The sequence below is a fragment of the Paraburkholderia elongata genome, assembly GCF_013177735.1.
Lineage (GTDB): Bacteria > Pseudomonadota > Gammaproteobacteria > Burkholderiales > Burkholderiaceae > Paraburkholderia > Paraburkholderia elongata.
The window spans coordinates 1-55,458 of record NZ_WOEZ01000180.1; the positions used below are offsets into that span (position 1 = coordinate 1).

Genomic DNA, 55,458 nt, shown 5'->3' on the forward strand with positions numbered 1-55,458 from the left:
GCACGAACGTGCTCTCGCGCTCGTCCAGGCGATCCGCCCGTAGACAGAAAACCAAACCCCGACTTCAAGCCAGGCGCTTGAATCACAAAGGAAACTTGCCTATCTCGCGGCGGAATCTCAGGTTAAATACAACAGCGTTCGTCGCGGCACAAGCAAAAAGGGCGCTCTTTTTCGAGCGCCCTTTTTTCATTCAAACCACAGGCTCATTCCGCGTCGGGCTGAACACCAGGCGCTGCACGCGCGAACGCGTCGAGTTGCATCGCGTGATCGTAGATGCGCTGAATCGTCGGAAACCTCGCTGTATCGACCTTGAAGCGCTGCGCATTGAACACTTGCGGAATCAGACAGGCGTCGGCCAAAGTCGGGGTGTCGCCGAAGCACAGCTTGCCGGTGCGCGGATCGCCTGCAAGATGCGCATCAAGCGTCGCAAAACCCGCTTCGACCCAATGCTTGTACCACGCATCTTTCGCGTCGTCGTCGACACACAGCGTGTGTTTCAGGTACTTCAACACGCGCAGATTGTTTAGCGGATGAATCTCGCACGCCACCTGCAACGCTACCGAGCGCACATACGCGCGGTCCGCCGGCGTGCCGGGCAATAGCGGCGGCTCCGGATGCGTTTCCTCCAGATACTCGATGATCGCGAGCGACTGCGGCATCACTTCGTTGCCGTCGACGAACGTGGGCACGATGCCGTCCACGTTCACCTTGCGGTACTCGGGCTTCAACTGCTCGCCGCCGTCGCGCACGAGGTGCACCGGGACATAGTCGTACGGCAGATTCTTCACGTTCAGCGCAATGCGCACGCGATAAGACGCCGAACTACGGAAATAGCTGTAAAGCTTCATGTCGTGTATCTCCCCCAACCGCTCTTCAGAAGACGCGTACGCTGAGTTCGCCGAGTCCGTCCACGCCGCCCTTCATGAGGTCGCCCTGCACCACCGCGCCGACGCCTTCCGGCGTGCCGGTGAAAATCAGGTCGCCCGGTTGCAGTTCGAACAGCGTCGACAGATAGGCAACCGTCTCGGCTACCGACCAGATCAGTTGCGAAACGTCCGAGTGCTGTTTTTCCTCGCCGTTCACCGACAACCAGATCGCGCCCTTGCCGACATGGCCGACCGTCGTTACCGGATGAATCGGACCGAGCGGCGCCGAGTGATCGAAGCCTTTCGCGGTATCCCACGGACGGCCCAGCTTCTTCGCTTCGGCCTGCAGATCGCGGCGCGTCATGTCGAGACCGAGCGCATAGCCGTACACGTGGTCGAGCGCGCTTTCGGCCGGAATGTTCTTGCCGCCTTTGCCGATCGCCGCCACCAGTTCCATCTCGAAGTGGACGTTTTTCGATTGCGGCGGATAGGGGAATTCGCCGGTCGCACCAGGCGCGACATACAGCACGGCATCGGCCGGCTTGGTAAAGAAGAACGGCGGTTCGCGGTCGGGATCGTGCCCCATCTCGCGCGCGTGTGCCTCGTAGTTGCGGCCCACACAGTAGATGCGACGCACCGCGAACTGCTCACTGGACCCCACGACCGGCACCGCGACGACCGGTGCCGGTGCAAATACGTAACTCATCCCGTTCTCCGTTTTTTGAATGTGCGCCGCGCCCGCGCGGCAATAAAACATCGAGTGTAACGCGCAGCAAAGCGCCGCGCAGCCGATCGGCACAGGCGCGCGCGGACCGGCGGTCCCGGCGCATCGCCTCGCCGGACCGCCGGATCGCCGGTCCGCCAGATCGCCATAGATGCGATACTCACACCGAATAGTGTCCTTTGAATACCATGGCCGACCGCCCAAAGGCGGCACGCCACCCCGTCCCACTGCGCCCGATGACTGACTCCGCCGACACCGCCAATCCATTCCCCTGCGCCCGCTATATCAAGGAAATCGGCCGTGGCCCGAACGGCGCCCGCGCCCTGACCGCTGAGGACACGCGCGCGCTCTACAGCGCGATGCTCGACGGCCGCGTGGCCGATCTCGAACTCGGCGCCGTGCTGCTCGCGTATCGCGTGAAGGGCGAAACCGCCGACGAACTCGCCGCCATGCTGGCCGGCGCGCATGCGTCGTTCGAACCGATTCATTTGCCGCACGCCGCGTTCCGGCCCGTATCGATACCCACGTACAACGGCGCGCGCAAACAGCCCAACCTGGTGCCGCTGCTTGCGCTGCTGCTGGCGCGCGAGGGCGTGCCGGTGCTGATGCATGGCGTCACCGAAGATCCCGGCCGCGTGACGAGCGCCGAAATCTTCACGCATCTGCAGATCCCGCACGCGCAATCGCACGCCGATATCGAAGACGGTCTCGCCGAGCGGCGTCTCGCGTTTGCGCCGATCGACGTCCTCGCACCGAAGCTCGCGCGCCTTCTCTCGCTGCGCCGGCGGATGGGCGTGCGCAATTCAACGCATACGCTCGTGAAAATCCTGCAGCCGTTCGCGCCCGCGGGGCTGCGGCTCGTGAACTACACGCATCCGCCGTATCGTGACAGTCTGACGCAGCTGTTCAACACGCACCCGGACGCCGCAGCAGGCGGCGCCCTGCTCGCGCGCGGCACCGAAGGCGAAGCCGTGGCCGACACGCGGCGCCAGGTGCAAGTGGATTGGCTGCACGACGGCATTTGCGAAACGCGTGTGCCGCACGAGCGCTCGTCGCCCGACGCACCTGAAGTCGACTTGCCCGAAGCGCGCGACGCCGCCACCACGGCTGCGTGGATCGGTGCCGTGTTGCGCGGCGAAGCGCCCGTACCGAGTGCGATCGAACGGCAAGTGGAGTTGATCGTGGATGTCGCGAAAACGCCCGTGTAACGTGCGCAGCGTGAGTGCAACGCCGCGCTTGCGGCGTCGCATTCACGCGCCGAATATGACGGCCGCGGGTTGACACGCCGCTACGAGCCGTCATACATTAGACTTATGCGTTCCCTTCCGAACACCCTCCGAATTACCTCCGGCCGCCTAGCGCGGCCCCTATCGCTACGTCTAGCGTAAGTCAGACGTAGCGCCGCGCGTTGGCAGCTTTCGTTGCCCAAAGCGCGGTCCTCAAAGCAGTTCCGCAGTTCCCGTTTCACCCCCGACCGTAGTTCTTCACAACCTGTAGTCGTTTGCATTCGTCCGTTTACCGTTCGGACTGAGTGCGAGGGTCAATTTCATGTTGCGCAATCCCGCTGACAAATACCGCCCCTTCCCCGCTGTGCGCCTCACCGGCCGCAAATGGCCGAGCCGCACGATCAACCAGGCGCCGATCTGGATGAGCACCGATCTGCGTGACGGCAATCAGGCGCTGATCGAGCCGATGAATGCTGCGCAAAAGCTCGAATTCTTCGAGATGCTGGTGGCGATCGGCTTCAAGGAAATCGAAGTCGGTTTTCCGTCGGCCTCGCAAACCGATTTCGATTTCGTCCGCAAACTGATCGAGGAAAAGCGCATTCCCGACGAAGTGACGATCGAAGTGTTCGTGCCCTCACGCGCCGAACTGATTGCGCGCACGTTCGAGTCGCTCGAAGGCGCGCCGCGCGCCATCGTGCACCTGTACAACGCGATCTGCCCGTCGTTTCGCAAGATCGTCTTCAACCAGTCGAAGGAAGAAATCAAGGCGCTGGCGGTGGAAGGCACGCGCCTCATCAAGGAACATGCCCAAGCGCGGCCCGATACGTACTGGACGTTCCAGTATTCGCCCGAGACTTTCAACACGACCGAGCTCCCGTACGCTCGCGAAGTATGCGACGCAGTGGCGCAGACATGGCGGCCCACGCGCGATCACAAGATGATCGTCAACTTGCCCGCGAGCGTCGAAGCCGCGACGCCTAACGTGTTCGCCGACCAGATCGAATGGATGGACCGCAATCTCGGCTATCGCGACAGCATCGTGCTGTCGGTGCATCCGCATAACGATCGCGGCACCGCCGTGGCCGCTACGGAACTGGCGCTGCTGGCGGGCGCGGATCGGGTCGAAGGATGTCTGTTCGGCAACGGCGAGCGCACCGGCAACGTGGATCTCGTTACGGTCGCGATGAACCTTTACACGCAGGGCATCGACCCGGACCTCGACTTCTCCGATATCGATGCGGTGCGGCGCGTGGTCGAGCGCTGCAACCAGATTCCGGTGCATCCGCGGCATCCGTATGCAGGCAATGCGGCAGAGCGGCCGGTGTGGGGCGATGCGGATCTGCAGCGCGTCGCGGCTTGAGCGCCCGCAAGGTGCTCACAAGGCGCTCACAAGGTGCTCAATAAGCGCAACCAGCGAAACGGAGTGAGCTCAAAAGGCTCACTCGATCGCGCAACGCGTCGCCTGCCAGGCAATCAGACGCCATCGCCCGTCTTCCTGTGTATGAATCGCCGTGTACGCGATCGGAAACAGCAGCGCCCCGTTATTCGCTTCCATTTCGATCAGTGCGCGGCCGGTGACGACGCAGGTCTCGCGCCCCACCGGCAGCACCTCTTGCGACTGCACCTCGATCTGCCGATAGCGGCGGCGCCCTGCGGTAATACCGTCGATGAACTGCCGCTTCGTTTCGCGTTTGCCGTTCGTATGGACATAGCTCACGTTGTCCGCGAGCAGCGTATCGAGCGACTGCCCGTCTCCGTCGACCATCGCACGAAAGCGCTCTCGCTCGAGCCCGCGAATCGCTTCGATTATCTTTGCCGCCATTGCTCAGCCCCTCGCACCGGTCAGCCGAACGTGGCCACGGTCGTCAGAAGTTATATTGCAAATATAGCTGCTGGAAATTTATACCAGGATTGGGCTCTTTGATACCGCCGTTGGAAATATGCTGGAAGCGGTAGCCCGCCTGGTACTGCTGGCGGTTGCCGAATTGCAGGCCGACGCCCACCATGGGGGCGAACTGGAACGCGGTCGAGAGCCTGAGGTCAGAGGCGATTGTCGGACTCGACAGGAGGCGGATACCGGCCCCCGCTTCGATATAAGGGCGAATCGCTCCCGCTCCGTCGATGAACCGAATGATCGGCGTCACACCGATTTCGCCGATGTTCTCGTGCACATTCCCTTCGCTGGTATGCCACCAGGCCACATGCGCCTCGCCGATCAGCGAAAAGTGCCAATCGCCGATCTGCCACCACGTCAGATTCGGATCCCAAACCAGACCGAGATCGAGTTTTCTAATGTGGTTATCTGCCAGCCCGGCGGCAATCTGCACGCCGAACTGGTCAGCTGCGGCCAGTCCCGAAGCGCCGAACAGAATAGCCGCCGAAGCGCCTTTTAGAGCCAGACCACGCAACGCGTTTTTTTTGTTCTTCATTGGACACCCGAGCTAGCCGAAGGTTGATCAGCGGACCACTGCCCCATTTATTTTAAAGACAATGTACATCCGGCCGATCGTATGGAGAAAGCTAAATTTTCGCAATTAGTCACTTTCATTTCGAAAAATATCGGTCATTTATAAGAATGTAGGCACTTTGCTAGGTAAATCCTACGGCCTGCACGGGATCGGCCGCAGAGGTGTTAAATTGCTATCAGAACCTAAATTCAATAGGATTTTGCGGAACTTGGATGCCCCTACGACCTCTAAGTATTAGCACTCGGCAAATCAGAGTGCTAACATCCAACGCTGGAGTCGTTAACTGAATACGCTTTTGTCTGATTCCAAAGGAGTTTCCCACGTGAGCCATGCAATGACCCTTCCGAGTACTTTGAGCCCGTCGTCGGCTAAGGCCGCTTCGGCAGGTGCGCTGGCGCTCTCGCATTCCTCGCTGCTGCCCGGTCAACTGGGCAATATCGACGCCTACATCCAGGCCGTCAATCGGATTCCGATGCTGACGCCGGGGGAAGAACGCCAGTTCGCCACCGAACTTCGCGAGCAGGACAATCTCGAGTCCGCGCGCCGCCTCGTCCTGTCGCACCTGCGGCTGGTCGTCTCGATCGCGCGCAATTACCTCGGTTATGGACTGCCGCACGCCGACCTGATCCAGGAAGGCAATATCGGCCTGATGAAGGCCGTGAAGCGCTTCGATCCGGAGCAGAACGTACGGCTCGTGTCGTACGCCATGCACTGGATCAAGGCGGAGATCCACGAATACATCCTGCGTAATTGGCGGATGGTGAAGGTCGCCACCACCAAAGCGCAGCGCAAGCTGTTCTTCAACCTGCGCAGCCACAAGCAGGGCTTGGGCGCATTCACGCCGGACGAGATCGAAGGTCTCGCTCAGGAGCTGAACGTGAAGCGCGAAGAAGTGGCCGAGATGGAAACGCGCTTGTCCGGCGGCGATATTGCGCTTGAGGGCCAGGTCGAAGACGGCGAAGAGTCGTACGCGCCGATCGCCTACCTTGCCGACTCGCATAGCGAGCCGACTGCCGTGCTGGCTTCGCGTCAGCGCGACAAGCTGCACAGCGACGGTATCGCGAGCGCGCTGGAGGCGCTGGACGCCCGCAGCCGCCGCATCATCGAGGCGCGCTGGCTGAAGGTGGAAGACGACGGTTCGGGTGGCTCGACGCTACACGAACTGGCCGACGAATTCGGCGTGTCGGCCGAACGTATTCGCCAGATCGAAGCGAGCGCCATGAAGAAAATGCGCGGCGCATTGAGCGAATATGCGTAAGGCTTACAACCTTTAGTCGTGCCGGCTCGTCCGGCGCGCGCCGGCTAGCCGCAAAGCCCTGCCCTCGCAAGAAGGCAGGGCTTTTTTGTGCCCACTCGACAATGCATGCGCTCAATCGCAGACGCACGCGCACTCACTCACTCAAGAACATGCCCACCAAACACGTGTTTCTTGACGTATCACAAACCGCATAGCAATACTGTCCGCGCGGGGTGACGTTCGCGACCCAATGCCGCAGCGCCGAACTTACGCGCGCAAGGTCATCGCTCCTAGAATCGGGATGAACTCGCCAGACCGCTCAGGTGGCCTGGATCCAGCCGGAATCACCGGCGTGAAGTCGCCTTCGACCGATCATGACCATAGCCCTGAATCGCAATAACAACCCTCGCTCGAGCCTGCGCAAACGGCTCGCCGCATGGGTTCGCGGTCCGACGCTGGCGCGGGACATCGCCGTCGTCCTCGCCATCAAATTTGCACTGCTGATGGTGCTCAAGTACGCATTCTTCAATCATCCGCAGGCGGAGCATATGTCGCTGCCGCCTGAACAAGTCGCGCAGGCGCTGCTGTCCGCGCCTGCCTCGCATCCGTCCCAAGGTGGTCAACATGCCCGTTAGCGAAGTCGTAGAACTGTCGCGCCTCCAGTTCGCCATCACGGCGCTTTATCACTTTCTGTTCGTGCCGCTCACGCTCGGCCTGTCCTGGTTGCTCGTCATCATGGAGTCCGTCTATGTGATGACCGGCAAGCAGATCTACAAAGACATGACCCAGTTCTGGGGCAAGCTGTTCGGCATCAACTTTGCGATGGGCGTCACCACCGGTCTCACGCTGGAATTCCAGTTCGGCACCAACTGGTCGTACTACTCGCACTATGTCGGCGACATTTTCGGCGTGCCGCTGGCCGTTGAAGGTTTGATGGCGTTCTTCCTCGAGTCGACCTTCGTCGGCCTGTTCTTCTTCGGATGGAAGCGGCTCTCGAAAGTGCAGCACGTGGCCGTCACGTTCCTCGTCGCACTCGGCTCGAACCTCTCGGCGCTGTGGATTCTGGTGGCCAACGGCTGGATGAACAATCCGGTCGGCGCCACCTTCAACTACCAGACCATGCGCATGGAACTCGACAGTATCTTCTCGGTGCTGTTCAATCCGGTCGCGCAGGTAAAGTTCGTGCACACCGTATCGGCCGGTTACGTGACCGCTTCGATGTTTGTGCTCGGTGTGTCGTCATGGTATCTGTTGAAGCGCCGCGATACCGAGTTCGCCTTGCGCTCGTTCGCCATTGCCGCCGGCTTCGGTCTGGCGTCGACGCTGTGCGTGATCGTGCTCGGCGACGAGTCCGGTTACCGCACCGGCGAAGTTCAGCAGGTCAAGCTGGCTGCCATCGAATCGGAATGGGAAACGGTGCCCGCACCCGCACCGTTCACGATCATCGGCATTCCGAACCAGAAGGAAGAACGCACCGACTACGCAATCCGCATTCCGTACGCGCTCGGCCTCATCGCCACGCGCTCGATCGACGAACCGGTGGTCGGCCTGAAAGACCTGATGGCGCAGAACGAAGTGCGCATCAAGAACGGCATGCTCGCCTACGCCGCGCTGCAAAAGCTGAAGCTAGGCGACGCCACAGACGAAGCCAAAGCCGCTTTCGACGCACACAAGGAGGACCTCGGCTACGGCCTGATGCTCAAGCAGTTCACCCCGAACGTCACCGATGCCACGCCGGATCAGATCGCGCAGGCCGCCAAGAAGACGATTCCACCGGTGGCGCCCGTGTTCTTCTCGTTCCGCCTGATGGTCGGCCTCGGCATCCTGTTCCTTGCGACCTTCGTGCTGGCTTTCTGGTTCTGCGCGCAGCGCTCCCTGCTGCTGGAGAAGCGCCGCTGGTTCCTGCGCTGGGCCGTGTGGGCGATTCCGTTGCCGTGGCTTGCTGCAGAATTCGGCTGGATCGTCGCTGAAGTGGGCCGTCAACCGTGGACCATCGCCGGCATTCTGCCGACCGCATTGTCCGCCTCAAGCCTGACGCCGGGTGATCTCTACTTGAGCATTGCCGGCTTCGTCGTGTTCTACACGGTGCTGTTCATCATCGAAATCATGCTGATGTTCAAGTACGCGCGACTCGGACCTTCGTCGCTGCACACCGGGCGCTATCACCACGAACAGCCGCTGAATCAGCCGCTGCCGACCAACACGGCCGCATGATTCGCCGCCACTCTGTTCCAAGGGAAAGATCATCATGGATTACGCAACCCTCAAACTGATCTGGTGGGCGTTGATCGGCGTACTGCTGATCGGCTTCGCGCTCACCGACGGCTTCGACATGGGCGCGGCGATTCTGCTGCCGTTCATCGCCAGGACCGACGCGGAGCGGCGCATCGTCGTGAACACGGTCGGCGCGACGTGGGAAGGCAATCAGGTGTGGCTCATCACAGCGGGTGGCGCGATGTTCGCCGCATGGCCGCTGGTGTACGCCGCGTCCTTCTCCGGCTTCTACTTCGCAATGCTGCTGGTGCTGTTCTCACTGTTCTTCCGGCCGGTCGGCTTCGACTACCGCAGCAAACGTGAAGACCCGCGCTGGCGCAGCGCGTGGGATTGGGCGCTGTTTGTCGGCGGCTTCGTACCGGCGCTGGTGTTCGGCGTGGCGTTCGGCAACCTGCTGCAAGGCGTGCCGTTCTCGTTCGACACCGATCTGCGCGTCACGTATCACGGCAGTTTCTTCGCGCTGCTCAACCCGTTCGCCGTGCTGTGCGGGCTCGTTAGCGTGTCGATGCTGGCCGCGCACGGCGCAGCCTTCGTGAAGATGAAAGCGGACGACGTCGTCGCCAGGCGTGCTTCGCTGGCGCTGCGGATTGCTTCGCTCGCCACCGTCGTGCTGTTCCTGCTTGCCGGCGCACTGATCGCCACGATGATCGGCGGCTATCAGATCGTCGACGCCGCGCCGCTCGACACGGTTGCCAATCCGTTGCTGAAGAACGTGATCGGCGCACCCGGCCTGTGGCTCACCAACTATGCAAACTATCCGTGGATGGTCATCGCGCCGGTGGCCGGCCTCGTCGGCGGCGTACTCGCCTTGTTGCTGGCGCGCTCGCGTTTTGAAAAGAGTGCCTTCCTGTCGACTTCGCTGATGATCGTCGGTGTGATTCTGACGGCGGGCTTCTCGATGTTTCCGTTCATCATGCCCTCCTCGCTCGACGGCCGCAGCAGTCTCACGGTATGGGATTCGACCTCGAGCCGCATGACGCTGCAGATCATGCTGGTCGCCGTAATCATCTTCCTGCCGCTCATCTTGATCTACACGAGCTGGGTGTATCGCGTGATGCGAGGCAAGGTGACCGCCGCGGCGCTCGAAGAAAATCACCATACGATGTATTGATCAGGAATACGATTAACAGGAGTTTGCGATGTGGTATTTCAGTTGGCTTCTCGGCATTGGCGTGGCGTTGGCGTTCGGTATTATCAACGTGATGTGGCTGGAATCGCGCCGGCCTTTAGAAGCGGGCAAGCAGAGGACGCGTTGATGCATCCGTTGCCGGCCGAGCGCCGTTAGGTCCAAGCCGGTAAACGCAAAAGCGGCACCCTGATTCAAGGTGCCGCTTTTTTATTGCCGCGTCTTCAGAAGAGAAGCGCGGGAATGGAGCGGCGTAGGCCGCTCCTTAACGTTCCATCATGCAGGCAGAGGCGCTTCACCGCCGCTTGCAGGCGACAGACGCGTCGCCAGTTGCGCGGCGTAGCGCTGGGCTGCGTCACCCACTACGATATGGAACGTATCCGCCGAGACCCAAGCCGTATCGAGCGTAGCCAGACGTTGACGATCGACCGCCGACGGATCGCGAACCACGATCCGCAGACGCGTTGCCGCCACAGCGTCCAGCGACACGACGTTGCCCGCGCCGCCGAACACGGCGAGCCAGCGCAACGGATCCGGGTCGAGCGCACCGCCTTGAGCACCGCTTGCAGCCGCCACAGGAGCCGCAGCGACAGCAGGCGCAGCCGCAGCCGCAGCCACCAGCTTCGCCGCATCTCCACCGCCTTGCGCGATCACCGTGCGGATTTCATCGGCGATGATGTCCGCTTCCGGTCCGATGATCACCTGCACGTTGGTCGAGCCGCGCTTGAGCACGCCACGCGCACCGATCGTCTTCAGTTCGCTTTCCGAGACCTTGTTGGCATCGACCACCGACAGACGCAGACGCGTCGTGCAGGCATCCACCACCGACAGGTTCGACGCACCACCCAGCGCAGCGATATAACGCTGTGCGCGCGGCACGGCGGCGCCCGCCACCGGCGACACAAAACCGCCAGCCGTGAACGACTCGATCTGTTCTTCTTCGGCGGCGGGTTCGCGGCCCGGCGTCGCCATGTTGAACTTGCGGATGAAGAAGCGGAACAGGCCGTAGTACACCACCGAGTACACGAGCCCGATGGGAATCGCCCACCAGCCTTTGGTCGACAGGCCGTAGTTCAGCACGTAGTCGATGAAGCCAGCCGAGAAGGTGAAGCCGAGATGAATCCCGAGCGCCGAGCAGATTGCGAGCGACAAGCCCGTCAGCAGCGCGTGGATCGCATACAGCACCGGCGCGAGGAACATGAAGCTGAATTCGATCGGTTCGGTCACACCCGTCAGGAACGAGGTAAGCGCCATCGACGCCAGCAGGCCGAACACCATCGCGCGGCGCTCTTTCGGTGCCTCGTGATACATCGCGAGACACGCGGCCGGCAAGCCGAACATCATGACCGGGAAGAAGCCCGTCATGAACGTGCCCGCAGTCGGGTCGCCCGCGAAGAAGCGATGCAGGTCGCCTGTCACCGCGACGCCGCCCGGCGGCGTGAAATTACCGAACACGAACCACGTCAGCGAATTGAGGATGTGGTGCAGCCCCGTGACGAGCAGCAAACGGTTCAGCACGCCGAACACGAACGCGCCGAGCGCACCCGCGGTTGTCAGCCAATGGCCGGCCGTATCGATGACGCCTTGCACCGGCTGCCATACGTAGCCGAACACAATGCCTATCGCCAGACAGACCACGCCGGTGGCAATCGGCACGAAGCGTTTGCCTCCGAAGAATGCGAGGTAGTCGGGCAGCTTGATGTCTTTGTACTTGTTGTACAGCAAGCCCGCGACGACACCTGCTACGATCCCGGACAACACGCCCATGTTGAGCTTGTCGTTGATGTCCTTCATCACCGCGATTTCGATCAGGTAACCGATCGCACCCGCAAGACCTGCCACACCGTTGTTGTCTTTCGCGAAGCCGACCGCCACGCCGATTGCGAAAAGCAACGGCAGGTTGTCGAAGATCGCGCCGCCGGCGTCGGCGATCATCTTGATGTTGAACACATCGGGCTGGCCCAATCGCAGCAGCAGGCCGGCAACCGGCAGCACTGCAATCGGCAGCATCAGCGCCCGACCCAGGCGCTGAATCTTCAGAAACGGATTCCCATCCATTGACACCTCCAATCCTTGTCTCGTTGTCGACTGTCGTCGTTGAGTTTTGTAGCTATACGTAATGACTATGCGAAGCTGGTTGCGGACCGTGTGGGGTTCAGTCCAAAGGCCAGGTTTCGCGGCTCACTGCTCTTACCGCCTGCGCCGATTCGAGCGCCAGGGCATCCTGGGCGCGTTGACGGCACAGCTGATAATCGAGGTTGCGCACTCGCGCCTTGATGCCCGGCACCGACACCGGATCCACCGAGAGCTCGGTCACGCCGAGGCCGACGAGTAACGGCATGGCCAGCGGATCGCCCGCCAGTGCGCCGCATACGCCGACCCATTTGCCATGCTTGTTCGCGCCCTGCACGGTCGCTGCGATCAGGCGCAGCACCGCCGGATGCAAGCCGTCCGCCTGCGCCGCGAGGTCGGCTTGGCAACGGTCCATGGCGAGCGTGTATTGCGTCAGATCGTTGGTGCCGATCGACAGGAAATCGGCATGTTGCGACAGTTGATCGGCGAGCAACGCGGCCGATGGCACTTCGATCATCACGCCGACTTCGATCGGTTCTGTACGGCCCGATTCGCGGGCGAATTCGTCGATGCGTTTGCGGATGCGGATCAATTCACCGACATCCGTCACCATCGGCAGCAGGATGCGGACGGCGCCGAGCGGTTGCACCGCGAGCAGACCGCGCAACTGATCGTCGAGCAGATCCGGGCGCACTTGTGCGAGGCGGATACCGCGCAGGCCGAGCGCCGGATTCGGTTCGGGCGGCAGCGTCAGGTAATCGACTTCCTTGTCAGCGCCGACGTCCAGCGTGCGAATGATCGCGGTGCGGCCGCTCAATGCATCGACGATCGCCTGGTAGCTCTGGCGATGTTCGTCGATGGTCGGCGCTGCGGCACGGTGGATGAACAGCAACTCCGTGCGCAGCAGGCCGACGGAATCGGCGCCGTTGTCGACGGCGGTCTTCGCGTCGTCGAGCGTGGCGATGTTCGCGGCGACTTCGATCGCGCGGCCATCGGAAGTCACTGCCGCCTGTTGCGACGTGCGGCGGTTCGCTTCGCGCACGCCGGCAAGGCGGCTGCGCTCAAGACGCGCACGTTCGACGTCGAGCTCGGTTGGAGCGAATTCGAGACGGCCGGTGGTGGCGTTCACCACGACCTGCGTGCCTTCGGGGATCGCGTGCAATGCGTCGCCGACTGCCACCAGCGCCGGAATGCCGGCCTGGCGCGCGAGAATCGCCGCATGCGAAGTGGCACCGCCACGCGACATCACCAGCGCGGTGACGCGCGTGCGATCCAGCGACGACAGATCCGACGGCGTGAACTCTTCAGCCACCAGCACAGTCTCTTCCGGCAACGTCCGCGCCGCAGCGTTCGTATAACCGAGCGCGCGCAACACGCGCTTTTCGATGTCGCGCAAATCGGCGGCACGTTCCGCGAGCAATGCGTCTTCGATATTCGTCAGGATGGCGATCTGTGCGCGGATCGCTTCGCGCCACGCAAAGCCGGCGCTCTTGCCGAGGCTGATCAGATCGCGCGCGGCGTCGACCAGCGTGGGATCTTCGAGCAATACGCGATGCACCGCGAAAATGCCCGCCTCACCCACCGCACCGCGTTGCGACGCATCGCGCACTGTCGTCCCGAGGTCGGCGTCGACTGTGGCAATCGCCTTGTCGAGCAGACGGCTTTCAGCCGCCGACGTGCCGTTCGCCTTTTCAGGCGGATCGATATCCGCATCGTCCCAACGCACCAGCTTGCCGACCGCGACGCCCGGCGAGGCGCACACGCCCGCGAGCGTATTCGGCGCAAGTGCTTCGCCCGCAGCGTGCACAACCGCTTGCGGCGCCGGCGAGCTTTGCCGCGCCGGCTTTTCTTCAGCTTCGCCGTGCGCTTCACGCGTCAATTCGTGGGCGATCGCGTCGACCGCGGCTTGGGCTTGCGGACCGACGCCGAGCAACTCGACGGTCGCACCTTCGCCCGCGCCGAGGCCGAGCAAACCGACCACGCTCTCGATCGCCGCCTTGCGCCCTTCGTAACGCACTTCGACACGCGCATCGAAACCGCGCGCCGCTTCACGAGCGCGCGCGGCCGGTCGTGCGTGCAAACCGCCTGCGTGGACCAGCGTGACTTGCTGACGGGATTCTTCGGTCACATTGGTAGCACTCGCGTCACGCGCTGCTTGCGCCGCCTCGCCGCCGCGAGCGCGCAGCATCAGCAACGGCGTTTCACCTGCCTTCAGCATGCCGTCCTGCGCACGCTCGACAATCTCGAACGCATCCGAATTGGCAATCGCGATCACCGAGACGAGACTCGGCGCGCTCAGCGCGACCCGGTCCTGATCGAATTCGATCAGGACGTCGCCGGTGCGCACGTGGGCGCCTTGCGCGACCATCGGCGCAAAGCCCTTGCCATTCAGCTCGACCGTGTCGATGCCGATGTGCAGCAGAATCTCCACGCCTTCAGCTGTCGCAAGCGTGACCGCATGGCCGGTGCGCGCGAGATGGGTGATGGTGCCGTCGCACGGCGCGACGAGTCGCCCCTCGAGCGGATCGATGCCGATGCCGTCGCCGAACATGCCGCCCGAAAACACAGGGTCGGGCACGTTCGCCAGCGGCACGACCGGACCGGTCATCGGCGCGAGCAAAACAATATGGCCTTCAGAATGGCTCATCAAGCGGGACTCCTCGACACGTCGCATCTGATTTCTCGTCAGTGAGTTTCGGTGACTTTGTTGAGATGGCGTGGCGCGTCAGGATTGCGCCCGCGTGCGGCGGCAAGGCCGGCGGCCATCACGTAAAAGGACAGGATCGCGGCGATCGGATCGAGCGCCGCATGAGCGGTGGTGGCGAGCGGCAGCGTCGCTTCCGGCACGTCGTCCGGCGCGGCGAGCAGCACGCGGGCGCCGCGCGCCTGCATGTCGTGGGCGAGTTGCAGCAAGCCGGCTTGCTCGGGACCGCGCGGTGCGAAGACCAGCAGCGGATAGTCGCGATCGATCAGTTCCATCGGACCGTGCCGCACTTCCGCGCTCGAAAACGCTTCGGCCTGAATGCCGGAGGTCTCTTTCAATTTCAGCGCGGCTTCCTGCGCGATCGCGAGACCCAGACCGCGGCCGATCACGATCATGCGTTCGATGCCACACAGTTCGTCCACCGCTTTCGACCAGTCGAGCTTGCCCGCGGCCTGCAGCGCGTCGGGCAGCGTGTTCAACGCGCCGAGCAGCGCGTCGTCCTTCTGCCAGTGAGCAACCAGTTGCGCGGAGATCGACAGCATGGCGATGTAGCTCTTGGTGGCCGCGACGCTCAGTTCCGGACCAGCCATGAGCGGCAGGTGAAATTCGCAAGCGTCGGCCAGCGGCGAGCTCGGCGCATTCACGGCGGCCACCGTCAACGCGCCGGCCTTGCGCAACGCTTCCATCGTGCCGACCAGATCCGGGCTCTTGCCCGATTGCGAGAACGCCAGCGCAAGCTGATCGCGCACCTGCAACGGCGCTTGCTGGAGCGTCGCGACCGACATCGGCAGCGAGGCGACCGGCAGACCGAGGCGGCTCATCGTCAGGCTTGCGAAGTAACTCGCTGCGTGGTCCGAGCTGCCGCGCGCGACCGTCAGCGCGACATGCCGCGGTTGCTGGGCGAGCTTCGCCGCCAACGCCTCGACGCGCGAGGTATCCGTGAGTTGCGCGGCGACTGTTTCAGCGGACGCCAACGCCTCTTTAAGCATATTCGACAATCGATTCTCCTTCGACGTATGTTGCGGTCAACGCCAGTTCACGATCGAAAACGACCACATCGGCCCACGCGCCGCGCGTAATGCGGCCGCGGTCTTCGATGCCGAGGTAGTCGGCGGCGTAGCGCGACAAACGGTTTGAAACATCGGCGATCGGCAAGCCGATCGATACGAGATTGCGCAGCGCCTGATCCATCGTCAGGGTGCTGCCGGCGAGTGTGCCGTCGGCTAGACGCACGCCGCCGAGGCACTTCGTCACATGCTGGCTGCCGAGGCGGTATTCGCCATCGGGCATGCCGGTAGCCGAGGTGCTGTCCGTCACTACGTACAGACGCGGAATCGCGCGCAATGCGGCGCGGATCGCGCCCGGATGGACGTGCAGCAAGTCGGGAATAATTTCGGCGAATTCGGCGTGCGCGAGCGCGGCGCCGACAAGACCGGGATTACGGTGATGCAGCGGCGACATCGCGTTGAACAGATGCGTGAAGCCACACGCGCCGTGCTTGAGTGCGGCGACGGCGTCGTCGTAGGTGCCGAGCGAATGACCGAGCTGCACGCGCACACCACGCGCCGCCATCTCGGAGATGATCTCCATGTGGCCGGCAATTTCCGGCGCCAGCGTGACCACTCGAATCGGCGCGATCGACAGGTACTTCAGCACTTCGTCCATCACCGCGGACACGGCTGCGTCCGGCTGCGCGCCGAGCTTACCGGGGTTGATATACGGACCTTCCAGATGGACGCCGAGCACGCGCGCACCGCCTGGCGTGCGGATGCGCGCGTTGTTGCCCAGACCCGCGACGACGCTCATCAGCTCGTCGCGCGGCGCGGTCATCGTGGTGGCGAGCAGGCTGGTCGTGCCGTAACGCGCATGCGTGCGAGTGATGGTTTCGATCGCGTCGCCGCCTTCCATCACGTCGGAGCCGCCGCCGCCATGCACGTGCAGATCGATGAAGCCAGGCAGGATGTACGGCGCGTCGTTCTTCGACGGATCGGCGCGTTCGCCGGTCAGCGCCGTGATGCGGCCGTTTTCGTATTCGAGCGTGCCGTGAATCCACCCATCGGTGGTGAGTATGTTTCCGGTCAGCATGAGTCTCTCTGGTGAGGCGTAATGCGGGGTGTGACTGAATTGCGCTCAATAACGCCGCACGTGACGGCGGGCCACGCGTCTTATTTCAGGTGCGCAATTCAGCGACAAAATCGTAGTAATCGTCGCGGCAATAGGTGTCGGTCAATTCGATCGCACGCTGGTCCGCGCTATACCCGATACGGGTAATGACCAGCAGCGCCGAGCGCGGTTCGATATCCATCAACGAGGCGATCTCGCTCGAAGCATTGACCGCGCGAAAGTGCTGCAAGGCGCGCACGACGGCCGCGCCACGTTGTTCGAGATAGCTGTAAAGCGACACGCCGATGGCCTGCGGATCGGGCACGATCGCCGCGGGCAGCGCCGAATGCTCGACCGCCATCACGATGCCGTCCGCGCGCCGCAGGCGCCGCAGACTCGCCACCGCCGCACCGGGCGACAGGCCGAGGTGCACCAGCTCATCACGGTTGGCGGCGCGGATATCGCGCTCGAGCCACACCGAATCTGGCCGGAAACCACGTTGCTGCATCTTCTTCGTGAAACCGGTGAGCCGCGACAGCGGGTCTTCGACGCGCGGCGTAATGAAGCTGCCCGCGCCACGCGCCCGCCGGATCAGGCCTTGCTCGACCAGCAGCTCGATCGCCTTGCGCGCGGTGATGCGCGACACACCGATCGCATCAGAGAGCGTGCGCTCCGAAGGCAGCGCTTCGCCCGCCGACCACACGCCGCAGTGGATCGCCGTCGCCAGATTGCGCGCAAGCTGCAGATAGAGCGGCGTGACGTTGCGAGCGTCAGGCATCAGTGCGGACCAGCGAGTTTCCATGGGGCTCCGGCGGTCGTCTTGAAGAGTGTGGCCTACGAAAATGAGAGCCCATTATATAACCAACATAATACCAGTCAATCGACTGGTCCTATGCTGGTATAGATTCGCGGAAAACCTTGCTGGATAAGCGTCAGGAGGTGATTTGAGGGCTTGGGAGGGCAGTTTACAGGGATCGGGATTTACCCGTATTCGAGATGCCGGGCAGCATCTGCGTGGTCCACATTGGTTCTCTACCCGGCTGACGGGATGCCCCGAAATCGATACCTTTCTGATACCACTTTGATGCACCCCTTCCCCGCGCGGCTTTTTTAAAGAGATGCCTTCCAATATAGTGCTGGGTAGCAAGCCATAAAAATTCCCCGGGGAGCAGCATTTGACAGATTCCGAGGCGCTGCGGCGCGCTCAGGCCGTCCGCCATTTCAACCGCTTCTATACGCAGCACATCGGCGCTCTGCACGAGCATTTGGCAAAAAGTGCCTTCTCGCTGACGGAAGTGCGCGTTCTGCATGAACTGTCCCGCGGACGCGCGCAGACGGCCTCGGTGCTCGGGCGCAGTCTCGGTCTCGACAGCGGCTACCTCAGCCGCCTTCTGACCAGCTTCGAACGACGCAATCTGATTACACGGCGCCCGTCCGACTCGGATGCGCGCCAGTCGCTGATCGCCCTCACCGACAACGGCCACGCGGCCTACGCACCGCTCGATATGGCAGCAATCGAAGAAGTATCGGTGCTGCTGAACGGCCTGACGGCACTCTCACAGGAACAGTTGATCACCGCGATGAAGGTGATCGAGCGGCTGCTCGACGGCAAGCCGAAGCACGAACTCGTGATCCTTCGGCAACCACGCGCCGGTGACTGCGGCTGGCTCGTGCACCGGCAGGCGCAGTGGTTCGCGGCGCAACACGGCTGGGATCAATCGTTCGAAGGCTTGCTCGCGCGCATCGTCGCCGATTACTCGCAGCGCAGCGATCCGGTGCGCGAGATGTGCTGGGTCGCCGATCAGGAAGGCATGGTGGTCGGCTCGGTGTGCATCGTCGGGGTCTCGACGACCGTGGCAGGCGTGCGGCTGTTGTGGGTCGAGCCGGACGTGCAGCGTCTTGGCATCGGCACGCAATTGATGAGCGAATGCGTGCGGTTCGCGCGACGCGCGGGTTACACAAAACTCACGCTGACCACGGCCAACACGCTCAAGGAGCCGCGCCGGCTATGCGAGCGCGCCGGCTTCCAGCTCGCCTGCACGACGGCGGAGCGGCGCTTCGGCAAGGATCTGATGATCGAGCGATGGGAGTTGGAGTTATAGGCCCGCTAACGAATGCGCGGCGCATGAAAAAAACGCCACGGTTTGCAACCGTGGCGTTTTCGTTTTGCGGCGCAGGTTGTTGAAGGCTATCGCTTAGAACGACGGCACCACCGAACCCTTGAACTGCGTCTTGATGAACTGGCGCACGTCTTCAGACTGGTAAGCCGCGACCAGCTTCTTGACCCACGGCTTGTCCTTGTCCTGCGCGCGCACGGCGATCAGGTTAGCGTACGGGCTGTGAATGTCTTCAAGCGCGATCGAATCTTTGGTCGGCTGCAGACCGGCTGCCAGCGCGAAGTTCGTGTTGATCGCGGCAGCATCGACATCCGACAGCGAGCGCGGCAGTTGTGCTGCGTCCAGCTCGACCAGCTTGATCTTCTTCGGATTCTCAGCGACGTCGAGCGGCGTTGCGTTATTGCCGTTCGTGCCCGCGCCGGCCTTCAGCTTGATCACACCTTGCGCCTGCAACAGCAGCAGCGCGCGGTTCTCGTTCGACGGATCGTTCGGCACGGCGATCTTCGCGCCTTGCGCCAGATCCTTCAGCGACTTCAGCTTCTTCGAATAAATACCTAGCGGCGAAATGTACGTCAGACCGGCATTGACGATCTTGTAGCCTCGTTGCTTGACCTGGCTGTCGAGGTACGGCTGGTGCTGGAAGCTGTTGGCGTCCAGATCGCCTGCGTCGAGCGCGGCGTTCGGCTGCACGTAGTCGTTGAATTCGACGACCTTCACGTTCAGGCCTTCGCGCTTCGCCACTTTCGTGACGACTTCCCAGATTTGCGCATCAGGACCACCGATGGTGCCGACCTTGATGACCTTGTCGTCGGCATGTGCGCCGAAGCTGGTGACGATAGCCGCACCGGCGATCACTGCCGAAAGGGCTTTAAGGATGTTTCTGCGCTGCATGTAATTCTCGCTTTTTCTGATCGATGTCAGATTCGGGTGGAAGCCGGCGGCAGCGCTGCTGCGGTTGCGCGCTCCCGGCAGTGCGCCTGGCAGTGCGCCTGGCAGTGCGCCGCCAACTGGACCGCAAATGGTCTCATATGCCCGGCGAGATGGGAAATATCACGATCGCATATCGTTATGCACCCTGCGCGGCGCCGTTCACGCGAAATGCGCTGACCGTGTCACGCAGACGCCCCGCCTGATCCTGCAATGACGCCGCGGCAGCCGCCGCCTGTTCGACCAGCGCCGCGTTCTGCTGCGTCACTTCGTCCATCTGCGTGACCGCGCGGCCCACTTGCGAAATGCCGCTGCTCTGCTCCTCGGACGCTGCCGCGATCTCACCCATGATGTCGGTGACGCGCTGCACCGCTTGCAGAATTTCGCCCATCGTCGTGCCGGCCTGCTGGACCAGCGTCGACCCGTTGTGCACGCGCTCCACCGACGCGCCGATCAACTGCTTGATCTCCTTGGCCGCCGTTCCCGAGCGCTGCGCGAGGTTGCGCACTTCCCCGGCGACGACCGCAAAGCCGCGGCCCTGCTCGCCGGCGCGCGCGGCTTCGACCGCCGCGTTCAGCGCCAGAATGTTCGTCTGGAACGCGATGCCTTCGATCACACCGATGATGTCGGCGATCTGCCGCGAGCTGTCGTTGATCTCACCCATCGTACCGATCACGCGGCTGACTACGTCATTGCCGCGCATCGCGATTTCCGATGCGCTGTGCGCCAGACCGCTCGCCTGGCGCGCGTTGTCCGCGTTCTGCTTGACCGTCGCGGTGAGCTCTTCCATGCTCGCCGCCGTCTCCTGCAACGAGGCCGCTTGCTGCTCGGTGCGCTGTGACAGATCGCCGTTGCCCGCGGCGATCTGCTGGGTCGCCGAGGCAATCGATTCCGCCGAGTGGCGAATCTCGCCGATGGTCCGTTGCAAACGGATCTGCATGTCGTGCATGGCCGCCATCATGCTGGTCTTGTCTTGCGGACGAACGTCGACCACCTGCGTGAGATCGCCCCTGGCGATGCTCGCGGCAAGGCGCGCCGCCTGGTCCGGCTCGCCGCCGAGACTCGCGCGCACGTTGCGGATGATCAGCACCATCGCCAGCGAAATGATCGCGCCGATGACCAGCACGACGAGCAGGTGGCCCAGCAGCGTTTCGTGGTAGACCGTGTCGATGTCCTTGATGAACACACCGCTTGTGATGTTCCAGTCCCACGGCGCGAAACGCACCACATAGCTGATTTTCGGCACCGCGGTTTCGCTGTGCGGCAAGCGTCCGCGATATTGCGCGAAGCCGCGGCCGCTCGACTTGGCGGCGTCGACGATCGCGACATACAGCAGCTTGCCGTCCGGGTCCTTGAAATCGCCGACGGGTTTACCGACCATTTGCGGCAATGTCGGGTGCATCAGCACGACCGGCTTCGAGTCCATCACGAACAGATAACCGGATTCGCCGTAGCGCATCGTAGCGAGGCGTGCGAGCGCTTCGCGCTGTGCGTCGGCCTCGCTCATCTTGCCGCTCTGCGAAAGCGCGTAGTAGCCGTTCACGATGCCCTGCGCCGCGTCAACGAGGTTCACCATCCCCGCCTTGCGCTCGGCCAGCATCGTGCTGCGCGTTTCGACCGCGCTCCACAGCCCGACGCCAAGCAGCCCCAGCCAGACGAGCGCGAGCGACAGCCATAGTTTGCGATTCAAACTCATCCTGCTCATTGTTGTGGTCTCTCTCGTGTGATTCGTGTTCTGTTTGCGGGCCGGCGTCGCCGCCCGCTCGCGCTGTGCGAGGGGGCTGACAGCCTGGCGCGCAAACGATTGCCTCAGGTATATCGGCATGGCAGCCGCTCAACTTGAGGCAGGCTGTAAGGAAACGACGGCCGGAAAAAGAGATGTGCTGAGGTTGAGCGTGCGCAACGAATCGTCCGGTGACAGATAATCAAGGCCAATGCCGCGAACCCATGCGGCCCGTTCAATCACTTACGAGAACGCTCATGTACGTCATCAATCTCACCTACACCGCATCGCTCGAACGGATCGACGACGCACTCGAAGCGCATCGCGCATTTCTGACAAAACAGTTCGAAGCAGGGGTATTCGTGGCCGCCGGGCCGAAGGTTCCGCGCGACGGCGGCATCATTCTGGCGGTGCGCATCGAGCGCGATAAGCTGGATGAGATTCTCGCCAGCGACCCGTTCGCCGAACAGAAGCTCGCGCGTTACGAGGTGACGGAGTTCAAGACGACGCGGCTCGCGCCGGGAATGAATTTGCCGATGCCGGCTTGAGGACAACAGCGAAGGAAATTGAATACGGGCACGCGGCAGATGCACGCGCCCGCCTGCATCAATGTATCAATCGAGCAGCAGCTTGATATCGTGCACCCACGGCGTGGCGCCTTGGCCGTCGCGCGCGAACAGACGCAGCTTGCCGTCTGTGTCGAACACATAGCTCGCCGCCGTGTGGTCCATCGTGTAGCTATCGGGCGTCTTGCCCGGCACTTTCGCGTAGTAGACGCGAAAGTCTTTCGTGATCTTGGTAAGTTGTACCTGGTCCGCCGGACGCAAGCCGACGAACGTCGGGTTGAACGCCGGCACGTATTGCGCAAGCAGGGCCGGCGTGTCGCGGTCGGGATCGACGGTGACGAACAGCACCTGCACGCGTTTTGCGTCTTCCGGGCCGAGTTGCTGGAGCGCTTGCGAGAGCTCGGCCATCGTGGTCGGGCAGACGTCCGGGCAGTGCGTGTAGCCAAAGAACAGCACTACGACTTTGCCCTTGTAATCCGCCATCGTGCGGACCTTGCCGGACGTGTCGGGCAGCGAGAAGTTGCTCCCGAATTGCGTGTTGCCGGTGATGTCGAGGTTCTGGAACGCCGGCGGCTGCTTGCCGCAGCCCGCCACCAGCAGCGCGCCGCCGAGTGCGCAAGCGATCAGGGTGACACGCGCGGCGGAACGCGCCGCCCGCACGAAGCGTTGTGTAAGCATGGGTGTTACGCGCCGATCACGACGCGCGCATAGTGGTCGATTAACAGCGCGGCGAAGAGCAGCGACAAATAAACGATCGAGTAACGGAAGGTCTTACGCGCCAAGTTGTCGGAATATTCCCGATAGATCTTCCACGCATACGCGAGAAACACGGCGCCGAGCAACACTGCCGCCGCGAGGTACACCACGCCGCTCATGCCTGAGATGAACGGCATCATCGTGACCGCGAACAGGATCACGGTGTACAGCAGAATATGCAGGCGCGTGTACTTTTCGCCGTGCGTGTTCGGCAGCATCGGCAGACCGGCGTTTTCGTAGTCTTTGCGGCGATACAGCGCGAGCGCCCAGAAATGCGGCGGCGTCCACACGAAAATGATCAGCACGAGAATCCATGCGTCGCCCGGCACATGACCGGTGACGGCGGCCCAACCGAGCGCCGGCGGCATCGCGCCAGACGCGCCGCCGATCACAATGTTCTGCGGCGTGGCCGGTTTGAGCAGCAGCGTATAGATGACCGCATAGCCGACGAAGGTGGCGAGCGTGAGCCACATGGTCAGCGGATTGGCGAACGTGTAGAGCGTCCACATGCCGAGGCCGCCGAGCACGGCCGAAAACAGCAGGATTTGCGGGGTCGTAATTTCGCCGCGCGCGGACGGCCGCCACGACGTGCGACGCATCTTCGCGTCGATCTTCTGTTCCATCAGGCAATTGATGGCGAACGCCGCACCGGCCAGCAGCCAGATGCCGACTGTGCCACCGATCAGGACGGTCCACGGCACCATGCCGGGCGTCGACAGAAACATGCCGATGACTGCGCAGAACACAGCGAGCTGCGTGACGCGCGGCTTCGTCAGGGCGATGTACTGGGAGACCCGGCTACCGGGCGTTTGGGAGAGTGTTGTGCTGTCCATGTGGGGTCACGCTGGCGCGGCATCGCGCGCAGGCAACACGGCGCGGCCGGGACGGCTATAAGCGATTCGAAAGTTTAACATAACGAGCAGAAGCAGCAGGATGGCGGCCCCCCCGTTATGCGCGACCGCAATGGGCAACGGCCATTGCAGGACGATGTTCGACAGGCCGGTGATGAACTGGATCAACACCACCAGCAACACGCCGTTTGCCGGCCGCCGCAGTGACTCGAAACGGCGCAGTTTCAGCGCAAACCACGCCAGATACGCGACCACGACGATCGCGAACGTGCGGTGTGTCCAGTGAATTGCGACCAGCGCATCTTGCGTGATCATGTCGCCGTCGCCGGTCATGCCGAGCGCGCGCCACAAGTGGAAGCCGTGCGTGAAGTCCATCGGCGGGACCCATTGGCCGTTGCAGGTCGGAAAGTCCGTGCAGGCGAGCACCGCGTAGTTGGTGCTGACCCAGCCGCCCAAAGCGATCTGCATGATCAGCAGCACGAGACCGGCGATCGCCGCCGCACGCCAGCGCGCGGCTTCGGGCTCATAAGCCGGCAGCGGCGTTTGGCGCGCCGCCAGCCAGCCGAGCGTGCCGAGCAACGCGAGGCCGAGCAGCAAATGGGTCGTCACGATGATCGGTTGCAGCTTCATGGTCACGGTCCATGCGCCGAATGCGCCCTGCACGAGAATCAGCAGCAGCAGCGAAGTCGGCCACCACGGCGACACATGCAGCGGACGGCGCTTGATACGTGCAGTCCATGCAATCAAGGTCTGCGCGATGATCAGCACGCCGATCGCCATCGCGAAGTAACGGTGGATCATCTCTATCCAGGCTTTGGTCATGCTGACCGGGCCGGTGGGCATCAATTGATGCGCGGCGGTAATCGCGGCGTGCGCAATGAATGGCGACGACGTGCCATAGCAACCGGGCCAGTCCGGGCAGCCGAGACCGGAATCGGTGAGACGCGTAAAGCCGCCGAACATCACCAGGTCCAGCGTCAGGAAGGTGGTGAGCCACACCAGCTTGCGGAATTTATTGTCGTCGGCCTTGACCCATACATAGGACAGCGGCAACAACGCGATACACAAGCCGATCAGGGCCAGTTGCAGAAGTTGCAATGCGGACATCTTTCTTACCCTAGTTGCGGCATCAGCCGATGCTCGACCATTTGAGCAGCTTGGTCACGTCGCCCTTGATCTTGCTGGGGTTCGGATCTTTCGGGAAACGCATCATCAGATTGCCGTTCGGATCGACCATGTAGATGTGGTCGGTGAGTTGGGTGCCGGTATCGGTCGGCAGCCATGCGGACACCTGCGCCGGGTTGGCGATCAGCATGTCGGTGTCGGGATAGGCCTTTTGTATCACGTCGGACACGTTGCCTGCATCGGTGCGCAGCCACACTTCGACGACTCGTTCGCGTTCCGGGCCCTGAGCTGCGCGGATTTGTCGCATGAAGTACAGCTTGGTGACGCAGGCTTTGTCGCACGCGCTGTTGTCGACGGAGATCATCAGCCAGTGGCCGCGCAGCGACGCGAGCTTGAGCGGCTTGCCGTCTTCACCCGTGACAACGAGCGAATCGGGAATCGGCCGCTGCGGTTCGACCAGCGTGCCGTAGCTCGTGCTGCCGCCGGCCGGCTTGACCACGTAATAAACAAAATACGACACGGCGATCGGCGCGGCGCAGATGAACGCCAGCAGCAGCAGCATCCAGCGGCCACGCTTCCACGATCCATCGCCATTGGGTTGACCAGGCATCACTTTCGGAGCTGCGGATTTGCCGGCTTGCGGCGAACGGGGAGATTGCGTCGACACTACAGGACCTCTTTCAATGATTGCGCGGCTTCGAGGCCCCTGTTCGGGGTACGGGAAACCGCAGGCGATGCGTTACGCGCTCGGCGCGTGCTCTTTCTTTGCGGCGCGGCGCGCGGCGTACAGGCCGAAGACGAGGGCCGCGGCCGCCATGCCCCACCACTGGAACATGTAGCCATAGTTGCGCTCGACGCCGCTCGTCGGCGCTGGCCAGTCGCGCACCAGCTTGTCACCGTCGTCGCTCAATTGCTGGATCACGAACGATTGCAACGGCAGCCCGGTTTCCGCAGCGTAGGCCGCCGTATCCAGATTCTGGCGGATCGTCTGATGCGCGGCCGACCCGCCCTGCCCCAACTCGAAAGCACGCGAGGCATCGGCACGCGCAATGCCTTCGATGTCGATCTCGCCTTGCGGCGTGGTGTACGGCGCGATGGTCTCGCGATTGTTCATGTTGCGCGGCAGCCAGCCGCGATTGACCAGCACATAACCGCCGTCGGCCAGTTTAAAAGGCATCACGACGTAAAAGCCCGGCTGATCGTTATACGGGCGATTATCCAGATAGACGACTTTGTCTGCGACGAAACTGCCACGCGCCTTCACGCGATGGAATTCGATGTCCTTCAGTTCAACCGGCGTAGCGCTGACAGGCTGCGCGGGCGCGTCTTCAAACTGCGTGATGTGCGCTTCGAGCGCTTCCTTCTGATGTGCGCGGTCGCGCTGCCAGAAACCGAGCCGCACGGTCACCGCAATCACCAGCAAAATCAACAGCGCGGGAATGGGGCGGAACTTCATCGAACGCGCTCCGACACCAGCGCTTGCGACAGCGTCTGGAACCTACGGCAGACGCCGGCGCGCGGTGCGATAATAAACGTCTTGCCTCTGCGCTTCCTGGTTTCAGTTGGTTCCATGCACATTCTCGTTCCCATCGCCTTCGTCCTGATCATCGCCAGCATGGTGTCGGCGCTGTATTTCATGATGCATGACAAGGGCAAAACCAAGCGGATGGTCTGGTCGCTCGCCACGCGGGTGGGCCTGTCGATCTCGCTGTTCCTGTTCATCCTGTTCGCTCACTGGATGGGCTGGATTCAGTCGACCGGTATTCCTTACGGGCGTTGAGCTCAGCGGGAAGCACTTCGCGTCACCAATCCCACCAAACAAAACGCCGCCCTGACAGGGTCGAGGGCGGCGCTGCATAACTTGTGCGTACTGCTCGTGCGCCGCGCCCTTGAAAGGCGATGCGCGAACTGCCTGCGTTACAGCCAGTACACGACGACGTACAGCCCAAGCCACACGACGTCCACAAAGTGCCAGTACCAGGCGGCGCCTTCGAATGCAAAGTGATGCTCCGCAGTGAAGTGGCCGCGGATCATCCGCACCAGCACCACAGCGAGCATCGTGCCGCCGAGGAACACGTGGAAACCGTGGAAGCCCGTCAGCAGGAAGAACGTCGAACCGTACACACCCGAGGCCAGCGTCAGGTTCAGTTCGTTGTACGCGTGGAAATACTCGAAGCCTTGCAGGAACAGGAAGGAGACGCCGAGCACCAGCGTAGCCGCCAGCCAGATGATCGCCTTCTTGCGGTGATCTTCACGCAGCGCGTGGTGCGAAACCGTCAACGTAGCACCAGACGACAGCAGCAGCGCCGTGTTGATAGTCGGCACCGGCCACGGCTGCATCGACTTGAAGGTCGAGACCAGCGCTGCTGGACCGTTGTTCGGCCACACCGCCGAGAAATCCGGCCAGATCAGCTTGTAGTCGAGGCTGCCGAGCTGATGCAGCGCGATTTCGCGTGCATAGAACAGCGCGCCGAAGAAAGCACCGAAGAACATCACTTCGGAGAAGATGAACCAGCTCATGCTCCAACGGTACGACTTGTCGACATTCTTGCCGTACATACCGCCTTCGGATTCTGCGATCGCGTCGCCGAACCAGTGCCACAACGTATAAAGCAGCCACAGCAGACCGGCGACAACGCCGAGCGGTGCCCAGTCATGGTCGTTGATCCAGGCCGCAAGCGATCCGAGCATGACCAGCAATCCGACCGCGGCGCTGATCGGATGCCGCGACGGATGCGGTACGAAATAGTACGGGCTCTCGTTTTGACCGCTCATTCTTGATTCTCCACTTCAGTCCAGTTGTTCCGGAATCTCCGGCTGTATCTTCGGCGGCGCGTCGATACCGCACCGCTTCACTCTAATTCGTGGGCTCTGGTTCGCCCTGTACTACGCGTGCGCCTGCCGGCTCAACCCACCTCAACCGACTACGGCTCGCACGATCAGGATCAACACGCCGATGAAAATGGCCGCACAGATCAATGCCGCCACGATCACATGCAGCGGGTTCAGCTGCGTGGCGTCCGCTTCCAGATCACGACGCTTGCGCACCCCGAAAAACGACCAGAACACGGCTTTCATCGACTGGCCGAAACTGCTCTTGCGCGGGCCGCCGCTGTTTTCGCTCATTAAGTCTTCTTCCTTCGCCCGCGGCAAAAACCGTCAGGCGGGATTGGCGGTGGTTGCCGCCGTATTGGCCGTGGGTGATGCGCCCCCGGCCGTCGCCGCTGCCGGCGTATTCAACTCAAAGAACGTGTACGACAACGTGATCGTTTTCACATCCTTCGGCAACTTCGGGTCGACCACGAACACCACCGGCAACCGCTTCGTCTGATTCGCAGTCAAAGTCTGCTGCGTAAAGCAAAAACACTCGATCTTCTTGAAGTACTCGGTGGCCTGCTTCGGCGCGTAGCTCGGAATGGCCTGCGCCTGAATCGTGCGCGCCTGTTCGTTGCTGACTTCGTACATCACTGTCGTCACTTCGCCCGGATGCACGTCGAGACTGCGCTGCTCCGGCTTGAAACCCAGCGGGCCTCGCGCGTTCGCATCGAATTCGATCGAAATCGTGCGACTCATGTCGACCTGCGTATTCTTCGCCTCGCGCGCCGTGGCATCGCGCTGCACGAGGTTGTTGATGCCGGTAATCTGGCAGATCGCGCGGTACATCGGCACCAGCGCAAAACCAAAACCAAACATCATCAACGCGACGACGAACAGCTTGATCAACATCGAACGGTTAAAAGAGCGATCGGCCTGAGCCGGCGGTTGCGTCGACATCTCAATCCTCAACAATCCTGCGCGCAGACTTGAACCACTGCGTCAGGCGAACCACTTCTGATGAATGATGACGCTCGCAAAAAACGCCGCGGCGATGACAAACATCACGATACCGATCCGCCGGTTGCCCGCGCGAATCTGCTCGGGTGTACGTCTCTCTTGAGGATTGCGCGTCATGCTCGTCTATCTGAATACTTTCGTGACTACAGGGTGCCGCCACTGCTCGCGTGGCTGCCCGGTTCTGGCGGCGACTTACACGCCACCGCCGGAACCGGCAACCTCACTGAACGCCGATTACTCGACGGTCGGCGGGTGTTCAAACGTGTGGAACGGAGCCGGGCTCGGCACGGTCCATTCGAGGCCAGTTGCGCCGTCCCACGGCTTGTCGCCTGCTTTTTCGTGCTCGTCGCCGCCACGGTAGGCCGGCAGCGCGACTGCGAACAGGAAGTACACCTGTGCAAGACCGAAGCCGAAAGCACCGATCGAGATGACCTGGTTCCAGTCCGTGAACTGTGCCGGGTAGTCAGCGTAACGACGCGGCATACCTGCGAGACCGACAAAGTGCATCGGCAGGAACGCGAGGTTGAAGAAGAACATCGACGCCCAGAAGTGAATCTTGCCGCGCGTTTCGTTGTACATCCAGCCGGTCCACTTCGGCGACCAGTAGTACCACCCGGAGAACAGCGCGAACAGCGACCCCGCAACCAGCACGTAGTGGAAGTGCGCCACCACGAAATAAGTACCGTGATACTGGATGTCGAGCGGCGCCATAGCGAGCATCAGGCCCGACAGACCGCCGAACGTGAACACCAGCAGGAAGCCGACCGCGAACAGCATCGGCGTCTCAAAGCTCAGCGAACCGCGCCACATCGTCGCGACCCAGTTGAACACCTTCACACCCGTCGGCACGGCGATCAGCATCGTCGCGTACATGAAGAACAGCTGGCCCGTCACCGGCATGCCGGTTGCGAACATGTGGTGCGCCCAGACCATGAACGACAGAATCGCGATCGACGAGGTTGCGTACACCATCGAGCTATAGCCGAACAGCGGCTTGCGCGAGAACGCCGGGATCACCTGCGACACGATCCCGAACGCCGGCAAGATCATGATGTACACCTCGGGGTGCCCGAAGAACCAGAAAATATGCTGGTACATCACCGGGTCGCCGCCGCCTGCCGCGTTGAAGAACGACGTGCCGAAGTGGCGATCGAACAGCACCATGGTGATCGCGCCTGCCAGAACCGGCATCACGGCGATCAGCAGGTACGCGGTGATCAGCCACGTCCAGACGAACATCGGCATCTTCATCAGCGTGAGGCCAGGCGCGCGCATGTTCAGGATCGTCACAACGATGTTGATCCCGCCCATGATCGACGAAGCGCCCATCAAGTGGACCGCGAAAATCGCGAAGTCCATGCCCGGGCCCATTTGCGTGGACAGCGGCGCGTACAGCGTCCAGCCTGCGGCGGTCGCGCCGCCCGGCGAGAAGAACGAACCGACCAGCAGAACAGCAGCCACCGGCAGCAGCCAGAAGCTGAAGTTGTTCATCCGCGCGAATGCCATGTCCGATGCGCCGATCTGCAGCGGCACCATCCAGTTCGCGAAGCCGACGAACGCCGGCATGATCGCGCCGAACACCATGATCAGGCCGTGCATGGTGGTCAACTGGTTGAAGAACTCGGGACGCATGATCTGCAGACCCGGCTCGAACAGTTCGGCACGGATCATCAGCGCCATCACGCCCCCGGAGAGGAACATGGTGAACGAGAAGATCAGGTACAGCGTACCGATGTCCTTGTGATTGGTTGCGAACAGCCAACGACGCCAGCCATGCGGCGTTTCGTGGGCGTGTTCGCCGTGTACGTGCTCGTGGCCCGCGACTACATCGTGTCCGATGCTAGACATGACAATCTCCTAATGCGAATACTGCGGTGCTGACCATGAACACGTCAGGCAGCCGGGCTGATCTGGACACGCCGGGCTTCTTTCGCGTCGCCGCCGCCCGTGATCGTTTCCGGCTTTTTCAAAATAATGTGGTCTTCGGCAATGCCGGCTGCTTTCAGCGCGTCGCGCACGGCTTCGGCACGCGTCTTCGCGAGCTTCGCGTTGACTTCGGCAGAGCCGGTGGCGTCGGTGAAGCCCGACAGCGTGAACTTGGCGTCCGGGTGCGCTTTCGCGTAGGCCACGGCCGCGTCGACCGCCGCTTTCGCGTCGGCCGGCAGCGTGCTCTTGCCGGTGTCGAAGTAGATGCTCGCCGGGAATGCTTGCGCTGCTGCCGCGCTGTCCGAACCGGCCGCAGCCGCTTGCGCACCGGAGGCAGGCGCTGCGCCCGAAGCCGCTTCTGCGCCGCTGGCTGCCGCGCCGGCGGTGGCGAGATGATCGCCACCTTCCGGCAGCTTGCCGTTACGGGCGTCCAGCATTTGCTTCGGCTGGAGAATGTCGCCGGTGTGGTTGCCCCACGAGTTACGTTCGTACGTGATGACCGAAGCGATTTCGACGTCGTTCAACGTCGGCGCCCACGAAGGCATCGCGTTCTTACCTTTCAGCACCAGACTCACGTGCTCGGCGATCGGACCGTTGGCGATCTTGCTGCCGTCCAGCGCCGGGAATGCGCCTGCGCCCTTGCCGGTCGGCTGGTGGCAGACCGCGCAGTTCGCTGCGTACACCTTGCCGCCGCGCTCCATCAACTCGGCCATCGTGTAGGTCTTGTTCGGATCGTCCTGGCCGGCGGCCATTTTCTGCTTCTGCACATCGACCCACTTCGCGTAGTCGTCTGCCGACAGCACTTCGACCACCACCGGCATGAACGCGTGTTCCTTGCCGCACAGTTCGGTACAGAAGCCGCGGAACGTGCCGATCTTGTCAGCCTTGAACCACGTGTCGCGCACGAAACCCGGAATCGCATCCTGCTTCACGCCGAAAGCCGGCACGTACCAGGAGTGGACCACGTCGTTCGCGGTGGTGATGATGCGAATTTTCTTGTCGACCGGGACGACGAGCGGATTGTCGACTTCCTGCAGATACGTGGTGGAAATCGGCATGCGGCCATCGGTTTCCGCACGCGGCGTGGCCAGCGTGGACAGGAAGCTGATGCCCTCACCCGGACCCTTCACGTAGTCGTAGCCCCACTTCCACTGGTAGCCGGTGACCTTGACGGTGAGGTCGGCGTTCGTGGTGTCCTTCATCGCGACGACGGTCTTGGTGGCGGGGAGCGCCATCAGCACGACGATGACGAACGGCACGATCGTCCAGATGATTTCGACGGTGGTGCTTTCGTGGAAATTCGCAGCCTTGTGGCCCTTCGATTTGCGGTGAGCAAAGATCGAATAGAACATCACTGCGAACACGCCGATGAAGATCACCGTGCACAGGATCAGCATGAACGTGTGGAGGCTGTAGAGCTCCTCAGCGATTTTCGTCGCCGGCGGCTGGAGATTGATCTCGTTGACGGCAGGGCCGCCCGGAACATCGCCCACTGCCAGGGCCGCACCGGCGAAAAGCAGTCCGCTCATCGCCAGCACGCCCATGAGGGCTCGCTTGATTGTTTTCATAGCTTCCTTACCCAAAATTTCCATTCAAACCCTCGACCCCGCTGGCAGGCTGTCTCGCGCCCCCCGTGAACGCCGCGCGTCTCAACACGTCTAACACCGCGTGAGCCACATACGCAGTTCGCTTGCGAACTGCGCGCGCCGATGCTGCGCGAGATGTTGCCCGATCATGATCGTCTGGCCGCGCGAGACCAGTTTGATCTGGTCACGCGGCGTTGCGCCCGGTTCGATCCGCACCCAGCGCGGATTGAATTCGAACTGCGTGAGCTCATCGGCGCTGACCTGCTCGATCACGAGCCGGTTCTGAAACAGCCGGACGCGCTCGTAATCGACAGCATGACGCGCATATATGGCAAATGCGATGCCCACCGCAAGCAATTCGATACCGGTGAACGGCAACACCAGCCAGGCGCCGACCAGAACCAGCATGAAAGCAATTGCCAACGAGAACAACGCAAGCGACACGTAGAAACATACAAACTGCCGCGGCGAAATCGAACAGTTGCGTTTCATCGTCCAGTCTTTGAGAACTGGTTCTGAATCCGCCAGCAGATCTGATGCTTCCATCGCTGCCTCCTGCCGACCGTCACCAATCGCCGCCTGCGGCCATGGCTCGCGACCGCTGACCGGCCACTCGATTCCCCGCCGCGTTACGTCATATTGCAGCCCTGTGCCTCGGGCCTGCCGCCCCAAATGTGGGAACTCCGGGCGACAAACTGACGCATTATAGGCGCGATCCATAGCATCCACAAGCAAGCCTCAATCGGCTCACAAGCCAGATGCGACAAGCCTCCGCGCCGTTTTGACGCAGCTTTCGCGCGTCTTTTGAAGCGGTAATTTCAGACATAACAGATGTCCTCTTTACCACTTCATTGATTCCTTACCGAGTCCTCGACGAACCTCGCCCGATGTCTTCGATCCGCACGATCCCATGACCTTCGGCTGTGGTACGCGGCACGGCTTTCCAGGCGTGGCCGTAGATCACTTCGAAGGTCAGCGCGATCGTGCCGTCGGCGCGCCGACGGGCTTCGAGCGCTGCCAGCAAAGCCTTGTGCAGCCTACGCGCGACGGCATTCGAGGCAGCCTCGCGCTCGAACGGATAAGCGCCCCAGCGGCGCACGTCCGCGAGCAGCGACTCGGGCGACTTATACGTAACAGTGAGTGTTTCCTGGTCCATCACTGGAATCTCGAAACCGCTCTCGACCAGCATGTCCCCAAGGTCATGCATGTCGACAAAGTCGATCACATGCTTGCGCGAAGCAACGCCGTGCGCGGCCTCGACCTCGGCGTAGGCGCCGCGCAATTCCTTCAGCGAATCGGGACCGAGCGTGCTGAACATCAGCAGGCCGTTCACTTTCAGCACCCGTTGCCACTCAGGAAACACAAGGTCGGGCCGCGAGTGCCAGTGCAGGGCGAGATTGGACCAGATGAATTCGAAGGCGCCGGCCGCGAACGGGAGCGCCGAGAAGTCGGCCTGCGCGAAACGCGGACCGCGGGCGCCGAGCGCCTTGCCGAGCGTGGCCGGCAGAAAGCGCCGCCAGCTCGTGTCGCCGGAATCGTGACGCAGCGCGCGGCTGAGCATTCCGTGCGACAGGTCGGTGCCAAACACCGGCGCCTCGGGGAAGCGTTCGCGCAATGCGGGGATGTCTTCGCCCGCACCGCAACCGGCGTCGAGCACGCTCGCCGGCGTAACCTTGATGTAGTCGAGGCGCTCGCGCATACGCTGCGCGATCTCGCGCGGCAGGAACGCGACGTTGTCGAAGGTCGCCGCACGGCGGTCGAAAATCTGCCGGAGGCGCCGGGAATCATAGGCCGGACGGCCAGATTGAGACGAAGTTGGGGGCATGGGTGTCGTACTGGCGTAGAGCACGAAGTATACTCGCTCGCTTCCGTCCATTCAGCGTGAAAGGCCTTCGCGGGCGGTCCAGTCATGCCATTCCGAAAAAATTCCTCGTCTCCCGGCAGCTCGAACGCATGTTTTGCACACTTTAAGCGCGCCTTGTATTCGGCATGGCCGCATGTGATGCACGTCGCGCTACCGAACCTGTGCGCACTGTGCGGCAATTTGTCGCATAAGACGCTGTGTGCCGGTTGTGATGAGACGTATTGGAACGAAGGCAGGTTGCGTTGCACGGTATGCGCGGTCCCTTTGTCCGGAATGCGCGGGGCGGGTCACGCGCAATATCGCTGCGCGGATTGCGCAGGCGAGCCGCCGCCGTTCGAGGCGACCTTTGCTCTAGCCGATTACCGCCAGCCGCTCGACGCCTTGGCACTCGGCCTGAAATTCCGCGCCCGGCTGATGCTGGCACACGAGTTCGCACAACGCCTCGTGCGTCTCGCAGAGGACACCTGGGTAAGCGCGTCAGAAAAACCCGATGTGCTCGCACCCGTGCCGCTGGCCAACAAACGTCTTACCGAGCGCGGCTACAACCAGGCCTGGCAGATTGCCAAGCCTTTGGCCCGCGCGCTGAATGTGCACAGCGACGCCACCCTGCTGCATCGCGTGATCCACACCGCGCCGCAATCACGGCTCGACCTGGACGCGCGCCGGTTGAACGTAGGCCGTGCGTTCCAGGTCGTCAAACCGGTGCAAGGCCTGCATGTCGGCATCGTCGATGATGTGATGACGACCGGCGCGACGCTCGAAGCGCTGGCGCGTACGCTCAAAGCTGCCGGTGCGCGGCGCGTCACCAACTTCATCGCGCTGCGTACGCCGAAAAACTAGTCTCTACCTGAAGCCATCATGTTCAATGTCGTTCTCGTCGAACCGGAAATCCCGCCGAACACCGGCAACGTCATACGCCTGTGCGCCAACACCGGCGCGCGGCTGCATCTGATCGAGCCGCTCGGCTTTCCGCTCGACGACGCCAAGTTGCGTCGCGCCGGACTCGACTATCACGAGTATGCGCAGATGAACGTGCATCCCAATTGGGCAGCGTTCGTCGCCAAAGAAGCGCCCGATCCAGCGCGAATGTTCGCCTTCACCACCCGTGGCTCGGGCCGGTTTCACGAGCATGCGTTTCAGTCCGGCGACTGGTTCGTGTTCGGCGCCGAAACGCGCGGCCTGCCTGACACGGTGCTCGATCAATTCGCCAACGAACAACGCGTGCGTCTGCCGATGCGGCCGGGCAACCGCAGCCTGAATCTGTCGAATACCGTCGCCGTGGTCGTGTTCGAAGCGTGGCGTCAGACCGGCTTCGACGGCGGCGCCTGACGGCGTTCCAATTCAGCTTCGTAAAGCGCGAGCATGGCGCCGTCGAAACAGGCGAACATCACGTGCTCGATCTTCGGGGTGCGCGGCAAAGTGTCGAGCACGGTGCCCACAGCGATCTGCACAGCTTCATTGGCCGGAAAATGGTAGATGCCGCAACTAATCGCGGGAAACGCAATGCTTGTGCAATGCGCTTGATGCGCGACCTCGAGCGAGCGCTGATAGCAGGAGGCAAGCAGGTCCGCCTCGCCGCGCGCACCACCCTGCCAAACCGGGCCGACCGCATGGATCACGTGTTTGGCCGGCAATTGGTAGCCGCGGGTGATTTTCGCATCGCCGGTCGCGCAGCCGCGGAGCGCCTCGCACTCACGCACCAATTCCTTGCCGGCAGCGCGGTGAATCGCGCCATCCACGCCGCCTCCACCTAGCAACGAAGTATTCGCGGCGTTGACAATCGCATCCACGGCAAGTGTGGTGATGTCGACCACGCGCGCGTCTAGCGTGCAATTGTTGAAACTGAGCATGGGAACCTCGCTGGTCCGAAGCGTCGATAAAACGTGGACAGCGATAGCGGGCAGCCGTTCAGCGCTTTTCGCGCTAAACGGCTGAAAGACAAGACTTATTCTGCCTTCGAATCGCGCCGCAGCAAGGCGCTGACGGCGTCGCGGGGCGCTACACCGTCGAACAGCACGGCGCAGACTGCCTGCGTGATCGGCATCTCGATCGCATGAGTGCGAGCAATTGCCAGTACGGCTTGCGCACAACGCACGCCCTCGGCCACGTGACCGAGGCCGCCGAGGATGTCGTCGAGCGTACGGCCCGCGGCGAGTTGCACGCCGACCGTGCGATTGCGAGACAGATCGCCCGTGGCGGTCAGGATCAGATCGCCCAGGCCGGTCAAACCGGTGAACGTCTCCGCCCGTCCGCCAAGCGTCACGCCGAGGCGCGACATTTCCGCCAGGCCACGCGTGATCAGCGCCGCGCGCGCATTGAGACCGAGGCCGAGGCCATCGGAAATACCTGTGGCAATCGCCAGCACGTTCTTCACCGCGCCGCCCACTTCCACGCCGACGATGTCGTCGCCGGTATAGATGCGCATGGCGCCATGATGGAACGCGGCAACTGTGCGCTCGCGGCATGCCAATGACGTACTCGCGATCGTCAACGCGACCGGCAAGCCCTGCCCGACTTCGCGCGCGAAGCTTGGACCCGACAGCACGCCGTTGCTGCCATGCCCCGGCAGTTCAGCCGCGACCACCTGATGCGGCAACAACTGCGAGTCGGCTTCGAAGCCCTTGCACAACCACACCACGTGCGCCGGCACTTTGCCCGCGTCGTGCATTGCCCGGAACAGACCCCGCAGGCCGGCGACGGGCGTCGCCACGACGCATAACGCGTCGTCGGCGAGCGCATGGTCGAGCGCTGCGTTCAGGTCGGCTTCGTAGCGAAGGGACGGCGACAAAGCAACGCCCGCCAGATAGCGGGCGTTTTCGCGCGAAGCGGAGAGATCGGCGATGAGCGCGGGTTCGCGCGCCCACAGCACCGTGTCGTGCCGCGCGGCCAGGTGGCCGGCGAGGGCTGTGCCCCATGCACCGGCGCCGAGGACAGCAACCTTCATAGCCGGCACCGAACGGACGCGTTAATGCGTGACGCCGCTTTGCGTCGCGCCATCCTGGCCGCCCATTTGCGCGAGACGTTGCTCGTACAGCGCCTGGAAGTTAATCTCGGCGAGGTGGATCGGCGGGAAGCCTGCGCGGGTGATCGCGTCGGCGATGTTCGAGCGCAGATACGGGAACAGGATCGTCGGGCAGGCAATGCCGACCAGCGGATCGATCTGTTCAGCCGGAATGTTGCGGATATCGAAAATGCCGGCTTGCTTGGCTTCGATCAGAAACGCAACCTTGTCCGACACCTTGGCCGTGACCGTGCCCGTCACGAGGATTTCGAACACGGTGTCGGCGAGGCGCTCGGCCTTCACGTCGACTTCGACTTCGACCGACGGCATTTCCTGCTCGAGGAAGATGCCCGGCGAATTCGGCTGCTCGAGCGACATGTCCTTCAGGTAGATGCGCTGGATATTGAAGAACGGCTGGTTATTCTCGTCGGACATGATTGAGTGATTCCCTGATAGGTATGCATGGCGGCGGCCCATGGCTTCACGGGCCGCCAGATCGTTGCGGCGCATCGCCTGCCCTCGAAGGTGTCCTTGAAGGGCCAGCATGCGCCGACTTGTATTTCACCCGCCCCATTCACGCGCCGGCCGGCGCGTGAATTCAGGCAGCTTCGAGCAGAGGCATCAAACCGCCCGCGCGATCGAGCGCGGACAGGTCATCGTACCCGCCGACATGCGTCTCGCCGATGAACACCTGCGGCACCGTACGGCGACCGGTCCGGGTCATCATTTCTTCACGACGGGCCGGCTCTTTGTCGATCAGTACCTTTTCAACGTGCTCGACGCCGCGCGACTTTAAAAGACGTTCGGCCATCTGGCAATACGGGCACACCTGCGTGCTGTACATGATCACTTTGTTCACTTGGCTGCTCCTTGTTTCACAACCGGCATACCGGCCTTCTGCCAGGCGTCGACACCGCCTTCGAGAACATGGACTTCCGCGTATCCAGCATCTTGCACGATACGCGCTGCCTTGTTCGACTGCTGGCCGGTCTGGCACACCAGCAGCACCGGGTTGCTCTTGTTCTTCACGAGTTGCGCGACTTTCGCCTGCAACTCTGCAAATTCAAGGTGCCGTGCCGCGGGCAGATGACCCTTGGCAAAGTCGGCGGACGGACGCAGATCAATGACCGCCGCATTGCGCCGGTTGATCAGTTGGGTCGCTTCAGCGGCCGACAGGCCGCCACGGCCACGCCGGCTGATCGTCGGCCACAGCAGCAACCCACCGGAGATGAGGACGATTGCGATCAGTACAAGGTTTGTGTAATCAGTGAAAAACTTCACGGAAAATCCGCCGAAAAAGAGAGAAATCGAAAAGGGCAATGCAGCCATTATAAAATAACCGTCTGACGCGATGGCGACGCTCCTCTAGAGGACCCTCGCAACGCTTTACCGCTTCCTTACTACCGACCGGCAATCTCATGTACAAACTCGTTCTCATCCGCCACGGCGAATCGACGTGGAACAAGGAAAACCGCTTCACGGGCTGGGTCGACGTCGACCTGACCGAGCAGGGCAATCGCGAAGCGCAGCAAGCGGGCGTGCTGCTGAAGGAATCGGGCTACACGTTCGATATCGCCTACACGTCGGTGCTCAAGCGCGCGATCCGCACCTTGTGGCACGTGCAGGATCAGATGGATCTGATGTATCTGCCGGTCGTGCATTCGTGGCGTCTGAACGAGCGCCACTACGGCGCGCTGTCCGGTCTGAACAAGGCGGAAACCGCCGCCAAGTTCGGCGACGAACAGGTGCTGGTCTGGCGCCGCAGCTACGACACACCGCCGCCGGCGCTCGATCCGTCGGACGAACGCGCGCCCTACAGTGATCCGCGCTACGCCAAGGTGCCGCGCGAGCAATTGCCGCTCACCGAGTGCCTGAAAGACACCGTCGCGCGCGTTCTGCCGTTGTGGAACGAGTCGATTGCGCCGGCCATCAAATCGGGCCGCAAGGTCGTGATCGCCGCGCACGGCAACTCGATCCGCGCCATGGTGAAGTATCTCGACAATATTTCGGATGAAGACATCGTCGGCCTGAATATCCCGAACGGCGTGCCGCTCGTCTATGAACTCGACGAAAATCTGAAGCCGATCAAGCACTATTATCTGGGCGACCAGGACGCGATTGCAAAGGCGCAAGCCGCTGTGGCCAAGCAAGGCAAGGCCGCCTAACGCCGCTCTTGAGCCGCCGCCCTGCTGAGGAAAAACAGCAGGGTTGCGGCAAACGGGCCGCGCCGACCGGCGATACATACCGGCCGGCGCGGCCCACATCGCCCGAGCGCGCCTTTCTGGCCACCGTACTACTGTTACCGCACATTACTTCACCACCGCAGCGCCGATCACACGAACCAGGCCCGGCCCATGCTGTCGAATTACGATTACCAGCGCTGCGCCCTGACTGGGCGGGTGTGCAGTTATACTTGTCCGTCCCCACCTCTATCGACGCTGCCACGCGCTTCCGACCGCAACAGACTCTATGCGAAAGAACCTGAAAAATATCGGCCTGATTGCCGCGGGCCTTGCTACTGGCGTTTTCGCCACCCTGCAACTGTCCGCCTCGGCCCAGCAACCCGCCAGCGCCGCCTCGAGCGCCGTTGCACCGTTGCCGCTGGACCAACTCAGGCTCTTTGCCGAGGTTTTCGGGCAAATCAAGCATGAATACGTCGAACCGGTCGACGATAAGAAGCTCCTCACCGCCGCGATCAAGGGCATGGTGTCGAGCCTCGACCCGCATTCGTCGTATCTAGACAAGACCGATTACGAAGAACTGCAGGAGCAGACCAAGGGTCGCTTCGCAGGTCTCGGCATCGAAATTTCGTCTGAAGACGGCCTGATCAAGGTGATCTCGCCGATTGAAGACACGCCTGCATTCCGCGCCGGCATCCGTCCGGGCGACCTGATCACCCGCATCAACGACAAACCCGTGCGCGGCATGACGCTCGACCAGGCCGTCAAGCAGATGCGCGGCGATCCGGGCACCAAGGTCACGCTCACTATCTTCCGCAAGACCGACGACCGTACGTTCCCGCTCACGGTGACGCGCGCGATCATCAAGGTTCAGTCGGTCAAGATGAAGATCCTGGCGCCGGGCTACGCGTATGTCCGCATCACCAGCTTCCAGGAACGCACCACGCCTGATCTGGCCGCCAAACTGCAGGACATCGCCCGTCAACAGCCGAACCTGAAGGGTCTCGTGCTCGACCTGCGCAATAACGGCGGCGGTCTGCTGCAAAGCGCAGTCGGCGTTGCCGGCGCGTTCCTGCCGCCGAATTCGGTCGTGGTGTCCACCAACGGACAGATTCCGGATTCGAAGCAGGTCTATCGCGATACGTACGATAACTACCGCCTGCAATCGTTCGACAGCGATCCGCTGAAAGACGAAGCGCCGATCTTCAAGACTGTGCCGATGATCGTGCTGACCAACGCCTACTCGGCGTCGGCTTCGGAAATCGTCGCGGGCGCGCTGCAGGATCAGCATCGTGCGCTGATCGTCGGCAAGACCACGTTCGGCAAGGGCTCAGTGCAAACTGTCCGTCCGATGACGGCCGAAACGGCCCTGCGTCTGACCACGGCGTACTACTACACGCCGAGCGGCCGTTCGATCCAGAACAAGGGCATCCGTCCTGACACCGCGGTCGATCAATACGCGGAAGGCGATCCGGACGACGCACTGGTTACCCGCGAAGTCGACTACTCGAACCACCTTGCGAACACGCAGGATCCGAACGAGAAGAAGGAAGCGGAACAGCGCGAAACGGAGCGCATGGACCAACTGCGCCAGCTTGAAGAGCAGAACGACAAGAAGACGCCGGAACAGCGTCAGAAGGATCGTGAGCGCAAGCCGGTCGAGTTCGGTTCGACCGACGACTTCATGCTGACGCAGGCGCTGAACAAGCTGGAAGGCAAGCCGGTGATGGAATCGAAGTCGCTGACCGAGCGGCGTCTGGCGCAGAACAAGCCGGCAGCGTCGGCGTCCGCACCGGTCGCGGTGAAGCCGACACAACCGGTGCCGGGCGCATCGGCCCCGGCCTCGGCGCCTGCCGCGCAAAGCAACTAAGCAGCAAACCCTATGTGTCTTCGCAACCGAACAGGCTGCGAAGACACATAGCAGTACACGCTGCAGCCCACATTGCTCCACGTGCGATACCTAGCACCAGCACGAACACCCGCTCCCCCGCGCGATTAAAATAACGAAACCGCGCACGGCAGACCACCGGTCCTGCATTTCATTGCGCGACACTCCATGCGCCCCGCCATGAATGACGATCAACTCCTCCGCTATTCCCGCCATATCCTCGTCGACGAAATCGGCATCGAGGCGCAGCAGCGCTTTATCGACGCGCACGCGATCATCGTCGGCGCGGGCGGGCTGGGGTCGCCTGCAGCGATGTATCTGGCGGCGGCAGGCGTCGGCCGCTTGACGCTGGTCGATGCCGATACGGTCGACCTGACCAATCTGCAGCGGCAGATTCTGCACGTAACGGCGTCGCTCGGGCGCAAGAAGGTGGAGTCCGGGCGCGACGCGATCGCCCAGATCAATCCTGAGGTGGTGGTGAACGCGGTCGCCGAACGCGTCGACGATGCCTGGCTCGATCGCGAGGTGCCGCACGCCACCGTCGTGCTCGATTGCACCGATAACTTCGCGACGCGCCACGCGATCAATCGGGCCTGCGTGAAACATGGTGTGCCGTTGGTGTCGGGTGCGGCATTGCGCTTCGACGGCCAGATCAGCACCTTCGATTTCCGCGACGCCGCGTCGCCCTGCTACGCATGCGTGTTCCCTGAAGATCAACCGTTCGAGGAAGTCGCGTGCTCGACCATGGGCGTGTTTGCGCCCACGGTCGGCATCATCGGTTCAATGCAAGCCGCTGAAGCGCTGAAAGTGATCGGCGAAATCGGCACGCCGCTGGTGGGCCGGCTCACGATGCTCGATTCGCTGCGCATGGAATGGAACACGATGCGCATTGCGCGCCAGCCGGATTGTCCGGTGTGCGGGGAACGGCATCAGGCCTGAGTCCAGGCAAGACGCCGAATGAAAAACGCCGCACGGTGTGCGGCGTTTTCCGTATGAACTTAACCGGCTTTCAGTTTCAAGCCAGCACCACACGCTTGAGCGCCGCCTGCACTTCTTCCGGTTCGAACGAAGCCAGCACGTCGGCCACCGGCTTCTCGAGCGTCTTCAGATGCGAGCGCAGCACTTCCTGCTTGACCACCAGCAACTGGCTCGGATGCATCGAAAACTCGGTCAGGCCCATGCCGAGCAACAGACGCGTCAACGCCGGATCGCCCGCCATTTCGCCGCACACCGACACCGGCACGCCCGCCCGCTTCGCCTCGCGCAGCGTGAACGCGATCAGATGCAGCACCGCTGGATGCAGCGGATCGTACAGATGCGCGACCGAGTTATCCGCACGATCGATCGCAAGCGTGTACTGGATCAGATCGTTAGTGCCGATCGACAGGAAATCGAGCCGCTTGAGAAACAGCGGCAACGCAATCGCGGCGGCCGGAATCTCGATCATCGCGCCGACCTGCACGTTCGGATCGTAGGCGATGCCGGCATCGTCCAGCTGACGCTTGGCTTCACGAATCAGATCGAGCGTCTGATCGATCTCCTGCGCGTGCGCGAGCATCGGAATCAGAATCTTCACCTTGCCGAACGCCGACGCGCGAAGAATAGCGCGCAGTTGCGTCAGGAACATCTGCGGCTCCGAGAGGCTCCAGCGAATCGCTCTGAGCCCCAAGGCAGGGTTCGGTGCGGTTTCGTAGCCGTCGCCCCCGGCCATCGAATCGAGCGGCTTGTCGGCGCCGACGTCGATCGTACGGATCGTCACCGGCAAGCCGTTCATCAACTCGACCGCGCGACGGTAGGCAGCAAACTGCTCTTCCTCTTCCGGCAAGTGGTGCTTGTGATTCATGAACAGGAATTCGGTGCGGAACAGACCCACACCGGTCGCGCCCGAATCGACCGCGGCGCGCGCGTCCTCTGGCAATTCAATGTTCGCGCACAGTTCGATGCGTGTGCCGCACAGCGTCTGCGTGGGCGAAAACTTCAGCCGTTGCAGCTTGCGCTGCTCAAGCGCTTTTTCGCTCTGACGGTATGAATATTCTTCCAGCACGATCGGCGCGGGATCGACGATCACAATGCCGTGATCGCCATCGACAATGATCAGGTCGTCCTGCCGGATCAGCTGGCTCGCATGCTGCACGCCGACCGCAGCCGGAATGCCGAGGCTGCGCGCGACGATCGCCGTGTGCGAAGTCCGCCCGCCGAGATCGGTGACGAAACCCTGAAACGTTTGTGTTTTGAACTGCATCATGTCGGCCGGCGCGATGTCGTGCGCGACCACGATCATCTCGTCGCAGGTACCGTGCACACCGTTCACCAGCGCCCCCGACGCGCCGGCGAGCGCCTTCAGCACACGCTCCACCACCTGTTCGATGTCGGCTTTGCGCTCGCGCAGGTATTCGTCTTCGATATCGTCGAAATGGCGCGACAGGCGCTCGAGTTGTTCGGTCAGCGCCCACTCGACGTTGTAGCGGCGCGTGCGGATCAGGTCGATGGTTTCCTGCACGAGCATCGCATCGTTCAGGATCATTGAATGAACGTCGATGAACGCGCCCATTTCGCTCGGCGCATCCGCGGCGAGATCGGCGCGCAACGCGTCGAGCTCATAGTGCACATGTTGCTGGGCCACGCGAAAGCGCTCGATCTCGCCCTCGATCTGGGCGGGTTCGATCAGATAGTGGTCTACGTCAAGTGCTGCCGGGGCGATCAGATAAGCCCGCCCGATGGCGATACCGCGTGACACGGGAATTCCATGCAGCGTGAAGGACACGCGCACCTCCTCTAGTTGTGTGATGCCGCGGCAAACCGCTGCAATGCTCTCAGACTCTCATTGTCATTATAAATTCCGCGCCCTTTGCAAGTACGCCGGGGCTGTGTGCAGCGCAGCACGAAATACCGTAACCGACCACGACAATGCGCCTTCATCCGCCTTGCGTTCCGGCAACGTCCTCCACGCGCCGCCGGCACTACCGGTTCATGCGCCCTCTCACAGTTCATGCCCCGATTGTCACGCGCTAAAAAAAATGCCGCGGACAGCCGCGGCATTTTGCTTCAGGCAAGGGGAACGCGTGAATTCACTGACCTTCGCCGAATTTATCGGCAATCAGTTTCAACAATGCGTCCATTGCTTCTTTTTCGTCGGAGCCTTCCGTTTCGATCAGCACCGTGCTGCCTATACCCGCGGCCAGCATCATTACACCCATGATGCTCTTGGCATTGATACGGCGGCCATTGCGGCTCATCCAGATTTCTGCCTGGTAGTTGCCCGCGAGTTGCGTCAACTTGGCCGACGCGCGCGCGTGCAGCCCCAGCTTGTTCACAATAGTCGTTTCCTGTTGCAGCATGTGATGGTCCGAAGCGCGGGTAAGTGTTGTGGTGAAAGGTGAAACTGCAAACCAGTTGCAAACGGGTCGCAACCCGTTCGCAATCGTTTAAAGCCGTGCGATCCGCTTACAACCCGGCTTACAACCCGGTTGGGCCCGCTTTCTGAGTCAGGTCGGCCTCGGGCGGCAAAGCCGACAAACAATCCGCGGAAGCGGCAGCAGCCGCGGCAACAGGCGGCACAGCCGGTAAACACTCGCAGGACCCCGCGGGAGGCGCAACCGCCGGCGTGGCAGGCCCAATTGCCTGTATGCCCTTGTTGGCCCCAGCGAGCGCTTTGTCGACCAGCGTGTCGAGCGGTGTCGCGCGATAACAGACCGCGCGCACCAGCATCGGCAGATTGACGCCGCACAGCACGCGGACGTTCGGCACCGAAGCGAGCCGCCCGGCGATATTCGCCGGCGTGGCGCCGAACATGTCGGTGAGCACGAGTGCGCCGTTTTCTTCCTTGAGCCGCTCGATTTCCGAATGCGCGAACGCGACCTGCTGCGCGGGATCGCAATCCGGCGATACGTCGATCACGCCGATACGAGCCGGCAAGCCACCGTAGATGTGCGAAATACAATCGCGCAACGCGGTGGCGAACGGAGCGTGCGCAATGATCAGAATGCCTGCCATGTCAGCCTTACTGCAAAAGAACGGCCCCGAACCGTGGACCGGGACGAAGCCCGGTTCGTAAGCGCCCTCGACCGGCCGTGGGTCGTGAGGACCGGAACGCATCATCTGACGAGCGGCCCGCGGCGCCTGATGTCGCAACGGCATTGGCGGAAAACCACTCGCTTACAGTCCGCAATAGTCCGCAATCCATGCCAGTGGCGCCTGACAGACACCTTCCACTCGGCTTGGCGCGGAAGAGCGGGCATTGTATCAGGCTCATTTTCGCGCCAAAGCCGGTGTTTCGCTTGATGCGGATTTACTACACATACACAGTTTGGGGGCCATGGCGGCCATTCAAGGGTTGCGCCTCAAGCTGCCGCGCGCTCCAGTGCGTCAATGAACATCGCGGCAACGTCGAAGCCGGTCTGATCCATGATCTCGCGGAAACACGTCGGGCTTGTCACGTTCACCTCGGTGAGCCAATCGCCGATCGCGTCCAGCCCGACCAGCAGCAGACCGCGTGCGGCGAGCACCGGCGCGAGCGTGTCGGCGATCTTGCGGTCGTGCTCGGTGAGCGGGCGCGCCACGCCCAGTCCGCCGGCCGCGAGGTTGCCGCGCACTTCATTGCCCTGTGGAATCCGCGCGAGCGAAAACGGCACCGCTTCGCCGCCGATCAGGAGAATGCGCTTGTCGCCTTCCTTGATCTCGGGGATGAACTTTTGCGCCATCACCGAGCGCGCGCCGTCGTGGCTCAGCATCTCGATGATCGAGCCGAGATTCATGCCGTCGGCCTTCACGCGGAACACGCCCATGCCGCCCATGCCGTCGAGCGGCTTCAGAATCACGTCGCCGTGTTCTTCATGGAAGGCGCGCAGACGGGTGGCGTCGCGCGTCACCAAAGTCGGCGCCACGAACTGCGCGAACTCGCCGATCGCCAGCTTTTCCGAATGATCGCGAATCGCCTGCGGCTTGTTGAAGATACGCGCGCCGCCGCGCTCGGCCATTTCCAGCAGCCACGTCGACGTCACGTATTCCATATCGAACGGCGGGTCTTTACGCATCACGACCGCGCTGAAGTGCTTCAGCGAACGCGGCGCAGCGGCTTCAGCGGCGTACCAGGTGTCGCGATGCAGGTCCGTCACGTCGCCGACGATCGCAAAGCGCTGCACGTTCGCCTCGACGTCGGCACCCGTCCACGCCAGATGCTTCGGCTCGCACGTGTAAAGCGTATGGCCACGGCGCGCGGCCTCGGCCATCATCGCGTAAGTCGAGTCTTTGTAAATCTTGAACTGCGTAAGCGGATCGGCGATGAAAAGAATGTCCATGGGGATTCCGGTGCGCCCTTAGGGCTTGGCGTTGATCGTCAATATAGTCGCTGAAAATGGCGATGGCGGCACGCATGCCGCCATCGCCCACCTCGCGAGGCTTAAACCTGAATCGCTTCCGGATCGGTCTTTTCCAGCTCGACCGATGCGGCCAGCAACCCGAGCCGTGCCACCACGCCGTACATATAGAAGCGGTTCGGCACTGCCGCGCCGGGCTTGGCGTGCGCGTCCGGCAGCGCCGTGTGCTCGAAGCCTAGCGGCACGAAGTGCATGCCGGGCGCGTTCAGATTCTGATCACGCTCGCGGCTGCCGTGCACGCGGTAGAAGCCGCCCACCACGTAACGGTCGATCATATACACCACCGGCTCGGCGACTTCTTCACCGATCCGCTCGAAGGTGTACACACCTTCCTGCACGATCACGTCATGCACTTCGAGGCCGTCTTTGGTGGTGGCCATCTTCGCGCGTTCGCGCTTGGTGAGCGCGGCCACTTCCGACGCGTCGTGCACGGTCATCACGCCCATGCCATAAGTGCCCGCATCCGACTTGATGACAACATACGGTTTCTCGGAGATGCCGTACTCGCGATACTTCTTGGCGATCTTCTTGAGCACGCCGTCGATCGCATCCGCCAGCGCTTCTTCACCGGTGCGTTCCTGGAAATCGACCCCTTCGACATGCGCGAAGTACGGGTTGATCATCCACGGATCGATCTCGACCATCTTCGCGAACTTCTTCGCGACGTCGTCATAGCAGGAGAAGTGCGTCGATTTGCGACGAACGGCCCAGCCGGCATGCAGTGGCGGCAGCAGGTACTGCTCGTGCAGATTTTCCAGTATGGGCGGAATCCCGCCCGAGAGATCATTGTTCAGCAGAATCGAGCAAGGGTCGAAGTTCTTCAAGCCGAGGCGCCGCGGCGTGCGTTCGAGCGGTTCGAGCACGAGCTTCTGGCCGTCGGACAGCGCGATCGTGACCGGCCCGACGATGCTTTCGTCGAGTGTGCCGAAACGCACGTTCAAGCCGGCCTGACGCATGATCGCGGCCAGACGGGCGACATTCTCGAGATAAAACGCGTTGCGCGTATGGCGCTCCGGAATCACGAGCAGATTCTTCGCGTCCGGGCAGATCTTTTCGATCGACGCCATCGCGGCCTGCACGGCGAGCGGCAACACTTCCTGCGGCAGATTGTTGAATGCGCCGGGAAACAGATTGGTGTCGACCGGCGCGAGCTTGAAGCCCGCGTTACGCAGATCGACTGAACAGTAGAACGGCGGCGTGTGCTCCTGCCATTCGAGCCGGAACCAGCGTTCGATGGCGGGTGTAGCGTCGAGGATCTTCCGCTCGAGATCGAGCAGCGGGCCGTTTAACGCCGTAACTAGGTGCGGAACCATTGATCACTCGCAGACTGGAGAAAAAAGATTGTAGAGCAAATGCTTTGTCCATTTGGGGACGGTTTCTCCATTCGCAAGCCGATGCGAATGCATTCTCGCTATCGCCATGATAGGCACGGAAAACTACTGCTCACAAGACACGCGGCAAGAAAAAAGCCCGCCATAAAGGCGGGCCAAAGTCGCTGCGCTTGATTCTGATCCGCAAGCCCTGGAGCTTGCGGTTGCGGGACGGTCCTTATTCGACGTGTTCGCCGTGCAGGCTCACGTCCAGGCCTTCGCGCTCCGCTTCTTCCGTCACGCGCAGGCCCATCACCATGTCGATCACCTTCAGCAGGATGAAGCTCACCACGCCGCTGTAGATCAACGTCGTCAGCACGCCCTTGGCTTGCAGGATCACGCTGCCGTCCGCGCCGCCGATGTCCTTGACCGCGAACACACCAGTCAGCAGCGCACCCACGATACCGCCGATGCAGTGCACGCCGAACGCGTCGAGCGAATCGTCGTAACCGAGCTTGTGCTTGAGCCACGTTGCCGACCAGTAGCAGATCACGCCTGCCGCGATGCCGATCACGAGGGAACCCGTCATACCGACGAAGCCCGAAGCCGGCGTAATCGCCACCAGACCTGCAACGGCACCCGACACGATACCGAGTACCGACGGCTTACCCTTGGTCGCCCATTCGGCGAACATCCATGCGAGTGCTGCTGCCGCGGTTGCCACTTGCGTGGCGAACATGGCGAAACCGGCACGGCCGTCTGCCGCCACTGCCGAACCCGCGTTGAAGCCGAACCAGCCTACCCACAGCATGGCGCCACCGATCAGCGTGAGCGTCAGGTTATGCGGCGCCATCGATTCCTTGCCGTAGCCGACACGCTTGCCGAGCACCAGCGCGCAGACCAGCGCCGCGATACCGGCGTTGATGTGCACCACCGTGCCGCCCGCGAAGTCGAGGATGCCCGCGGCAGCCAGCCAGCCGGTCGGTTCCCAGACCATGTGCGCGATCGGCGAGTAGACGATGATCGACCACAGCGTCATGAACACCAGCATCGCCGAGAACTTCATGCGATCGGCAAACGCGCCCGTGATCAGTGCCGGGGTAATGATCGCAAACGTCATCTGATAGACAACGTAGACCGTTTCCGGGATCGTCGGGGCGAGGTGGCTGACGGTCAGCGTCGTCGCCTTGTCGCCGTGGATGTAGTTCATGCCCGTCATGAAGAAGCGTGACAAGCCGCCGATGAACGAACCGCCCGGCGTGAAGGCGAGGCTGTAGCCCACCACGACCCAGACGATCGACACCAGGCAGGTGATCGCGAAGCTTTGCATCAGGATCGCGAGCACGCTCTTCTTGCGGACCATGCCGCCGTAGAACAGCGCCAGACCCGGGATCGTCATGAACAGCACGAGGGCGGTGGAGGTCAACATCCAGGCGGTGTCGCCCGAATTGATCTTCGACGAATCGACCGAGAACGGCGCGGTCGGAGCGGCCGGTGCGGCGGCAGCGGATGCGGCCGATGCATCAGGTGCGGCTGCGGCGCTGGCAGCCGGTGCGGCGGACGCTTCCGCGGCCGGTGCCGAGGCCGCGGCGGCAGCAGGTGCCGCCGAGGCGTCCGGTGCCGGCGCGCTCGCCGTCGTATCGGAAGCAGCGGCCGAGGCGGCTGCGGGGGCGGAAGCGTCGTCCGCGAGGGCGGCGCCGATACCGCCCGCGAGCAGCGAACCGGCCATCAGCATGGACATCAATAATTTGCGCATCTTCGTTTCCTCTTGTCGCTATCTGTGTCGCTATCTTTTGGTATTACAGAGCGTCCGCGCCGGTCTCCCCGGTGCGAATCCGAATCACTTGTTCGATCGGCGTGACAAAAATCTTGCCGTCGCCGATCTTGCCGGTGCGTGCCGCGCGTTCGAGCGCCTCGATCGCCTGGTCGACGATGTCGTCCGAGACCGCGGCCTCGATCTTCACCTTCGGCAGGAAATCGACGACGTATTCAGCGCCCCGATACAGTTCCGTGTGGCCCTTCTGGCGACCGAAGCCTTTGACTTCCGTCACCGTGATGCCCGAGACGCCGATGGCCGACAAGGCTTCGCGCGCCTCATCGAGCTTGAACGGCTTGATGATTGCGGTAATGAGTTTCATGAAATCCCTCGCTAAGTTGCGTAACCCGTTGCGTAACCCTGTTTTCGTACCTGTAACCCGTTCGCGTGGTCTCTTTCCGCTGCCGGCAAAACGCACCCGGCAGTGCGCGCGGGGCAGTAACAGCAACTCGCATGCCAGTTGTGTCAGACTTCGCTCGCGGCGCGCTGCAAAAGGGGCGCAAGCGGCCCTGGCCGGATGGCCAACGGTGGCGGGGCACGGTGGCGCGGCGTATGGATCGTTGCTAGAGTGTTCGAAGGCTTTTAACGTTTGAGCGCGCACCAAACGGGCTCATGCGGCAGCGGCAGGCAACAGGTAATGCACCAAAACGGCCCATTCGCCGTTGCAAAGCACAGGCGTAACGAAACACGCACATTTTTTGTGCACCAAGGGGAACACCATGAAACAACCGAACGATGTCTTTAACGATTTTCAGGCCCGCATGAGCGAGCTGTTCAAGAACTCGCCGGCCAAAGATGTTGAACGCAACGTGAAAGCCATGTTGTCGCAGGGCTTTTCCAAGCTCGACCTGGTCACGCGTGAGGAATTCGATACGCAGACCCAGGTGCTGGTGCGCACCCGCGCGCGCCTCGAAGAGCTGGAGCGCCGCGTTGCCGAGCTCGAGCAGAAGCTGCCGGTCACGACGCAAACGCCCTGAGGCCTTGCTCGCAGCGCTCTAGCTGCGTAGTGCTGCACATCACTGGCAAGCGAGCCGTGACGTCATCAGCGTTTTAGGGGACTCGCGCGCGCCCTCGGCGCGCCGTCCGACGGGAGAAAACATGTCGCTTGCCGTGGTGCGCAGTCGCACGCCGGCCTCTGGCCGCGCGCCCGAAGTAACCGTCGAGGTTCACCTCGCGAACGGATTACCCTCTTTTTCGATCGTCGGCCTTCCCGATCTGGAAGTGCGCGAAAGCCGCGAGCGCGTGCGCGCGGCGCTGCAGAACTGCAGCTTCGATTTCCCCGTGCGGCGCATCACCGTCGTCGCTCCTGCCGATTTGCCGAAGGAATCCGGCCGCGATCTGCCGATCGCTTTAGGCATTCTGGCGGCGAGCGGGCAGATTCCGCTGGAATCGTTGTTGCATCGTGAATTCGCCGGTGAGCTGTCACTGACCGGGGCGTTACGGCCGATGCGCGGGACTTTCGCGATGGCCTGCGGGACGGCGCGCAGTGGTGCTTTTCACGGTGGCCCGGGCAGCGCTTCCAATGGTGCTTCAACGTTCACTCCGTCGGGCGAGCAGGCCACGCCCGTGACGTGCGTTCAGCACACGCCGCATCTACCTGCCTGCCGCCAGCGCGGACGAGGCAGCGCTCGTGCCCGGTGTCGACGTCTATGGCGCCACCGATCTGCCGTCGCTGTGCGCGCATCTTGCCGGCGCGCCTGACGCCCGGCTCTACCCGGTCGCGGCACCCGAGCTCAGCGAGACCGCGCCTCCCACCGTTCCTGACATGACCGACGTGATCGGCCAGCGCGGCGCGCGCCGCGCACTTGAAGTCGCCGCGGCCGGCGGACACCATGTCTTATCTTGTAGCCAATTAAACCCACGCGCAGGCGTACGTACACGCGATATGCACTGTCCACACACGTGAACCTGGGAGGCCGTCAGAGAATGCGCGAGGCGACGAGTCCCGCAGCTATGTAAGGCCGCATCGTCCATGTCCACTCCTCTTCGCAGGAGGTAGACAAGTACTCACCTGAAGCAATTGCGCACGTCATTACCGGCGAGCCATCCTTTCGTTTCGGTAAATCTATGGGGAGTTCTGCAAAGAGCATCGCACCGAGCAACCCATACTGGAGATTGGCTGCGGAATAATTCGCATAGCCAGCGGCTTTAGCTAGCTGCGTAGCTGTAATTTTCCGATTGGGAGCTGTCAGATGTGCTCTCAGCATGGCCTTATGGCCAGCAGTAAGCTGGTGCGCAATACACACAAAGGCTTTCGCGGCCTCCTCTACCGTTGGCTCATCGAGCCGCGCAGCGGCAAGCCAAACCTGTCGTTCATATAGGGCGTTGCAAAGCCCGCGCCACACTTCGTCCAGAGTTTCTCCGCGCACTTCGAAAGCCATTTTCCCGTCGGCCCACAAGACCCCACGGCAACCGGAGCCGGTAACGCGGGCAACCAGAGTGTACGGCCCAGCCTTGAAAGTCTTCATCGCTTCGGACATTACTTCCCCCTTTTTATTGGTTGTTAATCCCATCCGCTAAACCCTCCCCCACAAGGCGATCAAGTGCCTTGGCGAGTTCGTGGTGCATGACGAGTTCAAACTCTGCACCAGGCGGCGTTATCGAGCTAGGAACTCCGATGGAACTGCTGTAGAACGGATCGTCACGCTTTCCACTAGGCAGGAATTCCATCCCGAGCGTTCGCCCAAGTAGCTTTCCGAGGCTTCCAAACTCGAGATTGGCGTATTTGTGAGGGTGTTCCTTCGAAACCTCGACCCCCGTCCGAGCAGCCGCAAGGGCGAGTTCGCTATAGGTCGCAGTTCGGTTATGGGCATCGTAGAGATGACTCAGCATCGCCCACCGAGCCTTCGATAGTTGCCCTTCTTGAATCAAAGAGCGAAGCGCGTTGTAGTACCGGCCCGAATCAGGTACGTCCCACCTCGCCTCGTGCTTCGCCATGAATCTAAGCAGTTTGGTGTGATCGGTCTCAACCCCACGCTCTCGAAGGAATTCGGCAATTTCGCGCCAAGACCAGTTCTTGTCACGAATGGTTCGCGGCATTTGCAGTGTGGTGTCAGCTCGGCGAAGTTCGAAGGTGAGTGCGTCGACGCTTGCGACGGACTGCTTTGAGGAGCCTTGAACGACCTCTGTGGGTCGGCAGAGCCCCTTTGCCGCCAGTCGGTCTTTCCGCAAAGTCGCTGTTGAGCGCGCTTCAATGCAGCGTTGTTTCAGCGGGCCCGCAACACTTCTTGTACTTCCTCCCGCTTCCGCAGCGGCACGGATCGTTTCTTCCAATCTTGGGGCCGGAAACGATGGGCCGAGATTTCTCCACGATTTTTGCAGGCTCGAATGGATGAGATGTCGACCATTGGCGGAGTTTGTTAAGTCTTTCCTCTGCCATCATACCGGCGAATGTTCGCTCCTCGGGACGAGTCCTGAAATAGTATTCGGCGAGATCGACATCCCCCTGAACACTCAGTTCCACGCGATCCTTTTCGTATGCTGCGCGGACTACATCGAAAGATTCCATTGCGTTCAGATCAGATAGCGCCGAAATGAGAAAGGCATTGATACTCAGATCGTTTATCTCGTAGGCTTGAAGTATATCGGTCAGGGTTTCGACGCATTTTGCTCTTTGTGCCGGATGATCGACCCCAATCCGAGAAATCGCCCGGAATGTGCAGATTCGCGCGAATTCCCCCTTTCGAGGATTGCGGGCATACGACTCGAGTGGTTCGAGCGAGACGGTGCCAATCTTGCTGAACACATTCGGAAACTCTTCTCCGATCCATTCGTCATCCTCGTCATCAATTCGATGCAGCATGGATATGAGCGTCGGAACTGCTTCGGTGGCTTTCAGTTCGGCGAGAATCCGCCATGCATGAATCGGAGCCATTGCAGTGTCGTTAAATTCCGATCCGTACACTGTCGGGTCGTCCAGGATACGGATCAAATCGGGCACGTGAGACTGATCAAAGCCAGCTTGCAGATATTCGTGCCATGTTTCTTGACCGAAGCGTGAACGGCACAGGGTTTCGCCAAAATTAGCGAGTCGATCAAGCAACTGAAAGTACGAAGTTCGCGTAGCGTTCGTCATGACGGGTAGAGGACGGTTCCTAGTGGGCGGGAAGCTGAGCGGCGGTGGCTGACCGTTGGCGCTATTAACAGCACGTCCGGACGCGGCGTCATAGTGAGGGTGACGCAGGCACCTGAGAAGCGTCCGAGCGTAGTGAGGCTGAGGATGAAGTCCTCCTTTTGTTCGCAACACAAATGGGATCCCAGTCTATTGCGCGAATTATACGAGGTACCTCCGTTTGACTGGCCGCTTTCGGTTACGCCATCAGTCCGCTCCGGGTCGATACCTGCCGCACCAGTTCGGAACAAACCCATTCGAACACTGCCGTGCATCCATAGCGAACACAAAAAGCTGGGGCATCGTTCGAACCGGCAGCGTGATCGATGCAACGAACACCGCCATCGATTTCGGTGCGCCGAACATCTTGACTTATGGCCAATTAAACCCGTCTGCCGGTACATTGCAGCGATTAGGGCTTAATTTTCCTGCAAGTTCGCGCAAGTTCAGCAATCACGCGGGGGAAACTGGGTTTAATCGGCCTTACAGACATATTGTGTCCATCCGTCAGATCCAGATAACCGGCCGAGCCGATTCGCCGATTCGCCCGGGTGCGGCCACAAGCGGACGCTCGTGTTGCGCCCAATACTTCCAAGGAACGTTTGGCTTCAGTCCGCCGATCTGTAAAATCGTGGTGTTGTCTTCTGGTAACCACCATGTCCACCACTGAGAGAATTCCTAAGTCCATGGCGGAGAAGTTTTCCGCCATTACCGCTCACACTGACGCGTTTTGCGAAAAGCACCTCAATGACGAATATCGTGTAGTGATCCACCGTGTCATCGGCACGCTTGCTAGAAAGCGACCGTCACCTTTGCTACGGGGCGAGGAGAATGTTTGGGCCGCTGCTGCCGTCCATGCTGTTGGACGAGTCAATTTTCTTGATGACCCTTCGCAAACGCCGCACTGTAAGCCGAAGATCATCTATGAATTCTTCGGAATTGCAGAGAGCACCGGACAGCGCAAATCCAAGGAAATCCGGGATATATTGAAAATTGGGCCAATGTCGCACGAATGGACATTACCTAGCCGACTTGCTGAAAATCCTGCGGTGTGGCTGCTGCAGGTCAATGGTCTAATAATTGACATTCGACGGGCCCCTATGGAATTGCAGCAGATAGCTTTTTCGAAAGGTTTGATTCCCTTCGTGCCAGATCAGAAGGCTCGGCAAACTGAATGAGCAGCGTCGCCGACCGGCGCAGCGCATCGCATCACGTGGACAGCAGCTGTTCGACCTGAGACAGGCGACGGTCCGTTTGCTGGATCTTGATGGCCATTAACTAGGTTTTCGCCACAGTATTATGGCCGTGTACGGCCATTTTTTACCAGTCACAATTACCTATCTGCTATCAGAGGGAACGATCATAATGGCACGGGAAATCACGGAGACAGATTGGAAACTGTTTCGACAGCTGCAATTAATCGCACTGGAGCGTCTAAGCGAACGAATCGTTTCGGACGTTAGAATAATCAGTTCGGACACCGGCAATACTTTTCACCAACGCTATTTGGGTATTTTCGACCTTATCCAAAGTCAAAATGAAAACATGTCCCGTGCCTTTGACAATCCCAGACGATCAACTGCTTTGATGCAGCTCGCTGCAATTCGATCACAAGGGTTGATCACCGATGACGAATTTAATCGGTTTAGTGACGAAACTTGCGCACTTATCGAGATTTTGATTGGAAGCGACCGTGCCTAA

Annotated in this window: 56 protein-coding genes and 3 pseudogenes; 20 read left to right on the plus strand and 39 right to left on the minus strand. The window is 61.7% G+C overall.

All coding sequences use genetic code 11. The features are described 5' to 3' along the window. Nucleotides 1–203: 203 nt before the first annotated feature. Nucleotides 204–848: a maleylacetoacetate isomerase gene (gene maiA / locus GNZ13_RS30340; RefSeq protein WP_172171468.1), complete on the minus strand. Its 645-nt coding sequence runs from the start codon at nt 846–848 to the stop codon at nt 204–206. Nucleotides 849–873: 25 nt separating this feature from the next. Then, a complete protein-coding gene (locus tag GNZ13_RS30345; protein WP_172171470.1) occupies nt 874–1,572 on the minus strand; it encodes a fumarylacetoacetate hydrolase family protein in 699 nt (232 codons plus the stop codon). A 254-nt stretch (nt 1,573–1,826) separates the two neighbouring features. On the opposite strand from GNZ13_RS30345, the gene ybiB reads away from it, so the two are divergent. Then, nucleotides 1,827–2,798 carry a DNA-binding protein YbiB gene (gene ybiB / locus GNZ13_RS30350; protein WP_172171472.1) on the plus strand — a complete coding sequence of 324 codons (972 nt, stop codon included), beginning with the start codon at nt 1,827–1,829 and terminating at the stop codon, nt 2,796–2,798. Between the two features lie 340 nt (nt 2,799–3,138). Next, nucleotides 3,139–4,122, plus strand: a pseudogene (locus GNZ13_RS30355) (2-isopropylmalate synthase); the annotation flags it as partial. A 132-nt stretch (nt 4,123–4,254) separates the two neighbouring features. Here the strand turns inward: GNZ13_RS30355 and GNZ13_RS30360 are convergent. Together GNZ13_RS30360 and GNZ13_RS30365 are read right to left on the minus strand one after the other, a co-directional pair. Next, a complete protein-coding gene (locus tag GNZ13_RS30360; RefSeq protein ID WP_172171476.1) occupies nt 4,255–4,638 on the minus strand; it encodes a nuclear transport factor 2 family protein in 384 nt (127 codons plus the stop codon). A gap of 43 nt (nt 4,639–4,681) precedes the next feature. Beyond that, nucleotides 4,682–5,245, minus strand: coding sequence for an acyloxyacyl hydrolase (locus GNZ13_RS30365; protein WP_172171478.1), 564 nt, complete (start codon nt 5,243–5,245; stop codon nt 4,682–4,684). A gap of 361 nt (nt 5,246–5,606) precedes the next feature. Here GNZ13_RS30365 and rpoH point away from each other — a divergent pair, with 361 nt between their 5' ends. The 5 genes from rpoH to cydX all read left to right on the plus strand — a co-directional run bounded on the left by rpoH (nt 5,607) and on the right by cydX (nt 10,051). Further along, a complete protein-coding gene (gene rpoH, locus GNZ13_RS30370) occupies nt 5,607–6,542 on the plus strand; it encodes an RNA polymerase sigma factor RpoH (RefSeq protein WP_172171480.1) in 936 nt (311 codons plus the stop codon). 353 nt (nt 6,543–6,895) lie between these two features. After that, on the plus strand, nt 6,896–7,156 hold the full coding sequence (cydP, locus tag GNZ13_RS30375) for a cytochrome oxidase putative small subunit CydP (protein ID WP_172171482.1): 261 nt from the start codon (nt 6,896–6,898) through the stop codon (nt 7,154–7,156). After that, nucleotides 7,146–8,735 (plus strand): cytochrome ubiquinol oxidase subunit I, encoded by a 1,590-nt coding sequence (locus tag GNZ13_RS30380; protein WP_172171484.1) that lies wholly within the window; start codon nt 7,146–7,148, stop codon nt 8,733–8,735. Before cydP ends, GNZ13_RS30380 begins: the two co-directional genes overlap by 11 nt. A gap of 34 nt (nt 8,736–8,769) precedes the next feature. Then, nucleotides 8,770–9,906, plus strand: coding sequence for a cytochrome d ubiquinol oxidase subunit II (cydB, locus tag GNZ13_RS30385; protein ID WP_172171486.1), 1,137 nt, complete (start codon nt 8,770–8,772; stop codon nt 9,904–9,906). Between the two features lie 28 nt (nt 9,907–9,934). Beyond that, nucleotides 9,935–10,051, plus strand: coding sequence for a cytochrome bd-I oxidase subunit CydX (cydX, locus tag GNZ13_RS30390; protein ID WP_172171488.1), 117 nt, complete (start codon nt 9,935–9,937; stop codon nt 10,049–10,051). A gap of 146 nt (nt 10,052–10,197) precedes the next feature. On the opposite strand, the gene nagE is transcribed toward cydX, so the two are convergent. The 5 genes from nagE to GNZ13_RS30415 all read right to left on the minus strand — a co-directional run bounded on the left by nagE (nt 10,198) and on the right by GNZ13_RS30415 (nt 17,603). Next, nucleotides 10,198–11,979 carry an N-acetylglucosamine-specific PTS transporter subunit IIBC gene (gene nagE / locus GNZ13_RS30395; protein ID WP_172171490.1) on the minus strand — a complete coding sequence of 594 codons (1,782 nt, stop codon included), beginning with the start codon at nt 11,977–11,979 and terminating at the stop codon, nt 10,198–10,200. 97 nt (nt 11,980–12,076) lie between these two features. Continuing rightward, nucleotides 12,077–14,641, minus strand: a complete 2,565-nt coding sequence (gene ptsP / locus GNZ13_RS30400; protein WP_172171492.1) for a phosphoenolpyruvate--protein phosphotransferase — start codon at nt 14,639–14,641, stop codon at nt 12,077–12,079. Nucleotides 14,642–14,679: 38 nt separating this feature from the next. Then, nucleotides 14,680–15,687, minus strand: a complete 1,008-nt coding sequence (locus GNZ13_RS30405) for an SIS domain-containing protein (protein WP_172171570.1) — start codon at nt 15,685–15,687, stop codon at nt 14,680–14,682. Beyond that, nucleotides 15,680–16,783: an N-acetylglucosamine-6-phosphate deacetylase gene (gene nagA / locus GNZ13_RS30410; protein WP_172171494.1), complete on the minus strand. Its 1,104-nt coding sequence runs from the start codon at nt 16,781–16,783 to the stop codon at nt 15,680–15,682. The genes GNZ13_RS30405 and nagA overlap by 8 nt, the downstream gene beginning before the upstream one ends. An 85-nt stretch (nt 16,784–16,868) precedes the next feature. Next, the gene (locus GNZ13_RS30415; protein WP_120297531.1) at nt 16,869–17,603 is read right to left on the minus strand and encodes a GntR family transcriptional regulator; all 735 of its coding nucleotides are present in this window, start codon (nt 17,601–17,603) and stop codon (nt 16,869–16,871) included. Between the two features lie 373 nt (nt 17,604–17,976). Between GNZ13_RS30415 and GNZ13_RS30420 the strand changes: the two genes are divergently transcribed. Next, nucleotides 17,977–18,903 carry a bifunctional helix-turn-helix transcriptional regulator/GNAT family N-acetyltransferase gene (locus GNZ13_RS30420; protein ID WP_172171496.1) on the plus strand — a complete coding sequence of 309 codons (927 nt, stop codon included), beginning with the start codon at nt 17,977–17,979 and terminating at the stop codon, nt 18,901–18,903. A 93-nt stretch (nt 18,904–18,996) separates the two neighbouring features. Here the strand turns inward: GNZ13_RS30420 and GNZ13_RS30425 are convergent, their stop codons facing one another. Both GNZ13_RS30425 and GNZ13_RS30430 read right to left on the minus strand, forming a co-directional pair. Beyond that, nucleotides 18,997–19,809 (minus strand): MetQ/NlpA family ABC transporter substrate-binding protein, encoded by an 813-nt coding sequence (locus tag GNZ13_RS30425; protein WP_172171498.1) that lies wholly within the window; start codon nt 19,807–19,809, stop codon nt 18,997–18,999. A gap of 175 nt (nt 19,810–19,984) precedes the next feature. Continuing rightward, nucleotides 19,985–21,550 carry a methyl-accepting chemotaxis protein gene (locus GNZ13_RS30430; RefSeq protein ID WP_172171500.1) on the minus strand — a complete coding sequence of 522 codons (1,566 nt, stop codon included), beginning with the start codon at nt 21,548–21,550 and terminating at the stop codon, nt 19,985–19,987. A 275-nt stretch (nt 21,551–21,825) separates the two neighbouring features. On the opposite strand from GNZ13_RS30430, the gene GNZ13_RS30435 reads away from it, so the two are divergent. Next, nucleotides 21,826–22,116, plus strand: coding sequence for a YciI family protein (locus tag GNZ13_RS30435; RefSeq protein WP_172171502.1), 291 nt, complete (start codon nt 21,826–21,828; stop codon nt 22,114–22,116). A 66-nt stretch (nt 22,117–22,182) separates the two neighbouring features. Here GNZ13_RS30435 and GNZ13_RS30440 read toward each other — a convergent pair whose 3' ends face one another. From GNZ13_RS30440 to GNZ13_RS30460, 5 genes are all read right to left on the minus strand, one after another. Beyond that, entirely contained in the window at nt 22,183–22,812 is a 630-nt protein-coding gene (locus GNZ13_RS30440; protein ID WP_172171504.1) for an SCO family protein, read from the minus strand. Nucleotides 22,813–22,817: 5 nt separating this feature from the next. Next, a complete protein-coding gene (cyoE, locus tag GNZ13_RS30445) occupies nt 22,818–23,723 on the minus strand; it encodes a heme o synthase (RefSeq protein ID WP_172171506.1) in 906 nt (301 codons plus the stop codon). Nucleotides 23,724–23,729: 6 nt separating this feature from the next. Further along, a complete protein-coding gene (locus GNZ13_RS30450; protein WP_172171572.1) occupies nt 23,730–24,839 on the minus strand; it encodes a COX15/CtaA family protein in 1,110 nt (369 codons plus the stop codon). A 31-nt stretch (nt 24,840–24,870) separates the two neighbouring features. After that, a complete protein-coding gene (locus GNZ13_RS30455) occupies nt 24,871–25,533 on the minus strand; it encodes an SCO family protein (protein WP_172171508.1) in 663 nt (220 codons plus the stop codon). Nucleotides 25,534–25,605: 72 nt separating this feature from the next. Further along, complete coding sequence (locus GNZ13_RS30460; protein WP_172171510.1) at nt 25,606–26,322, minus strand: SURF1 family protein; 717 nt, start codon at nt 26,320–26,322, stop codon at nt 25,606–25,608. A gap of 114 nt (nt 26,323–26,436) precedes the next feature. Here GNZ13_RS30460 and GNZ13_RS30465 point away from each other — a divergent pair, with 114 nt between their 5' ends. After that, nucleotides 26,437–26,646: a twin transmembrane helix small protein gene (locus tag GNZ13_RS30465; RefSeq protein WP_007179452.1), complete on the plus strand. Its 210-nt coding sequence runs from the start codon at nt 26,437–26,439 to the stop codon at nt 26,644–26,646. Nucleotides 26,647–26,783: 137 nt separating this feature from the next. Here the strand turns inward: GNZ13_RS30465 and GNZ13_RS30470 are convergent, their stop codons facing one another. The 8 genes from GNZ13_RS30470 to GNZ13_RS30500 all read right to left on the minus strand — a co-directional run bounded on the left by GNZ13_RS30470 (nt 26,784) and on the right by GNZ13_RS30500 (nt 34,037). Continuing rightward, nucleotides 26,784–27,641 (minus strand): cytochrome c oxidase subunit 3, encoded by an 858-nt coding sequence (locus GNZ13_RS30470; protein WP_063494655.1) that lies wholly within the window; start codon nt 27,639–27,641, stop codon nt 26,784–26,786. 141 nt (nt 27,642–27,782) lie between these two features. Continuing rightward, nucleotides 27,783–27,992, minus strand: a complete 210-nt coding sequence (locus tag GNZ13_RS30475) for a DUF2970 domain-containing protein (RefSeq protein WP_172171512.1) — start codon at nt 27,990–27,992, stop codon at nt 27,783–27,785. 33 nt (nt 27,993–28,025) lie between these two features. Further along, nucleotides 28,026–28,640, minus strand: a complete 615-nt coding sequence (locus GNZ13_RS30480; protein ID WP_172171514.1) for a cytochrome c oxidase assembly protein — start codon at nt 28,638–28,640, stop codon at nt 28,026–28,028. A 42-nt stretch (nt 28,641–28,682) separates the two neighbouring features. Continuing rightward, nucleotides 28,683–28,817 (minus strand): cytochrome oxidase small assembly protein, encoded by a 135-nt coding sequence (locus tag GNZ13_RS51690; RefSeq protein WP_216675079.1) that lies wholly within the window; start codon nt 28,815–28,817, stop codon nt 28,683–28,685. A 117-nt stretch (nt 28,818–28,934) separates the two neighbouring features. After that, nucleotides 28,935–30,548 carry a cytochrome c oxidase subunit I gene (ctaD, locus tag GNZ13_RS30485; protein WP_172171516.1) on the minus strand — a complete coding sequence of 538 codons (1,614 nt, stop codon included), beginning with the start codon at nt 30,546–30,548 and terminating at the stop codon, nt 28,935–28,937. 44 nt (nt 30,549–30,592) lie between these two features. Next, nucleotides 30,593–32,218 carry a cytochrome c oxidase subunit II gene (gene coxB / locus GNZ13_RS30490; protein ID WP_172171518.1) on the minus strand — a complete coding sequence of 542 codons (1,626 nt, stop codon included), beginning with the start codon at nt 32,216–32,218 and terminating at the stop codon, nt 30,593–30,595. Nucleotides 32,219–32,284: 66 nt separating this feature from the next. Next, nucleotides 32,285–32,758, minus strand: coding sequence for a DUF2244 domain-containing protein (locus tag GNZ13_RS30495; protein WP_172171520.1), 474 nt, complete (start codon nt 32,756–32,758; stop codon nt 32,285–32,287). Between the two features lie 313 nt (nt 32,759–33,071). Continuing rightward, nucleotides 33,072–34,037, minus strand: coding sequence for a methyltransferase domain-containing protein (locus tag GNZ13_RS30500; protein WP_172171574.1), 966 nt, complete (start codon nt 34,035–34,037; stop codon nt 33,072–33,074). An 84-nt stretch (nt 34,038–34,121) separates the two neighbouring features. Between GNZ13_RS30500 and GNZ13_RS30505 the strand changes: the two genes are divergently transcribed. Then, nucleotides 34,122–34,916 (plus strand): ComF family protein, encoded by a 795-nt coding sequence (locus GNZ13_RS30505; RefSeq protein WP_172171522.1) that lies wholly within the window; start codon nt 34,122–34,124, stop codon nt 34,914–34,916. 18 nt (nt 34,917–34,934) lie between these two features. Then, complete coding sequence (gene trmL, locus GNZ13_RS30510; RefSeq protein WP_172171524.1) at nt 34,935–35,405, plus strand: tRNA (uridine(34)/cytosine(34)/5-carboxymethylaminomethyluridine(34)-2'-O)-methyltransferase TrmL; 471 nt, start codon at nt 34,935–34,937, stop codon at nt 35,403–35,405. Here trmL and GNZ13_RS30515 read toward each other — a convergent pair. From GNZ13_RS30515 to GNZ13_RS30535, 5 genes are all read right to left on the minus strand, one after another. Beyond that, on the minus strand, nt 35,378–35,926 hold the full coding sequence (locus GNZ13_RS30515; RefSeq protein ID WP_172171526.1) for an O-acetyl-ADP-ribose deacetylase: 549 nt from the start codon (nt 35,924–35,926) through the stop codon (nt 35,378–35,380). The genes trmL and GNZ13_RS30515 overlap by 28 nt on opposite strands. 95 nt (nt 35,927–36,021) lie before the next feature. Beyond that, nucleotides 36,022–37,020, minus strand: a complete 999-nt coding sequence (locus GNZ13_RS30520; protein ID WP_172171528.1) for an NAD(P)H-dependent glycerol-3-phosphate dehydrogenase — start codon at nt 37,018–37,020, stop codon at nt 36,022–36,024. 21 nt (nt 37,021–37,041) lie between these two features. Beyond that, nucleotides 37,042–37,512 (minus strand): protein-export chaperone SecB, encoded by a 471-nt coding sequence (gene secB / locus GNZ13_RS30525; protein WP_172171530.1) that lies wholly within the window; start codon nt 37,510–37,512, stop codon nt 37,042–37,044. A 163-nt stretch (nt 37,513–37,675) separates the two neighbouring features. Further along, the gene (gene grxC / locus GNZ13_RS30530) at nt 37,676–37,936 is read right to left on the minus strand and encodes a glutaredoxin 3 (protein ID WP_172171532.1); all 261 of its coding nucleotides are present in this window, start codon (nt 37,934–37,936) and stop codon (nt 37,676–37,678) included. Then, the gene (locus GNZ13_RS30535) at nt 37,933–38,358 is read right to left on the minus strand and encodes a rhodanese-like domain-containing protein (RefSeq protein ID WP_054035864.1); all 426 of its coding nucleotides are present in this window, start codon (nt 38,356–38,358) and stop codon (nt 37,933–37,935) included. Before GNZ13_RS30535 ends, grxC begins: the two co-directional genes overlap by 4 nt. 137 nt (nt 38,359–38,495) lie before the next feature. Here GNZ13_RS30535 and gpmA point away from each other — a divergent pair, with 137 nt between their 5' ends. The 3 genes from gpmA (at nt 38,496) to GNZ13_RS30550 (ending at nt 42,084) form a co-directional block, all read left to right on the plus strand. After that, complete coding sequence (gene gpmA, locus GNZ13_RS30540) at nt 38,496–39,242, plus strand: 2,3-diphosphoglycerate-dependent phosphoglycerate mutase (RefSeq protein WP_172171534.1); 747 nt, start codon at nt 38,496–38,498, stop codon at nt 39,240–39,242. Nucleotides 39,243–39,546: 304 nt separating this feature from the next. Then, a complete protein-coding gene (locus GNZ13_RS30545) occupies nt 39,547–41,127 on the plus strand; it encodes a S41 family peptidase (protein WP_172171536.1) in 1,581 nt (526 codons plus the stop codon). Nucleotides 41,128–41,325: 198 nt separating this feature from the next. Further along, on the plus strand, nt 41,326–42,084 hold the full coding sequence (locus GNZ13_RS30550; RefSeq protein ID WP_172171538.1) for a HesA/MoeB/ThiF family protein: 759 nt from the start codon (nt 41,326–41,328) through the stop codon (nt 42,082–42,084). 76 nt (nt 42,085–42,160) lie between these two features. On the opposite strand, the gene ptsP (GNZ13_RS30555) is transcribed toward GNZ13_RS30550, so the two are convergent. From ptsP (GNZ13_RS30555) to GNZ13_RS30585, 7 genes are all read right to left on the minus strand, one after another. Then, the gene (ptsP, locus tag GNZ13_RS30555; RefSeq protein WP_172171540.1) at nt 42,161–43,909 is read right to left on the minus strand and encodes a phosphoenolpyruvate--protein phosphotransferase; all 1,749 of its coding nucleotides are present in this window, start codon (nt 43,907–43,909) and stop codon (nt 42,161–42,163) included. Between the two features lie 304 nt (nt 43,910–44,213). Next, nucleotides 44,214–44,483: an HPr family phosphocarrier protein gene (locus tag GNZ13_RS30560; protein ID WP_012431596.1), complete on the minus strand. Its 270-nt coding sequence runs from the start codon at nt 44,481–44,483 to the stop codon at nt 44,214–44,216. A gap of 118 nt (nt 44,484–44,601) precedes the next feature. Beyond that, nucleotides 44,602–45,138 (minus strand): PTS sugar transporter subunit IIA, encoded by a 537-nt coding sequence (locus tag GNZ13_RS30565; RefSeq protein ID WP_172171542.1) that lies wholly within the window; start codon nt 45,136–45,138, stop codon nt 44,602–44,604. 347 nt (nt 45,139–45,485) lie between these two features. Continuing rightward, nucleotides 45,486–46,442: a glutathione synthase gene (gene gshB / locus GNZ13_RS30570; RefSeq protein WP_172171544.1), complete on the minus strand. Its 957-nt coding sequence runs from the start codon at nt 46,440–46,442 to the stop codon at nt 45,486–45,488. Nucleotides 46,443–46,543: 101 nt separating this feature from the next. After that, complete coding sequence (gshA, locus tag GNZ13_RS30575; protein WP_172171546.1) at nt 46,544–47,833, minus strand: glutamate--cysteine ligase; 1,290 nt, start codon at nt 47,831–47,833, stop codon at nt 46,544–46,546. Between the two features lie 235 nt (nt 47,834–48,068). Next, complete coding sequence (locus GNZ13_RS30580) at nt 48,069–49,586, minus strand: ammonium transporter (RefSeq protein WP_172171548.1); 1,518 nt, start codon at nt 49,584–49,586, stop codon at nt 48,069–48,071. A 43-nt stretch (nt 49,587–49,629) separates the two neighbouring features. After that, complete coding sequence (locus GNZ13_RS30585) at nt 49,630–49,968, minus strand: P-II family nitrogen regulator (protein ID WP_006048089.1); 339 nt, start codon at nt 49,966–49,968, stop codon at nt 49,630–49,632. A gap of 397 nt (nt 49,969–50,365) precedes the next feature. On the opposite strand from GNZ13_RS30585, the gene GNZ13_RS30590 reads away from it, so the two are divergent. The 3 genes and pseudogenes from GNZ13_RS30590 to GNZ13_RS54410 all read left to right on the plus strand — a co-directional run. Beyond that, entirely contained in the window at nt 50,366–50,623 is a 258-nt protein-coding gene (locus GNZ13_RS30590; protein ID WP_154564624.1) for an accessory factor UbiK family protein, read from the plus strand. Between the two features lie 121 nt (nt 50,624–50,744). After that, nucleotides 50,745–51,131: pseudogene (locus GNZ13_RS54405) on the plus strand (magnesium chelatase domain-containing protein); the annotation flags it as partial. Nucleotides 51,132–51,237: 106 nt separating this feature from the next. Then, nucleotides 51,238–51,486: pseudogene (locus GNZ13_RS54410) on the plus strand (ATP-binding protein); the annotation flags it as partial. A gap of 79 nt (nt 51,487–51,565) precedes the next feature. On the opposite strand, the gene GNZ13_RS30600 reads toward GNZ13_RS54410, so the two are convergent. From GNZ13_RS30600 to GNZ13_RS51695, 3 genes are read right to left on the minus strand one after another with little or no spacing between them, the layout of a single operon-like run. Beyond that, a complete protein-coding gene (locus GNZ13_RS30600; RefSeq protein WP_172171549.1) occupies nt 51,566–52,126 on the minus strand; it encodes a hypothetical protein in 561 nt (186 codons plus the stop codon). Nucleotides 52,127–52,139: 13 nt separating this feature from the next. After that, nucleotides 52,140–52,919 (minus strand): hypothetical protein, encoded by a 780-nt coding sequence (locus tag GNZ13_RS30605; RefSeq protein ID WP_172171550.1) that lies wholly within the window; start codon nt 52,917–52,919, stop codon nt 52,140–52,142. Beyond that, nucleotides 52,837–53,688 carry a DUF1186 domain-containing protein gene (locus GNZ13_RS51695; protein WP_216675081.1) on the minus strand — a complete coding sequence of 284 codons (852 nt, stop codon included), beginning with the start codon at nt 53,686–53,688 and terminating at the stop codon, nt 52,837–52,839. Before GNZ13_RS51695 ends, GNZ13_RS30605 begins: the two co-directional genes overlap by 83 nt. A gap of 725 nt (nt 53,689–54,413) precedes the next feature. Here GNZ13_RS51695 and GNZ13_RS30615 point away from each other — a divergent pair. Both GNZ13_RS30615 and GNZ13_RS30620 read left to right on the plus strand, forming a co-directional pair. Continuing rightward, nucleotides 54,414–54,935, plus strand: coding sequence for a DUF6398 domain-containing protein (locus GNZ13_RS30615; protein ID WP_172171551.1), 522 nt, complete (start codon nt 54,414–54,416; stop codon nt 54,933–54,935). Between the two features lie 187 nt (nt 54,936–55,122). Then, entirely contained in the window at nt 55,123–55,458 is a 336-nt protein-coding gene (locus GNZ13_RS30620; protein WP_172171552.1) for a hypothetical protein, read from the plus strand.

Excerpts from the sequence above, each read along its gene's own strand:
- GNZ13_RS30475 (WP_172171512.1), bottom strand. The coding sequence starts at position 27,992 with ATGAGCGAAAACAGCGGCGGCCCGCGCAAGAGCAGTTTCGGCCAGTCG.
- GNZ13_RS30600 (WP_172171549.1), bottom strand. The coding sequence starts at position 52,126 with ATGTCCGAAGCGATGAAGACTTTCAAGGCTGGGCCGTACACTCTGGTT.
- coxB (WP_172171518.1), bottom strand. The coding sequence starts at position 32,218 with ATGGAAATTTTGGGTAAGGAAGCTATGAAAACAATCAAGCGAGCCCTC.
- GNZ13_RS30360 (WP_172171476.1), bottom strand. The coding sequence starts at position 4,638 with ATGGCGGCAAAGATAATCGAAGCGATTCGCGGGCTCGAGCGAGAGCGC.
- GNZ13_RS30545 (WP_172171536.1), top strand. The coding sequence starts at position 39,547 with ATGCGAAAGAACCTGAAAAATATCGGCCTGATTGCCGCGGGCCTTGCT.
- GNZ13_RS30405 (WP_172171570.1), bottom strand. The coding sequence starts at position 15,687 with ATGCTTAAAGAGGCGTTGGCGTCCGCTGAAACAGTCGCCGCGCAACTC.
- GNZ13_RS51690 (WP_216675079.1), bottom strand. The coding sequence starts at position 28,817 with ATGACGCGCAATCCTCAAGAGAGACGTACACCCGAGCAGATTCGCGCG.
- GNZ13_RS30345 (WP_172171470.1), bottom strand. The coding sequence starts at position 1,572 with ATGAGTTACGTATTTGCACCGGCACCGGTCGTCGCGGTGCCGGTCGTG.
- GNZ13_RS30505 (WP_172171522.1), top strand. The coding sequence starts at position 34,122 with ATGCCATTCCGAAAAAATTCCTCGTCTCCCGGCAGCTCGAACGCATGT.
- GNZ13_RS30415 (WP_120297531.1), bottom strand. The coding sequence starts at position 17,603 with ATGGAAACTCGCTGGTCCGCACTGATGCCTGACGCTCGCAACGTCACG.
- gshB (WP_172171544.1), bottom strand. The coding sequence starts at position 46,442 with ATGGACATTCTTTTCATCGCCGATCCGCTTACGCAGTTCAAGATTTAC.
- maiA (WP_172171468.1), bottom strand. The coding sequence starts at position 848 with ATGAAGCTTTACAGCTATTTCCGTAGTTCGGCGTCTTATCGCGTGCGC.
- GNZ13_RS30615 (WP_172171551.1), top strand. The coding sequence starts at position 54,414 with ATGTCCACCACTGAGAGAATTCCTAAGTCCATGGCGGAGAAGTTTTCC.
- trmL (WP_172171524.1), top strand. The coding sequence starts at position 34,935 with ATGTTCAATGTCGTTCTCGTCGAACCGGAAATCCCGCCGAACACCGGC.
- GNZ13_RS30480 (WP_172171514.1), bottom strand. The coding sequence starts at position 28,640 with ATGTCGACGCAACCGCCGGCTCAGGCCGATCGCTCTTTTAACCGTTCG.
- GNZ13_RS30440 (WP_172171504.1), bottom strand. The coding sequence starts at position 22,812 with ATGCTTACACAACGCTTCGTGCGGGCGGCGCGTTCCGCCGCGCGTGTC.
- GNZ13_RS30460 (WP_172171510.1), bottom strand. The coding sequence starts at position 26,322 with ATGAAGTTCCGCCCCATTCCCGCGCTGTTGATTTTGCTGGTGATTGCG.
- GNZ13_RS30365 (WP_172171478.1), bottom strand. The coding sequence starts at position 5,245 with ATGAAGAACAAAAAAAACGCGTTGCGTGGTCTGGCTCTAAAAGGCGCT.
- cyoE (WP_172171506.1), bottom strand. The coding sequence starts at position 23,723 with ATGGACAGCACAACACTCTCCCAAACGCCCGGTAGCCGGGTCTCCCAG.
- ctaD (WP_172171516.1), bottom strand. The coding sequence starts at position 30,548 with ATGTCTAGCATCGGACACGATGTAGTCGCGGGCCACGAGCACGTACAC.
- GNZ13_RS30585 (WP_006048089.1), bottom strand. The coding sequence starts at position 49,968 with ATGAAACTCATTACCGCAATCATCAAGCCGTTCAAGCTCGATGAGGCG.
- secB (WP_172171530.1), bottom strand. The coding sequence starts at position 37,512 with ATGTCCGACGAGAATAACCAGCCGTTCTTCAATATCCAGCGCATCTAC.
- GNZ13_RS30580 (WP_172171548.1), bottom strand. The coding sequence starts at position 49,586 with ATGCGCAAATTATTGATGTCCATGCTGATGGCCGGTTCGCTGCTCGCG.
- gpmA (WP_172171534.1), top strand. The coding sequence starts at position 38,496 with ATGTACAAACTCGTTCTCATCCGCCACGGCGAATCGACGTGGAACAAG.
- gshA (WP_172171546.1), bottom strand. The coding sequence starts at position 47,833 with ATGGTTCCGCACCTAGTTACGGCGTTAAACGGCCCGCTGCTCGATCTC.
- GNZ13_RS30515 (WP_172171526.1), bottom strand. The coding sequence starts at position 35,926 with ATGCTCAGTTTCAACAATTGCACGCTAGACGCGCGCGTGGTCGACATC.
- GNZ13_RS30550 (WP_172171538.1), top strand. The coding sequence starts at position 41,326 with ATGAATGACGATCAACTCCTCCGCTATTCCCGCCATATCCTCGTCGAC.
- GNZ13_RS30380 (WP_172171484.1), top strand. The coding sequence starts at position 7,146 with ATGCCCGTTAGCGAAGTCGTAGAACTGTCGCGCCTCCAGTTCGCCATC.
- GNZ13_RS30430 (WP_172171500.1), bottom strand. The coding sequence starts at position 21,550 with ATGAGCAGGATGAGTTTGAATCGCAAACTATGGCTGTCGCTCGCGCTC.
- GNZ13_RS30435 (WP_172171502.1), top strand. The coding sequence starts at position 21,826 with ATGTACGTCATCAATCTCACCTACACCGCATCGCTCGAACGGATCGAC.
- nagE (WP_172171490.1), bottom strand. The coding sequence starts at position 11,979 with ATGGATGGGAATCCGTTTCTGAAGATTCAGCGCCTGGGTCGGGCGCTG.
- GNZ13_RS30425 (WP_172171498.1), bottom strand. The coding sequence starts at position 19,809 with ATGCAGCGCAGAAACATCCTTAAAGCCCTTTCGGCAGTGATCGCCGGT.
- GNZ13_RS30470 (WP_063494655.1), bottom strand. The coding sequence starts at position 27,641 with ATGAGCGGTCAAAACGAGAGCCCGTACTATTTCGTACCGCATCCGTCG.
- GNZ13_RS30590 (WP_154564624.1), top strand. The coding sequence starts at position 50,366 with ATGAAACAACCGAACGATGTCTTTAACGATTTTCAGGCCCGCATGAGC.
- GNZ13_RS30500 (WP_172171574.1), bottom strand. The coding sequence starts at position 34,037 with ATGCCCCCAACTTCGTCTCAATCTGGCCGTCCGGCCTATGATTCCCGG.
- GNZ13_RS30620 (WP_172171552.1), top strand. The coding sequence starts at position 55,123 with ATGGCACGGGAAATCACGGAGACAGATTGGAAACTGTTTCGACAGCTG.
- ptsP (WP_172171492.1), bottom strand. The coding sequence starts at position 14,641 with ATGAGCCATTCTGAAGGCCATATTGTTTTGCTCGCGCCGATGACCGGT.
- nagA (WP_172171494.1), bottom strand. The coding sequence starts at position 16,783 with ATGCTGACCGGAAACATACTCACCACCGATGGGTGGATTCACGGCACG.
- cydX (WP_172171488.1), top strand. The coding sequence starts at position 9,935 with ATGTGGTATTTCAGTTGGCTTCTCGGCATTGGCGTGGCGTTGGCGTTC.
- cydB (WP_172171486.1), top strand. The coding sequence starts at position 8,770 with ATGGATTACGCAACCCTCAAACTGATCTGGTGGGCGTTGATCGGCGTA.
- GNZ13_RS30520 (WP_172171528.1), bottom strand. The coding sequence starts at position 37,020 with ATGAAGGTTGCTGTCCTCGGCGCCGGTGCATGGGGCACAGCCCTCGCC.
- GNZ13_RS30565 (WP_172171542.1), bottom strand. The coding sequence starts at position 45,138 with ATGGCAGGCATTCTGATCATTGCGCACGCTCCGTTCGCCACCGCGTTG.
- GNZ13_RS30560 (WP_012431596.1), bottom strand. The coding sequence starts at position 44,483 with ATGCTGCAACAGGAAACGACTATTGTGAACAAGCTGGGGCTGCACGCG.
- GNZ13_RS30465 (WP_007179452.1), top strand. The coding sequence starts at position 26,437 with ATGCACATTCTCGTTCCCATCGCCTTCGTCCTGATCATCGCCAGCATG.
- GNZ13_RS30495 (WP_172171520.1), bottom strand. The coding sequence starts at position 32,758 with ATGGAAGCATCAGATCTGCTGGCGGATTCAGAACCAGTTCTCAAAGAC.
- ybiB (WP_172171472.1), top strand. The coding sequence starts at position 1,827 with ATGACTGACTCCGCCGACACCGCCAATCCATTCCCCTGCGCCCGCTAT.
- cydP (WP_172171482.1), top strand. The coding sequence starts at position 6,896 with ATGACCATAGCCCTGAATCGCAATAACAACCCTCGCTCGAGCCTGCGC.